We start from the raw sequence: 56421 nt of genomic DNA, 5'->3' as shown, positions 1-56421 counted from the left end.
CTCGGCTTTTCAACCCCGCGTCCACTCGGGGACGCTGCATGATCCCGGGACTCCGACCCCGATACCTGGAGAAACCTCCCCGTCCTGGGAAACGCGACAGCTCGAGGTGCCGCGATCAAGCGAAGGGATGGTGTCCGGCGGGCAAGTGGCGCCCTCGGCGGGCAGGATGCCCGAGGCGAGATAGTCCGACACCGCCGTGACCGCGCAGCGCGACTGCTGGGTCGCGATGTGGCCGATGCCTTCGTGGACCAGTACCCGACTGCCCGCCAGCAGACGGGCGACCTCGAGGGCCCCGGTCGTGTCGATCACAAGCCTGGCCAGTTCTTCCGTCGGCGCGGAATCAGGTTCGCCGGCAGCCCGGTAGGCCAGATGCAGGAGCAGGTCGGGCCGGATCTGCGGCCACATCGCGGGTTGATAGAGCGCGCCACCGAGGTAGGCGACCAGTTTCGAGTAGGTGAGCGTGGTCGAGGTTCCGTCGGAGGCGGTCAGCGGGATCGGCCGCTCGCGCAGGCGGACGAGCAACTCCGGGAACGCGCGGACGGGGTCGTCGGCGGCGAACGCACAGGTCCGCCCTGCGGCGCACAGGCGAAGCGCTTCGTTCATGGCCTCGGTCGTGGCGAGGTCGCCGTTGGTCGCTTCCGAGCGAATCCCGGAGGGCGCGCTCGCCGTCGGATCGAGCACGCTGTCCAGGACGAACGAACCGACCCGGTCGGGATACAGGTTGGCGTAGACCAATCCCAGTGCCGCGCCGTAGGACTGGCCGAGGAAGTGCAGTCGGTCCTCCCCCAGAGCCGCGCGGACGCGGTCGAGATCCTTGGCGACCGCGGCGGTGGTCAGGTGGTCGAGCAGGTCACCGGCGCGCTGACGGCATCGGGTGGCGAATTCGGCGTCCCGCACCGCACGCACGGCCAGATCCTCGGCGGTGAGCGGAACAACCGGCACGTCGGCGCCGAACGCGGTCATCGCTTCGACGGTGTCGAAGCAGGTCACGGCGGGGGTCGCGAAACCGACGCCGCGCCGATCGACCGCGATCACGTCGTACTGCTGCCACACCCGTTCGTCCCAGGGTGACGGCAACGAACCGGTGACCAGTCCCATCAGATACAGCGACGTCGGATACCCCGGACCACCCCGGTTGATGATCAGACTCCCCTTGCGCCGATCCGGGTCGCGGGCGGGCGATTTGAACAGCGCGACCTGCACGGTGGGACCGTCGCTCACGGCATGGTCCATCGGCACCTCGAGGGCGGCGCACTGCAAGGACTCCATTCCCGGGAACGCCGCCACCGAAGGGCAAGCCGTCCAGTCCAACGTGGGCTCGGCGGCACCGGCCACCCCCGCACCGCTCAACGCGACACCGGCGAGCAGGAGCACAGCGCCCGCACCGCGCCATACCCGGGACATCTCGATCATCAGCTGAAAGTACCCGACGGCGAGCAGTCTCGGACATACCCGGCGCGGGCCGAAGCGGCAGCGAGACAACCGGTCTCAGGGGAGGGTGTTCGTGGCGGTTCGGGCGTCTTGCTCGTAGCGTCCGCGGACGCGCAGCAGCGCGGCGACCGCGAGGAAGATCGCCGGGACCAGGGCGAGCATGGCCAGGACCAGCGGTTCGCCGGTGTAGTCGGTGGCGCCGACGAGGTCGGAGGTGAGGCCGACGAAGAAGGGGCCCAGCGCGCCGCCGAGGGTGACCAGGAAGGTGAGCAGCGCGAAGCCCATGCCGCGACGGTCGGCGGGCAGGACGTCGGCGGAGGCGGCGGTGAGATTCGGTATGGCCCCGGCGAATCCGGCGCAGGCGACGGCGATGAGGGTGACGCGCGCGGCGAGGCCGGGTACGAGGACCGCGCCCGCCAGGGCGAGCGCGCCGAGCAGCAGCATGGCCGTGGCCACGGTGAGGCGACCCGCGGGGCGCGCGCCGTGGGCGCGGTCGCCGAGGCGGCTGCCCGCGATGATGCCGATCACGATGCCGGTGCCGCCGATGGCGCCCGCGAGCCCGGAGGCGGAGTCGTAACCGAGGTTCTCGGTGCGTTCCAGAAGGGTGGGCAGCCAATAGAACACGCCCGCGATGCCCAGGGACAGCAGCGCTTGGCCGACGATGATTCCGGTCAGCGTGGCGATGCCGAGCAGTTGTCTCGCTTCGGCCAACAGCGAGGCGGGCCGGATTCGCGCGGGGCTCGCGCTCGGTTCACTCGCACCGCCGCGTTCGAGGCGATCACCCAAGCCGCGCAGCGGTTCTCGGACGGTGAGGACCAGCGCGGCGACCAGCAGGCCGGGGATCGCCGCGACGAAGAAGACGGTGCGCCAGCCGAGCGCTTCGGCGAGGGCGCCGCCGAGGATGACTCCGGTCGGCAACCCCAGGTAGTAGCCCGCGCGCTCGAATCCGTATGCCTTGCCGCGACTTCGGGCGGGATAGTAGTCGGCGAGCAGGCTGGAGGCGGGCGGACTGTAGAGCTGACCGGCGGCGCCGATCAGGACGCGCACCAGGAAGAACAGCGCGAAGGTGGTCGCCAGCCCGCTCAGCACCGAGCACAGCGACCAGATCAGGACGACGATCGCGATGGTCACCACGCGCGGGGCGCGGTCGGCGAGTCGGCCCGCGGGCAGCAGGAGTACGGCTCCGGCGAGGGCGGCGGCGGTGGGGATGGCCCCGGCGGCGGTGTCGCCGAATCCGAAGTGGTCCTGGATGGCGGGCAGCGCGCCGGCGACGAGGTTGATCTCGACGCGGTCGACGAAGGCGACGAGTCCGACGGCGGCGGCGGGCCACCAGCCCAGCGGGGCCTGTTTGGTCAGGTCGAGCAGTCGGGCGGGCCCCTTGGCGAAGACGGCGGTTTCGACGAGGCCGGTCTGCCGGGCGGGCGGTTCCGGGGTCGCGGGCGGGGTGTCGGTCATGGCATGCGCTTCCGTCGGATGGCCGGTGATGGGCCGAGCCTACGAATCGGGCAAAACGGTTGCGTCTCACCGACGTAACACCGACAGAGACAAACACCTATGCGTGTATCTTATCCAACCCTCGACGCCGCTCGCGGTTGCCGACTGTTTCGTATAGGGATACGTTGTCTCCAAATCCGCCGCATCGCGAAAGAGGAACACCAATGGGAGCACACGCGCACGGATGGTGGATCATCCTGCATCTGACCCTGTTCGTGTTCTGGCTCGGCGGTGACCTGGGCGTGTTCTACTCCAGCCGTTTCGTCATCGACCCCGCCCAGAGTGCCGAGGCCCGTGTCGCCGCCCTGCGCATCATGAGCGGACTCGACCTCGCGCCGAAGATCTGCCTGGTGCTGTTCCTGCCGAGCGGCGTCACACTGATGGCGCTGGACCCGCACGGCGCGCGCGTGTTCGGCCTCGACCCGTTCACCTGGTGGACCGTCGCGGCCACCTGGCTGTTCGCGCTCGGCTGGCTGTTCCTCGCCGTCACGGCGCACCGGACCCACGGTCGCTTTCCGATGGTCGTGCGCGTGGACCTCGGCATCCGCTGGGCGGTGGTGCTCGCGCTGACCGTCGGCGGAATCTACACGGTGACGGCGTCCGAACCGTTCGGCGTCACCACCGAACCGCGCTGGCTCGGGGCCAAGATCCTGCTCTACGCGGCGGCCATCGCGGCCGGGCTCGGAATCCGACGGACGTTGCGCCCCTTCGGTTCCGCGTTCCACACGCTGACGACGACCGGTTCGACCGCCGAGGTCGAGCGCACGATCACCCGCGCCGTCGACGGCTGCCTGCCCTACGTCTGGACGATCTGGGGCAGCGTGCTGGCCGCCGCCGCGCTCGGCGTGCTGAAACCGGGCGCGAATCTGTGAGGACCGGTCAGCCCTGGTGGCCGAGTTGGGCGGAGATCGCCTGGCCCGACTTCAGCAGGACCGGCACGAATTCCTCCACCCGGGGCTCGAAGCGCGACAGCGGCGCGCACACGCTGAGCGCGGCGACCACCCCGCCGTCGTGGTCGAGGATCGGCGCGGCGATCGAGGCGGCGCCGATCTGGCGCTCCCCCAACGAGATCGCGTATCCGCGCTTGCGGATCGCGGTCAGTTCGCGGCGCAGCGCGGTGCGATTGGTGATGGTGTCCTCGGTGAACGCGGTCAACTCCTGCCTGCGCAGGTAGTCGTCGATCTCCTGCTTGGCCAGGTAGGCGAGGATCACCTTGGACGAACTGCCCGCGTAGAGCGGATACGGCACGCCGAGTGCGACTTCCACGCGCAGTTCGTGACTGGGCACCACCTGGTCGACGTACATCCGGGTGTCGCCGCGACGGATGGACAGCGTCGCGGTCTCCCCCGTCAGGGCCGCCAGCCTGCGCAGTTCCGGGGCCGCCATGATGCGCAGATCGGTGCGCGCCAAGTAGGCCCGCCCCAACGCGATCGCGGCGTGGCCGAGGGTGTAGCGGCGGGTGGTCGGCTCGAAGGCGATCAGGTCGCGATTGCGCAGCGCGGTGAGGATGCGGTGCACCGCGGCCTTGGTGATCGCGAGTTCGTTCGCGATCTCGGTCACGCCGAGATCGGCGCGGCCGGAGCGGCCGAACAGCAGCAGCACGTCCATCGCGCGTTCGACCGCCGCGATGGACCGACTCGAATTCTCGGTCTCTGTCTCCGTCACCCGGCAAGTCTAAGCACAGAATTTCCCTAGGGGAAACGTGAGAAGGCCCTGTTGCCCTTGCGGTCCACCCAGGTCGGCGTTACGTTGAGGGAGACAGTGTTTCGACCAACGAAACGAGAGAGCCCGTGGTTGACCCGCCATTCTTTCGCACGGTACTGGCCCAATGGGCCAGTGGAGTGGTCGTGGTGACCACCGTCTCCGACGCCGACGGCCACCGCTACGGCATGACCGCCAGCTCGTTCACCAGCGTCGCCACCGATCCGCCGCTGATCTCGGTGTGTCTGGCCTCCGCGGGCACCACCTATCGGATGATCCGGCGCAGCGGCGTCTTCGCCGTCAGCGTCCTCGGCCACGACCACACCTCGATCAGCCGCCGCTTCGCGACCGCCGACTCCCCCTACTCCGACCGCTTCGCCGAAGGCCGATGGGATACCGCCTGGACCGGTGCGCCGGTGCTCGCGGACGCCCCGGCGTGGCTGGACTGCGTCGTCACCGCCTGTCACCAGGCCGGTGACCACACCATACTGCTCGGATCGGTGCAGGACGCGGCGACGCCGCGTCCGGTGGCCCCGCTCGTGTATCACGCCCGCACCTACTACGAAGGACTGCTCCGATGATCGGTGAACGCCTGGTCGAAGACATGACCGAAGCCGAACGCGACCGAGCGCGCCGCGTCGAGGCGGTACTGCCCGCGCTGCGCGCCGCCGCCGACGACGCCGACCGCACCGCGACCTTCCCCACCGGACACCTCGCACTGCTGCGCGAGGCCGGACTGCTCGGACTGGTGGTGCCCGAGAAGTTCGGCGGACTCGGCGGCGGACTGCGCGATCTGGCCGCCGCCACCTACGCGATGGGTACGGCGTGTTCGTCCACGGCGCTGGCCTTCTTCTTCCACAACACCAGCGCCTCGCGCGGCCTGCTGCCGCTCGAGGCCATCGACGCGGGACTCTTCGAGGCCGAGGAGATCCCCTTGGTGCGCGCCTTCGCGGAGAAAGTACTGAACCGGATGGCCGACGGGGTGTGGCTGGCGAATTTCGCCTCCGAATCGGTCAAGACCGAAGCGGCCAACATCACCATCGCCACGACCGCGCGCAAAGTGGACGGCGGGTGGCTGCTCGACGGCGAGAAATCCTTCGGCTGCGCGACCGGCGTCGCCGACTACTACCTGACCTCGGCGAAACTCGACGGTCACGACACCGCCGACGGCATCGCGACCTTCTTCGTCCCGCGCGACGCGGCGGGGGTGTCGATCCGCGCCCCGTGGAACGGGCTCGGCATGCGGGCCACCGCGAACAACGGCATCCGACTCGACGGCGTGTTCATTCCCGAGGACGAGGCGCTGACCGTGCCGGGGGCGTTCCCGAGGATGTTGCGGATGAGCCGGGGCAGTTTCGTCGGCAACCAACTCGCCATCGCCGCCGTGTACACCGGGTGCGCGCAGAACGTCTACGACGAGGCCATCGCCGCCGCGACCCGCAAGACCTTCGCCGACACCGGGAAACCGGTGGCCTCCTCGCCCGTGCACCAGGTGCTGTTCGGCGAGATGACCAAGCAGTTGCAGACCGCCTACCTGTGGCTGCGCTATCAACTCGCGGTCGAGACCGCGCAACCGCCGTTCAAGGACAAGCGGGAAGTGTTCGCGCAGTGGCGGCTGGGCAAGGGATCGGTCACCGAAGCCTGTTTCCAGGTGGCGTTGGGGGCGTTGAAGGCGGGCGGCACGTCGGCGGCCTCGATGCAGGGGCCCGCCGGTCGCGCGCTGCGCGATCTCGCGATGGGCTTGGTGATGACCTTCCCCGCCGAACGCGGCATGCTCGAGGTCGCCCGCATGGCGACCGACGCCAAGGCCAACGAGCTGTTCGCCACCGCCCCGGCGGAGGTGGGGTGATGAGCGTCGATCTGCCCGAGGTCCTCGACCTCGTCGACGGCGACTGGGCCGCGCCCACCGAGGATCTGGGCTTCGACCTCGAGGACCCCGCGACCGGGAAGTCCACCGCGCGGGCCCTGGGGACCGCGCCGGACCGCGTCGATCGCGCCCTGACGGTCGCCGATGCCGCGAGCGAGACGGTCACGCCCGACATGCTCGACGCCGTCGCCGATGCCCTGGAACCGGTGCTCGAGCGGATCGCGCGGACCGACGCCGCGACCACGGGTGTGCCGCTGCGCCAGACGGTTCCGCTCGGCGCGATCGTCGCGGGATCGTTCCGCCTCGCGGCGGCACAGGTGCGCGCGGGCATCCTGCGCGCCGACGTCGACGGTGTGGAGGTGCATCGCATGCCCTTGGGACCCGCGCTGTGCTTGGTGCCGTGGAACGCTCCGGCCCCGATGGCGGCGCACAAGGTGGCCTGCGCGCTGGCGGCGGGTTGCCCGGTGATCCTCAAGGTCAGCGAGTACACGCCGTTCAGCGCGCCCCTGCTCGCGCGCGCCGTCGCCGAGCACGTTCCGGTGTCGATGTTCCAGCTCGTCCACGGCGACGGCGCGACCGGTGCGCGACTGGTCGCGGACCCGCGGATCAAGGCCGTGTCGTTCACCGGCGGGCTCGCGGGCGGTCGGGCGGTGGCCGCGGCGTCCGCGCCGCTGCTGCGCCCCGCGCAACTGGAGTTGGGCGGACACAACCCGCTGGTCGTGCTGCCCGACGCCGACGTGGAGACCGCCGCGCGCATGGCCGTGGACCTGCTCACCACCCTCAACGGCCAGTGGTGTCGCGCCTTGGGACGCTTGATCCTGCCGGTCGATCTGGCTCCCGCGATCCTCGCCGCGATGGGAGAGCGGTTGCGCGCCTTGGTCATCGGCCCGCCGCTCGACCCGGGCACCGACTTCGGACCGCAGATCCACTCCCGCCACGTCGCGTCACTGCGCACGGCCGTCGCGGGCCTGCCCGCGCGGTCCTACGGCGAGATCCCCGAACCCGGCAACTATCTCGCGCCGACACTGGTCGAGCAGGACCTGCCGGAGGAGGTGTTCGGCCCGATCGCCGCGGTCCTGACCTACGGCGCGGACGAGGACCCGGTCCCGCTCGCCAACGCCGTCCCCTACGGACTGGAGGGCTACGTCTGCGGGACCGACACCGAGCGCGCGCTGGCGGTGGCACGCCGGGTCCGCGCGGGCGAGGTCAAGGTCAACGGGTCCTCGATCATGAGTCTGCACCTGATGACACCGCGACCGGCCTGGGGTCTGTCGGGAATCGGCGAAGAGGGCACCACCGAGACGCTGCGGTTCTTCACCGGTGCGCGGGTGGTCGGCGTGGAGGGGCGATTCGCCCTGCACACCTCATGAACGCCCCGCACGTGCTGATCGCGGGCGCGGGTCCGGTGGGGCTGACCGCCGCGCTCACCCTCGCCCGGCGCGGCGTCACCGTGACGGTGCTCGAGGCGGGCCCCGCGCTGGCGACGGAATCGCGCGCCTCCACCTTCCACCCGCCGACGTTGGAGATGCTCGAGGACCTCGGCGTCCTCGGGCCGCTGCTCGAGCGCGGCCTGCTCGCGCGCACCTTCCAGTACCGGGACCGTCGGGCGGGCGAGATCGCCACCCTCGATCTCGCGGTGTTGGGCGCGGACACCCGGCACCCGTATCGGGTGCAACTCGAGCAGAGCAGGCTCACGCCGATCCTGCTCGAAGCCCTGCCCGCCCACGCGCGGGTGCGCTTCGGGCAGCGGGTCATCGACGTCACCGCGGACGGGGATTCGGTGGTCGCGCACACCGAATCCGGTGCGGTGCGCGGAGATTGGCTGATCGGGGCCGACGGCGCCCGCTCGGCGGTCCGCAAGGCGCTCGGCGCGCCCTTCGAAGGATCGACCTATCCGGAGAGGTTCCTCGTCGCCTCGGTCGAGGAGGACCTGGAATCGGCGCTGCCGGGGATCGCGCCGATCGACTACGTCTTCGATCCGGACGAGTGGTTGGTGCTGCTGCGCACGCCGCACCACTGGCGTGTGCTCCTGCCGACTCCCGAGCACACCGCCGACGACGTCGAACTGGCGCGCCTGCCCGAGCGGCTGATCGGGGTCGCTGACCTCGGGCGACCGTGGCGAATCCGGCACGCCTCGCTGTATCGGGTGCACCAGCGGGTCACCGACCGGTTCCGCCACGGCCGGGTGCTGCTCATGGGCGACGCGGCGCACGTGAACAATCCGCTCGGCGGGCTCGGCATGAACAGCGGCATCCACGACGCCGTCGCGATGTCCACCGCCTTGGCCGAGGTGATCGCGGGCGCACCCGAGCAACGCTTGACCGAGGCCGCCGAGCGACGCCGGGAGGTCGCGGTGGAGCACGTCCAGCGCACCAGCCACGACAACTGGTCGCGCCTGCGGGCCGCCGGACAGCGGGCCGAACACGAGCGATTGCGCGCGCTGGCCGCCGACCCCGTCGCGGCGCGCGCCTATCTGCGACGCGCGTGTCTGCTCGACTCGCTGGTCGAGCGGAGCGTGTCCTGATGCGGATCGAACGGGAGAATCCGGCCGCGCCCGCGCAGATCGTCGGCTCGGTCGCGGCGAGCGCGCCGGAGTCCGTGGACGCGACGGTGCGCCGGGCGCACGACCAGTTCCTCGCTTGGTCGGCGCGATCGCTGACCGACCGGCTGACGGTGCTGCGCTCCGCGACGGCCGCCATCGCCGCGCGCACCGACGACTTCGCGCGGTTGCTGGCCCGGGAATCGGGCAAGCCGGTGGCCGACTGCCGGGGCGAGATCGGTTTCGCCGTCACCTACCTGCGCTGGGTGTGCGCGAACGCGCCCGCGGTGCTGAACACCGATGTCCGCGACGACGACCTTGGCCGTCTCGAGCAGACGGGCGCGCCGTTCGGCGTGGTGCTCGCGATCACGCCGTGGAACGCGCCGATCATCCTGGCGATGATCAAACTCGGTCCGGCGCTGGCCGCAGGGAACGCCGTGGTGCTCAAACCTTCTCCGCTCGCGCCGCTGACCGTCACGGCGGTCGCGGAACTGTTGCCCGCGACCACCGTCGTGCACGGCGGTCCCGACACCGTGGCCGCGCTCATCGCCCATCCGGCGGTCCGCAAGGTGGCCTTCACCGGGGGCGAGGCGGCGGGCCGTGCCATCGCGGCGGCCGCGGGCGCGGCGCTGACACCGGTGCTGCTCGAACTCGGCGGCAACGACCCCGCGATCCTGCTGGACGACTTCGCCTTGACCGACGCCGATTACGACCGGTTGGTGCTGGCCTCGTTCGCGACGGCGGGCCAGGTGTGCATGGCCGCCAAAAGGCTCTATGTGCCGCGCGGGCGGTACCCGGAGTTCGTCGACGCCTACCGGGCGGCGGCCGCGCGGACGCTGCGGGTCGGCGACCCGCTCTCGGCGAAGGTCACCATGGGGCCGGTCGTGACGCGCGCGGCGGCCGAGCGGGTCATCGCCCTGCTCGACGACGCCGCACGGCGGGGCGGGCGCATCGTCCCGCTCGCGCCCGCCCCGCGCGGCGACGGCTATTTCCTCGCGCCCGCACTGGTGCTCGACCTGCCCGACGAGGCCGATCTGGTGCGGCTCGAGCAGTTCGGTCCGGCGGTTCCGCTGCTGGTCTACGACGCGGAGGACGAGGTGGTGCGGCGGGCCAACGACAGCGAACTCGGTCTCGGGGCATCGGTGTGGTCGGCCGACGAGGACCGGGCCTTCGCCCTGGCCCGGCGACTCGAGGCGGGATTCACCTTCGTCAACACCCACAATCGGACGGGCATGTCGCCGCGCGCGCCGTTCGGCGGCGTGAAGTCCAGCGGGTTCGGCCGCGAGTACGGGCTCGAGGGCATGCGCGAGTACGTCCAGTCGACGGTGCGCCACGCGCCCTCGGCGTTCCGGCGCGGCGGGCTCGGCGCGGCGGCGGGCGCATACCCGGCGGGCTGACCCCCGGGGATCAGCGCTGGAAGTCCACGACGGCGCGCGCGGCCAGGCGGGGAGTCAGCCACGCCGCGATCTCCCGGTGCGCCGGATGGTCCTGGTAGCCGCGCAGTTCGGCGGCGGAGTCGTGCACGGTGGTCAGGCACAGGTCGTAGGACACCGCGGTGCCGCCTTCGTCCAGTTCGACGGCCATGTCGCGGATCTGGGCGACGTGCGGAGCCATCGCGCGCAGTCGCCGTCGGGCCTCCGGCGCGTCGGCACGGTCGACGAACCTCATCAGGACGACGTGGTGCAGAGCCATGCGACTACCTCACTATCGAAACACTGTTTCCTTGAGCGGAACGAGACTCTACCTGCCGAGCACCCGATCCCGCCAGTCGTCGCAGGTGAAACGACCTTTCGTTACGTCCGCATGAAATGCGTATTGCCCGCCTGGACACCTTCGCCGACGAGGGACAGAATCAGCGCAATGGGAAACCATGTTTCGGACAACGAAACGTCATCCATCCGAGAGGATCCGCCCATGACCCGAGTCGCGGCCGCGCAGTTCGCGGCGGGCACCGACGCGGCGGTCAACCTGGACGCGTGCCTGCGCGCCATCGACGCCGCCGCCGGGGCCGAGGCCGAACTGGTCGTCCTGCCCGAGTTCTGTAACCACCTATCCTGGTACGCCGACCGGGCGCACGCGCGCCGAGCGGCCCTGCGTCTCGGTGACGACTTCCTCACCGCCGTCGCCGAACGTGCCGCACGTCACGGCATCCACGTCAAGATCGGCATCAGCCTCGCGCGCCCCGACGGACGCACCACCGCCACCAGTCTGCTCTACGGTCCCGACGGCGCACTGCTCGGCGAAGCCGACAAGCAGATCCTGATGGGCGCCGAGAACGACTACTTCGACCGCGGCACGAGCGAATCTCCCGTCATCGCGACCGCGTTGGGCCGGATCGGCATGTACGCCTGCATGGAAGGCGTCATCTCCGAGGTGACCAGATCGCTGGCCGTGCGCGGCGCGCAGATCCTGGTCAACAGCCTGAACTCCTTCGCCGTCGACGAGGCGAGCCTGCACGTGCCGGTCCGCGCGGCGGAGAACAAGGTGTGGGTGGTCGCCGCCAACAAGGTCGGTCCCCTGCTCCCCGAAGACCAACTGCCCCAGATCGCCGAACGCCTCGGCGTCCCCGCCGATCGCCTGCACGGCGCGGGCGAGAGTCAGATCGTCGCGCCCGACGGCACGGTGGTGGCCATCGCCCCGCCCACCGGCGAGGCGCTCGTGGTCGCCGACATCGATGTCACCTCGGCCGATGACAAGATCCGCCCCGACGGCACCGATCTGCTCGGCGCGCGACGGCCGGAGATCTACCGACCGCTGGCCGAACCGTCGGCGCGCGCGGCGGGGCCCGGCGCGGCGACCATCAGCGCCGCGGTGGTCGCCGCCGAACTCCCCTTGGTGCGCGAGGCCGCCGCCGCGGGCGCGGACCTGATCGTCGCGCCCGAACTCGCGGACTTCACCGTGGAGCAGGCGCGCGCCGCGCTCGCGGGCACCTCGGCGTATCTGGTGTTCTCCGTGCGCGACGGCGCGAGCCACCACGGCGTGCTGGTCGGCGCGGACGGGGTGCTGGGGCGTCAGCCGCAACTGCATCCGACCCGCCGTCACCCGTGGCTCACCGAATTCGGTGCGCGCCAGACGATATTCGAGCTGCCCTGGGGCAGGCTCGCGCTCGTGGTCGGCGACGACGCGGTCTTCCCCGAGACCTTCCGACTGGCCGCGGTGGCCGACGCCGACGTGGTCGCCGTCACCCACACGCCCTCCGAACCGTGGGAACTGACGCTCGGACTCGCCGAACGCGCCGCGGAGAACCGCCTCAACGTGGTGGCCGCGGGCTACGACGGCGACGGCGAATTCCGCGGCGCGTGCTACGCGCTGAGTCCGGACTTCACCCTGTGGACGCGCTGGCAAGGCCCGTTCACCGGCGTCATCAGCCACCCCGTCGTCAGCGCCACGGTCGCGGGCTCGATCAGCCTGCGCGCGGTCCTGCGACCCGCGCAGGCCGTCAACCGCGACGTCTCGCGCGGCACCAACCTCGTCGACGGGCGGCCACGCGGGCCGCTCGCCGCCGCGACCTCAGGAATGGAGTGACCGTGAGTGAAACACTGCAACACGTCGAGCAGATGGTCGATGAGAACCCGCGCGCGGATGTGACCGAGACCTTCACCGAGTGGCGGGCGCTGCTGACCGAACTCCGGGACCGCGTCACGGCCAGGTTCGCCGTCGAACGCGACGCGAGCACGGTCGATCTGGAGACCTACGGCGACGCGGGTTCCGGCCCGGCGGGCAGCCTCGCCGCCTACTCCGGCCCCGAGGTGGACTGGATGGTGCACTCCTGGATCGGCGATCCGCGCACCGGTTTCGTGAATCTGCACCTCACCGTGTGGCTCGGTCCGAGTTCGCGGGTGCCGCACCTGGGCATCGCGATGCTGCTGTGGCCGGAGGGCTGGTTCTACGTCGACACGATCCCGCGCGTCGACCTGGTCGCCGACGGCGACTACTTCGACCGCTACTACGACGGCCAGGACGCGCCGTGGCTGGACTTCAAGGTCGAGCACCCGGATTTCGCGTGGTTCACCAGTCGTACCGGCTTCATCCGCACGAGCCTGTCCCCCGTCGCGCACTGCTACTCCTTCCCGCCCACCCGCGCCAACCTCGACAGCGTCGCCGCCGCCCTGCGCGAGCGGGTGGACCTGTGGCTGTCCTGGGTGGAGCGCGGCGATCCGGTGCCCGAGACCGAACGCGCGGCACTGGCCGACCGGGATCTCGCGATCCGCCGCAACATCGCCGAACGCGATCCGGCCAACGTGATGGGCGAGCGGATGTTCGGGGCGGAACTGACCGGACGCCTGGTGCGGGCGCTGTGGGGCGGGGACCGCGTCTCGCCGAGGCCGAGCGCGTGAGCGTCGTCCGGTCGCTGTGGTGGTCGGTGCGCACCCACGGCGAAAGCCCTTTCGACACCGCGCATCTGAAGATCTATTACCCCGCCGAGGTGCGCGGCGACGACGCCGAACGACTCACCGGTGTGTTCGGCGCGGACCCCGCCGGCGCGCCCTACCCGGTGGTGATCTTCCTGTCCGGAGTCAACGTCGGGCAGGACTCCTACCGCCGCTACGCCTGCGCGATCGCCGAACAGGGTTACGTGGTCGTCACTTTCGACCGGGTCGCCGAACTGTTCGGCGGACAGTACGGGCTGACGCCCGGCGTCGACCTGGCGGCGGCGCGTCCCGGCGCCTACGGCGACGGACCCACCTGCCCGACCATCGGCGCGATCCTCGACACCCTCGCCGAACTGCACCGCCTCTCGCCGTTGGCGAGCGCGCTGGACCTGGACCGCGTCGCCCTCGGCGGACATTCCGCCGGCGGCACGGTCGCCCTGCAATCGGCGCGGTTCTTCCCCGGTGTCCGCGCGGTGTTCGGGTGGGGTTCGCACAACATGGTCGCCACCATGCTCGGCTGGGCGCCGGGGACGGTGCTGCCCGCCCAGGTGGACTGCCCGGTCCTGCTCGGCGTCGGCACCAACGACGGCGTCATCATGGGCAGCGCCGACCGCTACGGCGAGGACGGCGCGACCCGCGCCGATCCGGTGGCACGGACCTTCGCCGAAGCGCTCCCCGGCACGGGGCACCTGCTCGCGGTCGTCGAGGGCGCCAATCACTTCGGCATCGCCGACACCGACCCCACCGCGGCCAGGGCCTTCCTCGACGGGCCCGCCGACGCCGACGCCCTCCCCCCGTTCGCCGCCTGACCACGCTGTTCCTCGACGCGCACGTGCGCGGATCGGATGTGGCGCGCAAGGAACTGTCCGCCTTCGACGACACCGGTGTCGTCCTGGAACACCGATAGGAGTCAGCGTCATGCTCAAGAACTTCTGGTACGCACTGGAATTCGCCGAGAAGGTGAGCCGCACGCCGTGCCGGGTGACCTGCCTGGGCCAGGATTTCGTCCTCTACCGCGACCGGGCGGGCGCCGCGGTGTGCCTGTCGGATCTGTGCGTGCACCGCGGCGGGTCGCTGGCGATGGGCACGGTGGTCGACGACTGCATCGCGTGCCCGTATCACGGGTGGCAGTACGACCCGGCGGGCGCGTGCGTCAAGATCCCCGCCAACGCCGAACAGCGCAGCATCCCGCGCAAAGCGCGCGTGGACTCCTATCCGACCGTCGAGCGGTACGGCATGGTGTGGGCCTTCCTCGGCGATCTGCCCGAGGAGGAACGCCCGCCCATCCCGGTCATCCCGGAGCACGACGACCCGAACTTCCGCGCCGTGCACTTCGAGATGGAGGTCGAGGCCAACTACGAGCGGACCTTCGAGAACGTGGTCGACGCCTCGCACACCCCGTTCGTGCACGGCACCTCCTTCGGCAACCCCGACAAGCCCGAGATCCCCGACTTCCGCATCCGCTCCGACGAGTGGTCCGCCGAAGCCGACATCCTGCTCAGCCCGCCGCCGCCCAAGGGGCTGTGGGGACTGCTCGCCAAACGCAAGCCGCGACCCGAACACGTCACCGTCACCAACGGGTGGTACCTGCCCAATGTGGTGAAACTGCATGTGCGCCTACCGATCGGCGACATGCTGCTCTACGACTTCAACATCCCGCTGTCCCAGGAACGCACCCTGATCAAGATCATCGGCTACCGCAATTTCTTCACCGGCGGTTGGGCCGACGAGAACGCCCGCAAACGGATCGCGAAGATCCTGCTCCAGGATCAACCGGTGGTGGAGGCCCAACGCCCCGAACTGCTGCCCTTCGATCTGGCCGACGAATTGCACGTGCGCAGCGACGCCCTCCAGGTCGCCTACCGACGCCGCCGGACCCAGTTGATCAAGGCGGGCTGGTGGGTCGGCGGCGACGACATCATCGCCACCGAGGGGCCGCGCCGCAACGCCACCGTCATCGCCTCGCCCTCGCGGCGCGACCATCCCGAACTGGCCAGCGCCTGGGTGCACAAGGCCCGCAACGGAAGTGCCCGACCATGAGCCTGCCCGCCGCGCTGTGCGAGCGCACCCTGTCCACCCTGACCGAGAGCCTGGGTCTCGCGGTCACCACCGATCTCGACCTGACCAGTCCGATGTCGCCGACACCGGTCGGTCGCCTGCGGGTGCTGCACGGCGGCCCCATCGACAAGGCCGTGGTGGTCTCGCTGGTGGTGCCGAAGATCGGTCTCGACAGCCACATGGTCTTCGCGTTCACCCCGGCCGATTCGCCGATCCCGCACTTCACCCTGGATTCGGTGGCCTCGGCCGAGTACTACGCGATGCACCTCGATCTGATTCCCCGCGCCGATCTGGCCGTGCACCTGGACTATCTCGACGACGCCTTCGCCCCGCTGACCGATCTCTTCGAGGGAGCGTGGACCCTCGACGGTCTCTCGGCGGCCGCGATCGGCCCCCGCCAGCGGGCGATGATGTCGCCGTGGATGGTGGTGTGCCGGGCCACACCGGACGCCTTCCGCGCACTGGACGACACCGTGGACGGCTACCTGCGCCACTGGCTGACGTTGGTGGACAAAGGAATCGACGCGATCGAGGGCGAACTGTCGGTCCGGGACGCGGCGGCACGCGCCAATCTGTTCGATCCGCGGGTCGATCCCGTGTGGGAGCGGGTGCGACAGCTGATCGGCGACGAACAGTGCGAACGGGTGCGCGGGGAGTTGCTGGCATGAGCGCCGTCGCCGAACCCAGTGTGTGGCAACGTCGCATCGCGGGCGAATGGGTGGGCAGACCTTCGCTGTTCGACGCTGTCGGCGCCTGGCGCGGATTCGAGGACATCCGCCGCTCCTCGGAGTTCGCCGACGGTGTCACCACCTACCGGATGGACGGCGGCATCCAGGGCGGCGGCGACCTCGCCGCGCGCTTCACCCTGGCCGCCCCGTTCGCCTTCGGCGTGGTCGATTCCGACGCCGACCGTCTCTACACCGGACCGGATTTCTTCGGATCGGGACAGCCCTACGGCGGATTCGTCGACGCCCACTACTACGGACCGGGCTGGCAGGTCGGGCTGAACACCTGGAATCAGACCGTCGGCGACACCCAGATCTATTCCTCGGTGCTCACCCAGGGCCCCGCGCTGATCGGGGTGTTCAACGGCCTCTACACCCGCGTGCCGGAGCTGGTCGAGGATCATCTCGCCCACGAGACCCGGTGCGGTCCCACTCCTTTCATCCTGCCGACCAAAGAGGTCAGCCGATTCGGCGGCGACTGCGAACTGTGGGACGCCGAACAGAAACCGCTCGGCGCGGTGCGGGTGGAGTTGTCGGTGGAGCCGACCGGTCTGCTCGGCGCGCGACACCGCGTGCGCTGGTCGGGCGCGGTCGACCGCGCCTACGAGACCACGGTCCGCCGCGACGGCGCGCGCCTGTACTACGAGGGCCCCGACGCCTGGGGCGCGGCGACGGCCTTCGGTCGGGCCAACTATCCGCGGCTGCATTTCACCGACGGAACGCGTTCACACGGAAGGGAATTCATGATGGACGCCGAACCCGGCATGGGGGCGGGCAGCCGGATCGCGCTGGTCGTCGAACTCCACGAGCACAATCGGCTCGCCGCGGTGCTGCACGGCATCCTGGACCGGTCGTGAAGACGATCGCCGTGACGGGCGGCACCCGCGGTATCGGACTCGGTCTCGCGCGCGCCCTGCTCGACGCGGGACACCAGGTCCTGCTGTGCGGGACCGACCCCGAGCGGGTCGCCGCGGTGCGCGTCGAACTGCCGGACCGGGCGCTGGTCACCACCGCCGACGTCACCGACCGGGCCGCCCTCGAGACGTTCTGGGACGCGGGTGTGCGGCGCTTCGGCCGTATCGACGTCTGGATCAACAACGCGGGAATCTCCCACGACCGCACCCCCGCCTGGCGATTGCCCGCCGAGCGGGCCGAGGCGGTCCTGCGCACGAATCTGCTGGGCGCGGTGCACGGGTGCGCGGTCGCGATTCCGGCGATGGCGGCCGCGGGCGGCGGTCACGTGTGGAACATGGAGGGACTGGGCAGCGACGGCCGCATCGTGGACGGCCTCGGCGTCTACGGCGCGAGCAAACGCGGACTGACCTATTTCACCGAGGCGCTGGCCCGCGAAGTGCCCGACGGCGTCACCGTCGGATTGCTCAGCCCGGGCATGGTGATCACGGACCTGCTGCTGCACGGCTACGACGACGCCGAACTGGTCCGCATCCGCAAGGTGATGAACATCCTCGCCGACCGCGTCGAGACGGTGGCCCCGTGGCTGGCCGAACGCGCGCTCACCCGCACCCGCAACGGCGCGCACGTCCGGCGGCTCACCGGTCCGCGCATCGCCGCGCGTTTCGCCCTGGCCCCGGTCCGGCGACGCGACCTGTTCACCGACTGACACCGACACACAGGAGGACGACGATGCCCGACGTATTGGGCTGGCGACGCAAGTTCGCGGTCCTGGCCCCTTCGACGAACACCGTGGTGGAGCCCGATTTCGCGCGGATGGGCGTACCGGGGGTGACCGCGCATTTCGGCCGCATCCACATCCGCGACCAGAACATGAACGATGACGCGGGCATGGGGCGACTGCTCGAGCAGATCCGCGCCGAACTCGACGCGACCTGCGCGCGCGTGCTGACCTGTGAGCCCGACTACATGGTCATGGGCATGTCGGCGGAGACGTTCTGGGAGGGCGTGGCGGGCAACAAGCGCTTCGTCGAGCAGATCCGCGGCCTGACCGGACTCGAGGTCGCCACCGGCGCGGAGGCGTGCAGGCGCGCGCTGGAACTGTACGGGGCGAAGCGGATCGGGGTGGTCACACCGTATCAGCCGGTCGGCGACGCCAACGTGATCCGCTTCTTCGGCGAGCTGGGCTTCGAGGTGGCCGCGATCACCGGCTTGCGCTGTCCCACGGCGGTGTCCATCGCCCACGTCACCGAGGACACCTTGCGCGCGGCGCTGCTCGAGGTCGACGGGCCCGAGATCGACGCGCTCGTGCAGTGCGGGACGAATCTGTCCATGGTCGGGTTGGCCGACGAGGCGGAACGATGGCTGGGCAAACCGGTGATCGCCATCAACGCGGCGACCTGGTGGATGGCGTTGCGCGACAACGGCATCACCGATCGCGTCGAGGGCGCGGGCAGCCTGCTGCGCGAGTACTGACCGAGCCCGGCCCCACCCGCGCCGCCGTGCGGCGCGGGTGTGTCGGCGTCCGCGACGAGAATTGCATAATCACAGGTCAGAAGCGATGTGAATCACTCACGCTCGGTTTGACATCGATCCGGGGCGGCCCAGAATTGGTTTCAAGGAAACGCAATTCCACTCTGGGAAACATACCCACCTTCGCAGGAGCCTCGATGAGATATCGCCTCCCCACCCTGATCGCCGCCACCGCCGCCGGAGTCACCCTCGCCACCGCCCCCGTCGCCCAGGCCGCCCCCACCTATCACCACAACCAGGACATCGCGATAGCCTGCGGGACGGCGACCCTGCACCAGGACTCCGACTGGTTCCTGCCCGCCGGACAACCCAAGGCGCTGGTGTGGCTGCAACACGGATTCGCCAGGACCAACCGTAACGTCGCGGCGCTGGCCACCCATTTCGCCGAGGCGGGCTACGCCGTGTTCACCCCCGCACTGCCGTTCATGGACCTCAACGGGTGCACCTTGCAGAACCTCACGGGCAACCGACCTTTCCTGAACACCGTGGCCGCCCTGTTCGGCGAGGCCGCCGATCCGACCGGCGCGTTGGCGACCAGCCTCGCCGAGGCCGCCCGCGCCTCGGGGCACCCGCCGATCACCATGCCCGCGCAGATGGTCTTCGCGGGACACTCGGCGGGCGCGGAAGCCGTCACCTACGTCGCCGACCGACTACGCACCGCCTATCCGGCGGCTTGGCCGTCGCTACGCGGCCTGGTCCTGCTCGACCCGGTGAAATCGTTCATCGACAACAACACCGACCCCTCGCTGATCAACCTCGACCCGACCGACCTGCCGATCCGGGCGATCTCCGCGGCCCCGTCGGCGTGCAACAACCTCGGCACCGGCACCACCTCGATGCAGACCCACCTGCACCGCCCCTACCTGGGCGTCCGACTCACCGGCGGCGTGCACACCGACGCCGAGGGCGACAGTTCCGACACGCTCGGGACACTGCTGTGCGGCGTCCCCGAATCGCGCAACGTCTCCGAACTGGACTCGATCGCCGTCGGCTGGGCCGACGATTATGTCTCCGGCGAGACCACCGCCCGGTTCTATCCCGACACGGCCTTCAGTGACGTGGCCGCCGCGCCGGGCGCCCATATCCTGCGCCCCTTCTGATCCGGGCACTCCCGCGTGGGCGGCGCGACCCCCGGCGGACCGCGTCGCCCGCGCGCCCGTCGGCGGGTGCGAAGCGGGGAAACAACCGTTTCGCCGAGCGGATCGGCAGGCCCCACGAAACGTTCGTGTTTCGAGCAGTTTTCACACCTTGACTTGCTCGGACCAGCACGGATTCAATATGCACAGCGAGAAACCACGTTTCCCTCAGTGGAACATGAATGGAGACAAGGTGAGCGATCCCACCACCATCGCCCCGCCGGCCACCCCGGCCGGGTCGCCGCGTGCGACCGGAGGCCGCGCGGAGATCCTGCTGACCTGGACGCTCACCGGCAGCGCGGCGTTCGCGGGATCGGCGGGCGGCGCGGTCCTGCTGCTGCTGGCCAAGCCGATCGGCGGAATCCTCGGCGTGCCCGGCGCGGTCATCGGCTACATCACCGTCACCGCGGCGGCGCTGGGCAGCCTCACCGCCCTGCTCGCCCCCCGACTGCTCCGCGTCCCCGCCGCCGCGGCGTGGTGCGCGGTCCTCGCGAGCGCCTGCCTGGTCGTCGCCTCGATCACCACCGCGCCGATTCCGTTCTGCTGCGCGATCCTGACGGCGGGCGCGGCCACCGGACTCGTCCACGCCACCGCCCGACTGCGCGCCGCGGATCGCCCGTCCACCACCGTTCGCCACGCCCTGAGCTGGCTCGGCCTGCTCGCCGGCGCCGCGGTGGCCCGTCTCACCCACGCCGATCCGACGGACGGACTGCTGGCGGCGGGGCTCGCCGCCGCGGTACTCGCCGTCATCGCACTCCCGGCCGCGATCGGCGCGCCGACGGTGTCCCCCTCCACACCGGGAGCGTGGGGTCGCACCGACCTGCTCGGCGCGGCGACCCTCGGCGCGGCCCTGGGCGCGGCCTTCGCGGGCGCACCGCACCTACTGCTGTTCCGGTGGGAGCTGACCGATCTCGCGCGGATACCGATCATCGCCCTCGCCGGCGCGGCCGCACTGCTCGCCGTCCTCGTACCCGGCAAGCCCCGCGACCCCGCCCCGTTCGCGATCCTCGCGGCCGGTGGTCTGCTGCTGGTCGCGGTCGCGTCCGCCGCGTGGGCGATCGGCGTCGGCGTCGCCGTCACCTCGGCGGCCTGCGCCCGCGCCGCCGCCCGCCCCGACCGCGACGGCGCCCCGACCGCCCTGTTGTGCGCGGCGGGACTGGGCGCGGTCGCCGGACTCGGCCTCGTCGAAGCGCTCGGCGCGGTCCTCGGCGCGGGCACCGCGCTCACCCTCGCCGCGGGCGCGCTGCTGCTGCTGGTCGCCGCGACCGTGCTCACCGCCCCGCGTCCCCGCACCCCCGTAGGAGTTCGACCGTGACCACCCTCGCCTCCCGCGCCGCGCGCGCCGTGTACACGGCCGCGATCGGCGTGAGCGTCCTGCTCGCCCCCGTGCCCGCGAGCGCCGCGCCCGATCCGGCCGTCCTGCACGTCGGAGCCCAGGACGGGCTGACCGAGAACCAACGGATCACAGTGCGCGGCACCGGTTTCCAACCCAACCTCGCCGCGGTCGCGGTCGGCCTGTGCCGCCAGGGCTACACCAACGGGCTGCGCGACTGCGACCTCGAAGGCGGCGCGACCTTCGTCAACATCGCCGCCGACGGCACCTTCCCCGAACTCACCCTCACCGCCCGCACGCGCTTCGCCGCGATCGACTGCGCCACCCAGCAGTGCGTCATCGCCGCCGCGCCACTGCCGGGCAGCGAACCGGACAGCGTGATGGCCGCCAACTCGGTCACCGTGCTCGTCGGATTCGCGGGAACGCCGTTCCACGGCGGCGCCACCCAGACGCCGGCCACCGTCATCGCGGCGACCGAGGACGTGTCCGGCCCATCGACGCCGCTGTGGTTCGCCACGGCGGCGCTGCTAGTGATCGTCGCCGGTCTGGTCTTCACCAGACCCGCGCACACCAGGAAAACCCAGGAGGAGAAATGACAGTCACCCGAACCCGAGTCGCCACCGCCGCCGCTCTGCTCGCGTCCGCGGCGCTGCTCGGCACGGCCGCCACCGCCTCGGCCGCGCCGTCGCTGTGGGTCAGCCAGACGGCGGGACTCAGCACCGGACAGGCCGTGAGCGTCTCGCTGAACGGCATCGACGGCAGCTACGGCTCGGTCGCGATCGGACAGTGCAAAGCGGTGGTCGCCGGACCCGCCGACTGCAACCTGGTCGGCAGCCTGATCGGCCGCGCCGACGACGGCGGCGCGTGGCGATCCAACGCGGGCTCGGCGGTCACTGTCGTCGGCGCGGTCGGCGGTGTCGACTGTCTGGCGAGCGCGGGCGCGTGCATGATCGCGGTCACCAGCCTCAACAACCCGTCGGCCATCCTGGCCACGGCTCCGTTGAGTTTCGGATAGGCGGCGTGATGGGAACGCGAGCCGTCCTCGGGTCGGCCCTCGGCGCGACCTTGCTCCTGTGCGCCGCACCCGCCGGGGCCGCGCCGACCCTCCAGGTCGACGCGCGCGACGGTCTCACTCCCGGCCAATCCGTCTCGATCACCTTGGACGGGCTGCCCGCGAATATGCCGATGGTCGCCGTCGGACAGTGCAAACCGCTGGTCGCCGGACCCGCGGACTGCGACCTGCCGGGGTCGCTGATGGGCGCGGTGGACGCCGCGGGCGTGTGGCGATCCACCACCGGCGCCACCGCGATCACCGTGGCTCCCGCGGTGGGCGGGGTGGACTGCACGAGCGCGGCGGGCGCGTGCGCCATCGCGGTCACCAGTCTCACCGACCCCACCGCGATCCTGGCCTCGGTGCCGCTGTCCTTCGGCAAGGCCGAACCCGCGGCGGCCGCTCCGGCACAGGCCGCCCCGGCGGCCGAGCCCGAGACCGACTACACGACGGTGTTCGTCGGTGCCGGCGTGGTGGCGGTGCTGGCCGCCGTCGCGCTGTTCGTCTTCGCCCGCAGACGAGCGTCCTGAGACCGCGAATCCCCGAGGCGCGCGACGCGCCTCGGGGATTCGTCGTGTCGGCGGCACGGATCAGCGACGCTCGGCGAGGTGCTCGACCGCCCGCGCCAGCTCCCACACCTCGGCCATCTTCTGTCCGATGTCGAACAGGTTCGCCGCGTGCACGCCGGGATCGCGGTCGCCCACCGCCTCGCGGACCACGATCGGCACGAAACCGTGCTGCATCGCGTCCAACGCGGTCGCGCGCACGCACCCGCTGGTCGACAGGCCCGCGATGAACACCGTGTCCACGCCCAGCGCGGTGAGATGACTGTGCAGGGCGGTGCCGAAGAACGCGCTCGGATAGCGTTTGGTCACGCGCAGTTCCGCCGCACTCGGGGCGAGCCCGTCGATGAATTCGGCGAACGGACTGCCCTCGCAGAACGCCCGCAGACTCGCGGCCTTGCGGAAGAACACCCCCGCGTCGGCGCCGTCGGCGCGCAACCGCACCTCGGTGACGACCACCGGAATCCCGGCGGCCCGCGCCGCGCCCAGCAGGGTCCGCATCGCCGCTACCTCCTCCTCCACGCCCGCGTACAGCGAACAGGCCGGATCGATGTAGGCCCGCGCTGGATCGACCAGGACCAGGGCGGGACTGCGCCCCGGTTCCAGGGTGCGACCGAATCCGGCCTCCGCGTAATCGGCGGTCAGCGCCGTGGCGGATACGGTCGTGGGGGCTGGTTCGGAGTTCATCCGTTTACCTCTCTCGGGGTGGATCAAGCCCTCGGTGCGGTCCCCGCGGGCTGCGGGAGGTCGAGGGCGGCTCGCGGCGCGGCCGGGATCGGCGTGCGGCGCGGCAGGAGCAGGCACAGCGCCAGGGACAGCAGCGCGAGCCCGGCGAAGACGAGGACGACCACGCGCAGGTTGGTGACGAATAGGTCCTGGTCGGAGGCGGTGACCGCCGCGAGTGTGCCGTCGAGTGCCGCGCGCCGCGCGGGGTCGGACAGTCCGATCGTGCCCAGAGCCAGCGCGAGGGTCGAACTCGTCAGCGTGCCGAGATTCTGTGCGGTGGAGCGCAATCCGTTGGCGATGCCGCGGCGCGCGGCGGGCGCGGCCGTCATGAGCGCGTTGGTGCTCGGCGTCATGAACAGACCGTTGCCCGCGCCGATCGCGAACAGCAGCGGTGTGAGTGCCCACGGCGCGGCGGACCCGGCGGACAGCAACGCGGCCATACCCGCCAGACCGAGAACGGTCGCCCCCGCCCCGAGCGCCGTCAGGGTGCGCGCCGGGTGGCGGGCGGTCAGCGCGCTGGTGAGCGCGGCCGCCACAACGGTGCCCAGGGCGACCGGCGCGACCAACGCGCCCGCGGCCACCGAGGACAGGCCGCCCGCTTGGCCGTAGAGCGAGATCACGACCACCACGGCGTTGGTCGCGACCGCGTTCGCCAGCACCGCCGCCAGGACCAGGGCGATGGTGCGGTTCCGGAACAGTCCCAGGTCGACCAGCGGATGCCGACGACGAACCTGCACGATCATGAACGCGACCAGCGCGCAGCAGGCGATGGCCCCGCCGATCAGCGCCGCACGCGCGCTGTCCGGTCCGGCGGTGAACGCCGCGACCATCGCCGTCAGCGCCGCCGTGGCCAGCACCGCACCGGTCAGGTCGAAACGCTCCCGGGCGGTGGGCGCGGCGCGGGGGCGCGGAATGAACAGCACCGACATGACCAGTGCGAGCGCGCCGATCGGCAGGCACACCAGGAACAGGCCGCGCCAACCGAGCGCCGCGGTCGCCGCGCCGCCCACGACCGGTCCGGCCACCTGGGCCACCGCCGCGATGGTGACGTTCCATCCGAGTGCCCGGCCGAGATCGGGGGGAGCGAACGTATCGGTCAGCAACGCGGTGTTGTTGGTGACGCAGGCCGCCGCGCCGATGCCCTGCACCGTGCGGGCCGCGATCAGCAGATGGGGCGAATCCGCGACCGCGCACAGGGCGGTGGCGACGGTGAACAGCGTCAGCCCCGCCAGATACAGCCTGCGGCGGCCGAGGATGTCGGCGAGCCTGCCGAACACCAGGATCAGCGCGGTGGTCACCAGCAGGTAGCTCAGCAGGATCCACTGCGCCTGCGCGGCGTCCGCGCCCACTTCGCGGGCGATGGTCGGCAGCGCCACCCCGAGTCCGCTGATGTTGAGAAACACCGCCACCACGCCGACGCTGGTGGCGGCGAACACCCGCCACGGGCGCGATGGCGGGGACTCCCCGCGAGACGGTCGCGCCACAGTTCCGGCGCCGGCGAACACCCGCCAGGGGCGCGGTGTCGCGGACTCCCCCGGGCGGGTTCGCCTCAGGGGCATCGGCGTAGATGGACGCCGCGCGGTTCGCCGACCACCGCGCCGTCGCGACAGATCTGCGCGCCGCGCAGGAACACGTCGGTGACCCGGGCGTTCATCGCGAACCCCTCGAAAGGCGTGTATTCCTGGGCGGATTCGGAATCGGCTGCGCGCACGGTCCAGCTCCCCTCGGGGTCGACCAACGCGATGTCGGCGTCGTATCCGACGGCGAGGTCACCCTTGGTGCGCAGGCCGTAGCGGCGCGCTGGATTCGAGGCGGTCAACTCCGCGATCCGCGACAGCGGCAGTCCGCGACGCGACCCTTCGCCCACCAACCCGGGCAGCAGGTATTCCGCGCCACCGAATCCGGAGCGGGCCGCGAAGACGTCGTCCGGGTTCGTCCCGAACTTCTGTTCTTCCCGGCAGCAGGCGTGATCGCTGACCACCCAGTCGATCTCGCCCGCGAGCAGATGCCGCCACAGGGCCTCCACATCCGACCGTTCGCGCAGCGGCGGGTTCACCTTGCCGCCGAGGCCGTGCGCGGTGTCGACGTCGGCCAGCAAGTGACCGATGGTGACCTCGCGGCGGAAGTCCACGTTCGGGAACGCCGCCGCCATCGTCAACGCGGCGGCCACGGCCTTCTCCGAGGACAGGTGCAGCAGATTGATGTTCGCCAAACCGGTCTCGTGGGCCAGATAGGAGGCCATCGTGATCGCCAGGCCCTCCGAGTGCGGCGGTCGCGAGGCGCTGTAGGCGCGCAGCCCGGTCAACGCGCCTTCGCGTTCGACCAATGCGGTGTAGGCGGCCATGATCTCGGCGGTCTCGCAGTGCAGCGACAGCGACACCCCGGGGCCGAACCGGGCGCGGGCCTCGGTCAGCGCGCGCATGACGAACTCGAAATGCGCCAGGTCGTAACGGTCCTCGGGGCCGATCATCAAGAAGTCGGCCTGATCCTCGGAGCGCCCGTGCAGGCCGTGCCCGCCGTAGAACATGAAGATCTTGAACGAGGTGACGCCGAATTCCTCGATGAGCATCGGGATCTCGGCGATGTGCTCGCGGGTCATCGGCGCGAGGTGCAGCGCGTGGTCGACGTAGGAGCGGCCCTCGAGTTCGGCGAGCGCGATCGGCAGGAAGTCGCGGTAGGAGCCGCCGCGGTTGAGGTAGTAGCGGCCGGTGCGCAGATAGCTGAGCGAGGTGGTGACCCCGCCCTGCGCGCACGCCCGACTCTCGCTGTGCGCGTCCTCGCCCAGTCCGCGATAGATGCCCCAGTGCTGGTGGGCGTCGACCACGCCGGGGAAGGCCAGTAGTCCGCCCGCGTCGAAGACCCGGCCCGCCCCGGCGACGGGCAGGCCGGGCTCGATCGCGGTGATCGTGCCGGCGCTCACCGCGATATCCGTGGGCGGTGGCGCGTCGGTCCGGCGATCACCCGGACGAACCACACGGGCATTCCTGATCAGAAGGTCCACCGACGACACCACGCACTCCGCTTCTCTGTTTCGACACAAGGGTTTTCCGACGCGAGGCGTCGCTACTGACGGCTGGGGTCGCTCCACGGACCGATCGAGCGCGAGCGCACCGGTTGGACGTAGTTGGGCGCGAGACTCTGCGCGTACTCCGGCCCCCAGTTGGTGGCGTCGCCGGTCATGACGACGCGGGCGTTGTCGGTGTACCAGTCCACGAGGTCGGCGTCCGAGCGCACCAGCCACGTGCAGCCCGCCTCGGCGTCGGCGGTGAAATCGCCGTGGCGGATCAGCGCGGGCCGCCAGAAGTACGCGCCCGGCCACATCTGTCCGTAGTTGTAGTCGAATCCCCCGTCCAGGCAGTACGCCTCCTCGCTGCACGGGTGGTGGGCCAGCGGTTGTTCGCGCCACCCCGGTTTGGCCTTGATGAGGCGGGTGTAGAAGCCGGTCTCGGCGTCGCGGTGCAGCAGTTTGATGTAGAGGCCGGGCACGGGTGTGCCGCCGAGGTCGAAGCGCATGGGGCTGCCGTCGGCGACGTCGATCCACGGCATCGCCGCCGAATCCAGGACCACCAGGACCTGATCGGCCCGCACGGTGTCGCGGTCCGCGTCGGCGGGCTCGAAGGCCCAGTCGGCGAATTCGCGGAACAGCAGGATCTCGGTGCCCGCGGCGACCGTGATCGGCGGGGTGAGCACGCCGGCGGGCGCGGTCCAGTAGCCCTCCGGTCCGAGTTCCCGATCGCCGATGGTCAGGCTCCCGGACAGGACGAACCATTCGGTGTCGGCGGCGTGCACTCCGGCGGGGCGGGACCAGTCGCTGGTGAATCGGACCTTCAGCGAGGCCGAGCCGTCCTCCTCGTCGTAGCTCAGATTGCGTTGTTCGGCGGTGCCGGTCGCGTGTCGGAACTCGGCATGATGCCAGATCAGATCCTTCTCGTCGATCAGCTCGACATGGGGGCGCATGGCGTCCTCCTCGGGTCGGCGCTATTTCCGATACGGACCGTAGCAATTAATATTTTCGGATACAAGATGTATCGTTAAATCCGTGACTCGACCTGGACGCCCCGCCGGACCCGCCGCGGACACCGAGGCGATCGTGCTCACCGCGGCACTGGAACTACTGCTCGCCGAAGGCGCGACCGCGCTGACGCCCCAGCGCGTCCACGCCGCCACCGGCGTCGCCCGCTCGACCGTCTACCGGCACTGGCCGACGCCGCGCGAATTCCTCGCCGCCCTCATCGCGGTCGCGCCGCATCCCGCCGCGCACCCCACCGGCGACCTCGCCGCCGACCTGCACGCCGAAGTCGACGGACTCTGTGATCGCCTGCGCGACAAGCCCGTCGCCGCGTTCCTGCGCGCGCTGGTCACCGCCTCGGCCACCGACCCCACCTGCGGCGACCTGCGCGTGCGCTACGTGCGAGACCTGCTCGCCCCGTTCCACACCGTGCTGCGCGCGCAACTGCCCGAGGATGTCGCGGCGACCGAGATCGACGAAGCCGTGGACGCCATCGTCGCCCCCCTGCTCGTGGACGCCCTGCTGCTCGACGCGCCCGTCGACCGAGACCGCGCCCATCGCGCGGTCGAGCACACCCTCGGCAGGCTCGCCGTGCCGCCCGGAACCACCCAGGAGTCCGCACCATGACCAACACCGTCGGCCGCCGCGCGATCTTCGGCGTCATCGTTCCCAGCACCAACACCGTTGTCGAACACGACTATTGGCGGGCAGGCATCGCCGATGTCGGCTTCCGCGCCGGCTCCATGCACATCCCCGACCCGACGATGGGCGACGACACCCGGTTCACCGCGCTGCTCGGTCAGATCCGCGCCGCCATCGACACCGCCGTCCGCGACGCGCTCACCGCCGAACCCGACCGCATGGTCATGGGCATGTCGGCCGAGACGTTCTGGGGCGGCGTGGCGGGCAACGCCGATTTCGAGCGCCGCCTGCGCGAGCGCACCGGTCTGCCCGTCACGACCGGCGCGTCCTCCTGCCGCGCCGCCCTGCACGCCCTCGGCTGCCGCCGGATCGCCGTCTTCTCCCCCTACCAACCCGTGGCCGACATCGAAGTGGCGCGCTTCTTCACCGAGGCCGGATTCGAGGTCACCGCCATCACCGGACTGCGCTGCGCCACCGCCACCGACATCGCCAAAGTGGATGCCCCCGAGATCGATTCGGTCATCGGCGCGATCGACAGCGCCGAGGCACAGGCCATCGTCCAGGTCGGCACCAACCTGTCCTTCGTCGCCCAGGCCGACCGCCTGGAAGCCGAACTCCGCAAACCGGTGATCGCCATCAACGCCGCCACCCTGTGGCACGCGCTGCGCGAACACGGCATCGACGACCGTGTCGACGGTGCGGGCACGCTGCTGCGCGAACACTGACCCGCCCGGGTAACCGGGCGAACACGACGTCACAGCCTCCGCGAACCGGGCCGAGTGTCCGTCCGGTGTCAGCGTTCGGCGGCGTTCCGGTCGGCGCCGATGGAGAACACGGTGTCGATGAGGCGGGTGAATCGGGCGGTGAGGTCGTCGGCCGATTCGTCCGGGTGTTCGCGCGCCCACGCCATGACGGCGTCTACGACGGCGGTCCAGATGTGCACGAGCGCTTCGATGTCGCGGGGGTCGGTGTCGCCCAGCGCCGCCAGCAAGCGGCGCACGCCCGCGTCGGCGTGCGCGGCGATCCGGGCGCGGTAGTCGCGGGCGAGCGCACCCGCGACGCCGTCGGCGGGCGCGCCGGGATCGTGGATGATCCGCCAGGCGGCGCGGTCGGGGCCGAGCGTGTCGAACAGACCGCGCAACGCGTTGGCGGGCGCGGCGAACGGTCGCGTCGCGTCGCTCATCTCGATCTCGAGGCGGGCCATGACCGGTTCGCCGACGGCGGCCAGGCAGTCCGCGTAGAGCTGGTCCTTCGAGGTGAAGTGTTGGTAGACGAGCGCTTTGGAGATGCCCGCGCGCGCCGCGATGGAGGTCACGGACACGCCGCGGAACCCGTGCTCGGCGAATTCGCCCCTCGCCGCGCGCAGGATCTCCTCGCGTCGGTCGCCCGACGGCATCCCCTTGGTGCCCAGTGCGCCGGCCGTTGACATGCGACAAGAACTTACCCTACGGTCACATCACTCGAAGTGACCATAGGGTCACATAGTGGTTAGGTGTGTGCGATGTCGCTGTGGGAGCAGATCCACCAGCCGGTGACCTACGCGATCCCGTTCTTCGCGCTCGCCATGCTCCTCGAGATCCTCGCGCTGCGCGGCCACCCCGAGGACCGCGGCGGATACGAGAAGGTCGACGCGCGCAACAGCCTGGTGATGGGCGCCGTCTCGGTCTTCGTCAGCGGCGCGGCGAAATTCGGGGCCCTACTCGGCTACGCCGTGCTCTACACCCTCGCGCCCTGGCATCTCGACCCGCGCGACCCGCTGGCCTGGGTGGCCGTCATGCTCGGGGTGGACCTGCTCTGGTACCTCTACCACCGCACCTCGCACCGGGTGCGCCTGGTGTGGGCCGCGCACCAGGTGCACCACAACAGCCGCTACTTCAACTACGCCACCGCGCTGCGGCAGAAGTGGAACCCCTGGTTCGAGCTCCTGGCCTGGACACCGCTGCCCCTGCTGGGCGTGCCGCCGTGGATGATCTTCACGGCCTGGTCGTTCAACCTGATCTACCAGTTCTGGGTGCACACCGAGACAATCGGGAAACTGCCGCGCTGGTTCGAGTTCGTGTTCAACACGCCGTCGCACCATCGCGTGCACCACGCCAGCGACCCGGAGTACCTGGACCGCAACTACGGCGGCATCCTCATCCTCTGGGACCGGATCTTCGGCACCTTCCGCGCCGAAACCTTCCGCCCCACCTACGGACTGACCAAGAACATCGACAGCACCAACGTCCTCACGTTGCAGTACTACGAATTCGGCGCACTGCTCCGAGACCTGCGCTCCACGAGACGAATGCGCGACTGGCTCGGCTACGCCTTCGGCCCGCCCGGCTGGCGGCCCGCCACCCGCGAGTAGCCGTCATCGCTCGCCGGCTGTCATTGCTCGCCAGGCGGCGTCACGAGGCGGTCCAGGCGTCGGTACCGGTCGTCGGTGAGGTCGAGGTCGGCCGCCGCGAGGTTCGCCACCAGGTGCGCGGGTGCGGCGGTGCCGGGGATGGGCACGAGGACGGCAGGAATCCCTACCGGCCCGAGGTGGTTGTTCTTTGGCATGACCCCCACCACAGCCGCCCGCAGCGGCACCTTCACCCTCGGCGACCTCGACGTCCATCGGCTCGGCTTCGGTTCCATGCAGCTCACGGGTCCCGGCGTGTGGGGGCCGCCGAAAGATCCCGACGAGGCGGTGCGCGTGCTGCGCCGTGCCGTCGAACTCGGCGTCACCTTCATCGATACCGCCGACTCCTACGGGCCGGTCGTCGCCGAACAGCTCATCAGGACCGCGCTCGCGCCGTACGCGCCGGATCTGGTGATCGCCACCAAGGCCGGGCTGACCCGCCAAGGGCCGGGCATCTGGACGCCGGTCGGTCGCCCGGCCTATCTGCGCCAGCAGGCCGAACTGTCGCTGCGCAATCTCGGCGTCGACCGGATCGCACTGTTCCAACTGCACCGCATCGACCCCGAAGTGCCGTTGGAAGACCAGGTCGGCGAGCTCAAAGACCTCCAGGACGAGGGTAAGATCCAGCACATCGGCCTGTCCGAGGTCTCGGTCGACCAACTCGAGGCCGCCTCGAAGGTCGCCACGATCGCGACCGTGCAGAACCTCTACAACCTCGCCAACCGGTCGGCGGAACCCCTGCTGGACCACGCGACCGAGCGCGGCATCGGCTTCATCCCGTGGTTCCCCCTGGCGACCGGGGAACTGTCCAAGCCTGGCGGCCCGCTGGACACGCTCGCCCGCGAGAAGGGCGTCGCGCCGGCCCAACTCGCCCTGGCGTGGCTGCTCCGGCGTTCGCCCGTGATCCTCCCGATCCCCGGCACCTCGAGCGTCGCCCATCTCGAGGAGAACGTGGCGGCGGTGGACGTGGAATTGACCGACGACGAGTTCGACGCGTTGGCGGCCGCCGTCTGAGTTCGCTCCCGCCCGACCGGCACGTGTTCCTCGGGACGCCGCCGGGTCGGGCGGGGCGCGTCAGCCCGGGGTGCCACTGGGGTCTCGGTGCGGACTCCGCTCAGATCGCGTTGCGGGCGATGAGTTGCGCGGCGATCACGTTGCGCTGGATCTCGTTGGTCCCCTCACCCACGATCATCAACGGCGCGTCCCGGAAATAGCGCTCGACGTCGTACTCCTTGGAATAGCCGTAACCGCCGTGCACACGGATCGCGTCCAACGCGATCTGCATCGCGGTCTCGGAGGCGAACAACTTCGCCATCCCGGCCTCCATATCCGCGCGCTCACCCGCGTCCAGTTTGCGAGCGGCGTCCAAGGTCAGCAGCCGGGCGGCGCGCTGCTTGGTCGCCATATCGGCCAACAGATTCCCCACCGCCTGGTGCTTCCAGATCGGCTTGCCGAACGACTCCCGCTCCTGCGCGTACCGCACCGCCGCGTCCAACGCCGCCTGACCCACACCCAACGCGCGCGCCGCCACCTGGATACGACCGACCTCCAGACCACGCATCATCTGACTCCACCCCAGATTCGGCACCCCACCCAGGATCGCGTCGTCATCGACCTTGCGCCCGTCGAACACCAACTCACACGCTTCCACGCCGCGATAACCGAGCTTGGGCAGCTTCTTCGAGATCACCAAGCCCTCACCCGGCTCCACCAGCATCACGCTCATACCCTTGTGCGCGGGCGTCGCGGCCCGGTCGGTGACGCACAGCAAGCCGATCAGCCCCGAATGCGCGGCATTCGAGATCCACGTCTTCGAACCGGTGATCGACCACCGATCGCCCTCGCGCACGGCCACGGTCCGCATGGCTTGCAGATCACTGCCACCCGCGGGCTCGGTCAACGCCATCGTCGCCCGAATCGCACCCTCGGCCATCTTCGGCAGATACCGAGACTTCTGCTCGGGCGTACCGAAAGTCCTGATCAGATACGTGATCACCGAATGACCACCGATCGCGCCCGCCAGACTCATCCACCCCCGCGCCAACTCCTCGGTCACCGCCGCGAAACACGCGGTACTCACCTGCACACCGCCGTACTCGGCGGGCACGAGCAAACCGAAGAACCCGAGTTCCTTCATCTCCTCGATGAACTCCTCGGGATAGACGTCGTCCTCCTCGAACTCGCGCACGCGACCTTCGACGCGCCGGTCCACGAAATCGGCGACCAGATCGACCACGTGCCGCTCATCGGGTGTCAGGCTCATACCAACCTTCCTACTGCACGCACGCGGCGCGGCCGGCCGGGACGGAGGACGCATCACTCACCCGCACCGCCGTCGCGGTGGTCGACAAACCCGCCCTCGACCAGGCACGGTACATCCCGGACCGATTCGAGATCACCCGGAGAGCGAGCACACACCATGACCGGACCCTTGCTGGCCGACAAGACCGCCGTCATCACCGGAGCCGCCCAAGGCATCGGCTACGCCATCGCCCGACGCTTCCTCGCCGAAGGCGCACGCGTCGTCCTCTGCGACATCGACGGCGACGCCGCCGACGCGGCGGCCGCGGAACTCGGCGGCCCGTCCCTCGCCCGCGGCATCCGCTGCGACGTCACCCGCGCCGATCAGGTACAGGCCGCCCTCGACCTCGCCGCCGACGCCTTCTCCCCCGTCGACATCATGATCAACAACGCCGGCATCACCCGCGACGCCACCATGCGCACGATGACCGAGGACCAGTTCGACCAGGTCATCGACGTCCACCTCAAAGGCACCTGGAACGGCACCCGACTCGCGGGGGCGGTCATGCGCGAACGCGGCAGCGGCAGCATCGTCAACATGTCCTCGCTCTCCGGGAAGATCGGCCTGGCGGGCCAGACCAACTACTCCGCCGCCAAGGCGGGCATCGTGGGTCTGTCCAAGGCCGCCGCCAAAGAACTCGCCCACCTCGGCGTGCGCGTCAACGCCATCCAACCCGGACTCATCCGCACCGCCATGACCGAGGCCATGCCGCAGAAGGTGTGGGACCAGAAGATGGCCGAGATCCCCCTCGGCCGCGCGGGCGAGGTCGAGGAGATCGCCTCGGTGGCACTGTTCCTCGCCTCCGACCTGTCCTCCTACATGACCGGCACCGTCCTCGAGGTCACCGGCGGACGGTTCATGTGAACACGCGGACGCCTGAGCCCGTTCCGCCGCCCCGAAGACTTTCAAGCATCTGTCCGTACAACTGTCTATACATTCGTCCAGAGCGATTGCTATCGTTGCCGCCGAACGCCGGCGAGCGGGAACGAGGTCGAAGATGACAGCCACCACGGTCGAGGGTGAACCGCACCGAGTCCCGAACGTACGCCCGGTTTCGATCATCACCGGCGGCGCGGGCGGCATGGGAGCCGCCACCGCCGCGATCCTCGGACGCGACCACGCGGTCGTCCTCGCCGACAACCGGCGCGACCGACTCGACGCCGTGACCGCCGCGCTCGCCGAGAACGGCATCACCGCCACCTCCGTTCCCTGCGACGTCACCGACCTACCGGCCGTCGAGCGACTGTTCGACATCGCGGCCGAACTGGGCGTCCTGGCGTCGGTCGTCAACACCGCGGGCGTGAGCCCCAGCATGGGCGACGCCGACCACGTGATGAGAACCAACGCGCTCGGCACACTGCACGTCAACGAAGTCTTCTACCGGAAGGCCGTACCGGGGGCGGTGATCGTGAACGTGGCGTCGATGGCCGCGCACATGCTGCCCGCCGAAGCGACTCCGACACACCAGTTCTCGCGTGCTTTACAGGACGAGGACGGTTTCGGCGCCGAGATGCGAGCCCTCTACGACGTCGTCCCGGACCAGGCGCGCTCCGGATACTCCTACACCCTCAGCAAGAGTTTCGTGAAGTGGTACAGCAGTTCGCAGGCCGAACGGTTCACCGCGCGGGGGCTGCGGATCGTCTCGGTCTCACCGGGTTCCATCGAGACGGAGATGGGTCGCTTGGAGGCCGACGCGGGCGCGGGCGCGATGGTGGCCGATTTCGCGATCCCCCGCTGGGGCAGGCCCGAGGAGATGGCCGAGATCTTCGTGTTCTGCGCGGGCGCGGGCTATCTCACCGGCACCGACATCCTCGCCGACGGCGGTGTGATCGCCTCGATGCGCGAACGCGCCCGAGTCGCGGCGAACGACTGACCCACCCCGACCCGTCGGACCCGCGAGCGGAGCAGGCCGGCCGATCGGCACACCCCGAGTTCAGCGACCCGCTCCGACCAGAGTCGATGCGGCGCTCGGCCGTTCGTCTTCGAGCAGGAATTCGCTCGCGCCGACGCGCCGGTGGATTCGCTTCATCCAGTCGGGAGCCCACCAGCACAGGTCGCCGAGGAGTTTCATGCTGGCGGGTACCAGCAGTAGGCGCAGGACGGTGGCGTCGATGAGCAGCGCGGCGATCATGCCGTAGGCGATGTACTGCATCAACACCAGGTCGGAGAAGGCGAACGCGCCGGTGACGACGAGCAGGATCAGGGCGGCTGCGGTGATGATGCGCCCGGTCTGCGCGGTTCCGATCCGGATCGCGTCGGCGGTGCTCGCGCCCCTGGCGCGCGCTTCGACCATGCGCGAGATCAGGAACACCTCGTAGTCGGTGGACAGGCCGTAGATCAGGGCGAGGATCAGCACCAGGACGTTGGCCTGGATGGGTTGCGGGGTGAAGTTCAGCGGTCCCGCGCCGTGGCCGTCGATGAAGATCCAGGTCAGGATGCCCAGGGTGGAGCCGAGCCCGAGCGCGCTGGTCAGCGCCGCCTTGATCGGCAGGATCAGCGACCCGAAGGTCAGGAACATCAGCAGTGTCGTGACGAGCAGGACCAGGGCGATCATCAGCGGCAACCGATCCGCCAACGCGTCGAGGCTGTCCTTCTCGACGGCGGGCACTCCCCCGACGAACATCCCTACGCCGTCGGGGGTTTCGATCGACCGCAAGTAGTCGATGGTGGCCTCGGCGCGGTCGGAGTCGGCGAGCAGGGCTCTGGTCCGGTAGATGTCGGGGCGCGTGCCGGACCGCTGGGGCACGTCGAACGCGGCGGACAGGCCGGGCGCGTCGTTGGCCTGCTTCCAGGCGGCGCCGACGGCGATGCTGTCGGCGGAGACGAAGACCAGTTCGATCGGATCGGATCGGCGCACGGGGAACAACGTGTCGATGTGCTGTTGGGCGAGGCGAGTGCTGTTGTCCGGGGGCAGATATCGTTCGCTGTATCCGCCGAAGGCCAGATTCTGCACGGGCAGGATCAGCAGCGCCAGTCCGACGCACAGGGTGACCGCGATTTTCGCGGGGTGCCGCATCACCCACTGCGCGGCCGTGCCCCAGAAGCTCCGTTCGATTTCCTCGGCCGTCCTGATCCGGCGCAGCTTCGCGAATCCCCCCGTGTCCACGCGCGGACCGAGGACGGCCAGCAGCGCGGGCAGGATCGTGACCGCGGTCAGCGCCGCCAGCGACACGGCCGAGATCGCGCCGTAGGCGATGGATCGGAGGAAGCCCTGCGGGAACAGCAGCATGCCGCCCGCGCTCGCGACGATCATCGTCGCGGAGAACACCACCGTGCGCCCGGCGGTCATCACCGTGCGCCGCACCGCCGCCGGTGTGTCGTGACCGTCCGCGAGTTCTTCGCGGAATCGGCTCACGATGAACAGGCCGTAGTCGATGGCCAATCCGAGTCCGATCATCGAGATCACCGGTGCGACGAACGAATTGACCTCCACGTACCCGGTCGCGAAGCGGATGATCCCGTTGGCCCCGATCATCGTCAGCCCGCCGACGATCAAGGGCAGCGCGGCGGCGACCAGGCCGCCGAACACGACGAACAGCAGCACCGCGACCACGGGGAACGCCAGGGTCTCCATGCGCCGGATGTCCTCGGCCATGGTGTCGTTGAGCGCGTTGGCCACCGGTCGCAGACCGCCGACCCGCACGTCGACGCCGGGAATGTCGAAGGCGCCCCGCACCTCCCGATAGTTGCGGAGCAGGTCGTCGTCGTTGTCGCCGCGCAGGGCGATCGTCGCGACGGCGTGTCGCCGGTCGGCCGTGGCGAAGGGCGGTCCGCTGCTCTTCCCGGTCCGGGTCGGCCAGTAGGCCCCGTTGACCCCGGTGATCCGACCGGGGTGTCGCTCCGGCAGGCCGTTCAGGTTGCCGACGATCGCGGCGGCGAAGTCGGGATCGTCGACGGTCGACCCGGTCGGCGCGGTGTAGAGGACGACCACGTCGACGTCGTGGTTGAGGGCGAAGCCCGCACCGATCAACTGCGCGGCGCGCGTGGAGTCCGACCCGGGGTCGTCCAGTCCGCCGGAACCGAGGTGATCGCCCAGACCGGCGCCGTACGCGCCGAGCGCGAGCAGCCCGGCCGTCACGAGACCGAGCACCGCGAACCGCAGTCGGTGGACCAGGTCGCCCCAGTACGTGAACACTCCCGCGGCCCCGTTCCGTCAGTTCAGCGAGTGGGTCTGGTCGTGGCCCGAGCGTCGCGCCAGAGCCCCAGGTCGAAGTACAGCGTGGTCATCGTGTCCCACGCGACCGACCAACGCTGCTTCGGCCCTTGACATTTCCAGACGGCGACCATGCGGTCGATACCGGGTATCCCCATCGGATCGTCCAGGTCGACCACTCGCTCCACGTGGTCGAAGCGGGTCCGCAATTCGGGTTCGGCGGTGTTCAACCCGACGTAGATCACCGAGGTCGCCGAATCCGGTGGCGGCCCGAAGAATCCGAAACCGCGACTGGGGCTGTAGGTGGCGGGCAGGTCGTAGCGCCCACCGAACTCCTCGACCGCTCCCGCCTGCCAATATCCTTGGGCGACAACGACCGCGCGGGCCTTCTCCGCGGGTGTGAGGGTGTCGTAGCCGACGTCGACCGCGGCGACCATGCGCGTCCAATTGGTGGTGCCGAAGAATGCGGACCGGAAGCCGAGGTCGATGGCGTTCTCCGAGGGCGTGCGCCAACTCGGCGGCAGCGGCAGCACGGTGAGCGAGGCGACGAACGTCACCGCGGTGACGGCGGCGATCGGGATCATCGCCAGGTTCATCCACCGTTTTCGGTCGTACTGCCACAGACCGACTGCGCCGAGCGCGAACATGGCCGGGAAGAAGCCCGTGGGATAGTAGGGCCGCCCGTGGGTGAGGATGACGAAAACGGTCATGAAGACCAGCGCGGCGGCGATGAATCGGTAGGGGCGCAACGATTCCCGTTGGCACACGCCCCAGAATCCGACCGCGATCATCAACGAACCCAGCACGCCCGCCAGTCCGAGCCACTGCGGCAGGAAGCCGATCGGTCCGTAGCCTGTGGCGTCCTGTTCGGCGCCGATGATCGCGCCCATGGCCAACTGCGGCCAATTGTGTTGCGACTGCCAGTAGAGGATCGGGATCGCGGAGCAGCCCAGAATCGCGGTCGCCACCCACAGCGCGGGACGGCGCAGGATCTCCCGAGGACCGAACATCACGACCGCCAGGCCCAGGCATGCCCAGACCAGCGGAATCATCCACTTCACCTGCATGTCCAGGGCGGCGACCACACCGGCGACCACGATCAGCCAGTCCTGGCGCGTGCGGACCCATCGGATGAACAGCCAGGTGATCACCGCCGTGAGCGTGGCGTCGAAGGAGAAGGTGCTCATCGCGACCTGGGTGGCCAGCAGGTAGGAGGTCGCGTAGGTGCCTGCCGCGAGCAGTTGCGCTCGGCGACTCCCGCGCAGTTCGTAGGCGATCAGCGCCGCGACCACGATCGCGCCGACGCCCATCACGACGGCCGGGAATCGCAGCGCCGTCACCGATCCCGGTGCGAGCACGTCCGCGATCCGGGCGAACAGGGGCACCACCACGCCCTGGTCGGCGTAGGTGTAGTCGAGTCGGCGTCCGGCGGACAGGAAATACAGTTCGTCGCCGAAGAAATCGTATCGCCCCGCCGTGATCGTGAGCGCGATCAGGGAAATCAGCGCCATGATCGCGACGCCGCGAAATGCGAACCGCGAAGAATTATCCGGGACGACGCTCGGCTCGACACGCACCGCGGCGACCGCTGTCATGAACTGCCCCCAGGACTTTTCGACAGGTGCGACCCGAAGCCACCGCGCGCTTCGGCACACCTGGTCGTCGATGAACAGAATCCCCCCGGCAGCTAACCTTCAGATGCTCGGGCCGTCGCGGTCGTACTCGGATTGTGCAACTGCACGAAATGCTAGCTTTCCAGTTCCGTGATCCGCAAATGCTGTGCACGACACAGCCGTAGCGACGCACCAAGATTCAGGCAACCCGACGGCGATCGGGAGGGCCTACCGCCGCGAAGCGGGCGATGGCGTGCCCAAACTCCCAGCTACTTACGAGTAACTGGAGCCCGTTACAGTCGAAATCTGTGATTAAAACAACTGTTCGACCTCCGATAGGACGGGCGTACCGATGGTCCGAAGCCCCCCGAATTCTCGGGGCATCCACCGTTTGCGCGCCACACAGGTCTCTGCTGAATGGCGAATTATCGAACAACAGAGGCGAAGAATTGGAACGCAGGATTCAGCCCGTTTCATTTCTCGCGGAGTATTCGACTTGCGAGGTTTGTGACCGACTCACTCCGGATGAAAACCTCACCGTGGAATCCGCGCGGAACGTCGGTCAGCGATGGACGCCGCACCCCCGATCCCTGTGACGCACCGCCGCCGCGCGCTCCGGGCGAACCAGCCGGCGATCTCGGACCGGGAACCCCGCACCCGTCGAACGGCCCGCGGCGGGATTCCGCGGGCCGTGACGTCCTCGCCGTGAACGGGTCAGCAACTGAACGCGTAGGTGGTGCCCGCCGAGGTCGCGATACCGGTGCGCGTGTCGACCGCCACGACCGTCGCGGCCCGGTCGCGCGGCAACTGGCACCGCACGTCCGCCAGGGCCGCGGTCTCCCGCGGCAACCGGCCGCTGCCGTCGGACTGCCTCGCGCCCAGCCAGTACCCGTTGGCGTTGAGGCCCGCGGCCCGGAACTCGATGCGGGCGTCGGGGGTCAGCCCACTGCCGCCGTTGAGGAAGATCCACCCGCCGAGTTGGTGCTTCTCGGTCCGGATACCCACGTTGCCCGCGGGCAGTTGCGTGGCGTCGGCCAGGCGCAGGACGCCTTCGCTGTTCTGGGCCCGTGCGCGATCGCGCCGGTCGGGCGGCACGCAGACGTGGTCGGCGGGCCGCGCCTCGCGCCAGACGAATCCCTGTTTGCAGGTGTCGGGTCCGTAAGCGCCGCCGTTGGGTTCGCGCCGCGAGGCCGCCAGGGCGTTCTCGGTGCGCGCGGTGTCCCGGTCGCCCGGCGTCACGCACACGGCGTCGCCGTTGTAGGCCTCGCGCCAGACGAATCCTTGCTGACAGGTGTACGGGCCGTAGGGCAGTGCGGTCGCCTGGGCGGGCAGCAGGCCGAAGGCGGCCGCGGCGGCGATGCCCAGCGCGATCGGCAGTGCGCGAGTGCGATTCATGACGGTGGTCCTTTCCGGAGCGTGGCCGGCGATCCTTCGCGGTCACCGGTCCGACGGGCTCCAGAATGGCCGGGGCCGCGCCGTTTCCGAATCGTCGTGCGGCGGTGTCCTCGAACTACCGCGCGGTGACGATCGACTCGTCGTTTCGTCGTATCCCGCCTCGAAACACGCGGCGGTGCAGCGCTTCCGCTGCCACACTCGTGCCGCGCTCGGCGAGGTGATCGACGTCGCGAGAATCCGCGTCGTCACCGAGGCCCCGGATCTGGTGCTGCTCGACTTGGCGACCGCGTCGACCGCGCCGCCGGTGTTCGTGGGCGAACCGCGACCCGAACCCACCCGCGAGGAAGTCGTGGCGGCCCTGCGCGCCGTCCTCGACGCGACGCCGCCGGGGCGCACCGTCGCCCCCCTCGCGAGCGGACCGACCTTCATCGGCAACCCCATCCACTGGTTCCGCATCGTGTTCGGATGGGGATAGGCGAGCACCGCACGAGGCGGACGCGGGGCGGTCGCCTCGCGGCGATCGCGGTGGTCGCGGCGGCGGCCGCGGTGGATCTGGTGTTCTGGGCCGGCGACCGCGATCTGAGCGTCGTTGGGACGCTGCCGATCTGGGTCGTGCCCGTCCTCGCCCTCGGCTGTGGCGCCGTTCTGCTGCTGCGGCACCGCCATCCGGTCGCGGTGTGGACCGCGCAATGGGTCTACACGGGCGTCAACTTCCTGATCCCCGCCTACTTCCCGTTCGCCTACCTGCTGGTCGCCGCCTACACCGTGGCGGCGCGCACGCCCTTCTCGGTCGCCACCCGCATCCTGCCGCTCACCGCGCTCTCGCTCGGACTGTTCAGCTACCACTCCGCCCTGGCGACCCCGGGCGCGCAGGATGTGCGGCAGTTCCTCGTCGCGGCGACGATCTGGGCGATGCTGCTGACGGTGGTCTGGGGCATCGGCCGACTGGTCCACCACCGTGATCGCCAAGCGCTGGCCGACCGTCGGCGCATGGCCGCCGACGCCGAACGCGCCTTGGCCGCCCAGCGCAGGCACCTCGCTCGCGAACTGCACGACAGCGTCTCCGGCACCGTCGCGGGCATGGTGCTCTACGCGGGCGCCGCCCGCGCGGCGGGCACCGGCGCCGATCCGCACGCCGACCGGGCGCTGGAGGCGATCGAGCAGGCGGGCGCGCGGGCCATCGCCGAACTGCACACCCTGCTCGGCCTGCTGCGCTCCCCCGACACCCACGCTCCGCGACGTCTGGACGCCATCGAGGAACTGATCGCGCTGACCCGCGCGGGCGGGATCACCGTGCACCTGACCGTCACCGGCGACCCGCCGAGCGCGATGGCGCCCGATATCGACCTCACGGCCTACCGCATCGTGCAGGAATCGCTGACCAACATCACCAAACACGCCGGACGCGGCGCGGACGCCCGCATCGCGATCACCTGGCGCCCGGACACCGTGACCGTCACGATCACCAGCGGTGGCGGACGCGGCCCCACCGCGGGCGGACTGTCCTCCGGACACGGACTGCGCGGCCTGCGCGAGCGGGTGCGGGAGGTGGGCGGGCACATGGAATCCGGTCCCGCGGACGCCGGGTGGCGCGTCCACACCGAACTGCCGCTGACCGGTCGCGGCATCGCCGCAGGAGACAGCCCACGATGACGATCACCGTACTCATCGCCGAAGACGAAGCGCTCGTGCGCGCCGGATGCGTCATGCTGCTCGGCGCCACCACCGACATCGCCGTGGTCGGCGAGGTCGGCGACGGCGCGGAGGCGATCGAACGAGCGGCGGCATTGCGGCCCGACGTGGTGGTGATGGACCTGCGGATGCCCGTCGTGGACGGGATCGCCGCGACCCGCGCGATCACCGGAACCGTCGATCCGCCCACGGTTCTCGTTCTCACCACGTTCAACGACGAGGACGCCGTCCAGCAGGCGCTCGCGGCCGGGGCCAGCGGATTCCTGCTCAAACACGCCGCGCCCGCCGTGCTCGCCGAGGCCATCCGGCACTGCGCGGCGGGACAGGGCTGGCTCGACCCCGCCGTCATCGGCGGCGTGCTGGCGGCGTTGCGGCGCACCGGCCCGCGCGCGCTCACCGCGCCGACGGCCCTGGCGGCGTTGACGACCCGCGAACGCGAGGTGCTGACCCTGATGGCCCTCGGTCACTCCAACGGCGAGATCAGCGACCGGTTGTTCATCAGCCCGGCCACCACGCGCACCCACGTCGCCCACATCGTCACCAAGACGGGATCACGCGACCGCACCCAGGCCGTGGTGCTCGCCTACCGGTCCGGTCTGATGCACCGGGGCTGAGACCCGCACCGCGCACGCCGGACCAACCCCGTCCTCGCCCGCTCCGACCTATGCTGTCCGCAATGACCGCGACGCCGCTGCCCGACCTACGCCGAGAACTGGCCGAGATCTGTCGCATGCTGGCCGCGCGGGGCCTGCTCATCGGCACCGCGGGCAATGTGAGCAGCCGATCCGGCGACCACGTGGTGATCACCCCCACCGGCGCGGACCTCGGCGATATCGAGGCCGACGATCTGTGCGTGCTCACCCTGGACGGAACCCAGGTCGGCGGAGCCCTCGCACCCACCTCCGAACTGGATCTGCACCTCCGGTGCTACCGCGATCTCGACATCGGCGCCCTCGTGCACACGCACGCGCCGAAATCCACCGCGGTCGCGTGCGCCGAGACCGTTCTGCCCGTCTTCCACTACCAGCAACTGCTGCTCGGCGGCGACACCCCGGTCGTGCCGTTCCACCCGTTCGGCACCCCCGAACTGGCCGAGTCGACCGTGCGTGCGCTGCGCGGCAAGCAGGCCGCGCTGCTGGCCAACCACGGCGCGGTGACGATCGGCGCGTCCCTGGCCAAGGCCGTCGACAACGCCCTGTTGCTGGAGTGGGCGTGCGCGGTCTTCCTCGACGCCCGGATCCTGGGTGGCCCGCGCCTGCTCGACGACGAACAGCAAGCCGCCGTGATCCGGGCCGCGTTGACCCGCGGCTACGGCACGACCCGTCCCGCCGAGACCGGCAACCCCGTGGAACAGGAGCAGCAGTGAAGGTCGTCACCATGGGAGCGCACATTCTGGACGTCCTCGTGCACCCGGTCGAAGCCATTCCCCCGGGCCAGGCCACCGCCCTGGTGCAGCAGATCCGCATCACCGCGGCGGGCACCGCCGCGGGTACCGCGCTCAGCCTCGCCAAACTCGGCGCGACCGTGTCCAGCGCGGGCGCCGTCGGCGACGACGCCACCGGCGACATGCTCGTCACCCTGCTGACCCGCGCGGGCATCGACACCGGCATGATCGTGCGCACCGCGAACGCCCCGACCTCGGCCTCGATCCTGCCGATCCGCCCCAACGGCGACCGCCCGAGCCTGCACCTGCTCGGCGCCAACACCGCGTTCACTCCCTCCGACGTCGTGTGGGACGTCCTTGCCGAGGCGGATCACCTGCACCTCGGCGCACCGGAACTGCTCGGCCCGGACAACGCCGGCGAAATCCTGCGCCGCGCCAAGGAACTCGGACTCACCACCTCCGTGGACCTGATCGCGCCCGGCGAACTGGGCACGACCGATCTCATCGCACCGGCACTGGCCCACACCGATTACCTGCTGCCCAACCTCGAACAGGTCACGGGATTCACCTCACTGGACGATCCCGCCGCCGCCTGCCGCGCGCTGCTCGACCTCGGCGCGGGCCTGGTCGCCGCGACCATGGGCGGCGACGGCGTCCTGCTCGCGCGGGGCGACGAGCTCATCCACGTCCCCGCGTTCGCCGCCTCGGTGGTCGACACCACCGGATGCGGCGACGCCTTCTCCGCCGGATTCCTGGTCGGCGTCGCCGCCGGTCGTGATCCGCGCCGGGCGGCCGTACTGGGTTGCGCCACCGCGGCATTGGTCGCGGGCGGCCTGGGCAGCGACCACGGCGACTTCGACCTCGCCGCCGTAGACGAATTCGCCGCCACCACCCCGACACTCGCGACAACCTTCACCCTGACGAACTGACCCCGCCCCGCGGGGGCTCAGGGCTTCTCGGGGGCGGGACGGAACAGCAGGTCGGTGATCGCGCGGGTCAGCCACCGCTCGTAGGTGCGGGTGTTCCAGCCGAGGCGGCGGGTGAGCTTGTCGTAGTTGTCGTTGGAGACCAGCAGCCACAGGTTCGTGGTGAGCTCGTCGGTGTCGATATCCGTGCGCAGCCAACCACGGTCGGAGATCACCTGCACGGCCCCCGCGACATTGGCCCGGATCATCGCGTCGACCTGCGACAGTTCGGCGTCGACTTCCGGGTCGTCGGCCGCCGCCGAGACGAACGCGCGCCACACCCCCGCCGTGCGCGAGGCCAAACCCGCCAGCAGTCGCGCCGCCGCGACCGCGAACTGCTCCGGCGTCGAAGCCGCTTGCAGCGCGGCCGCTTCGGGAGCCGCCAGCACCGACTCGTCGACGTCGCGGCCGAAACTGCTGATCCGCACGGCCGAGGCCAGCAGACTGCGCTTACGCCCCTGCGCCTGCACGGTTTCCAGCGATACCCCCGCCACGGCGGCGATCTGCCGCAGCGAGGTGCGCCCGTAGCCCTGCGCGGCGAACAGTTCGGCGGCGGCGTCGATCACGGCCCGGCGGGTCTGCGCGGCCTGCCGGGCCCGCAGCGGTGAGACATAGCCGGACACGGGCACCTCTCCCTTCGACTTTCTTCGACACATTGACCGGTATAGCGTACTGGTGAACACCAGCATGTACCGATGACTTCCGACATCTCGAATGAAGAACGAAGGCCGACCATGCCCCGCTATCTCATCGCCTGCGTCCCCATCCACGGCCACATCACACCGCTGCTCGGCATCGCCGCCGAACTCGTCCGGCGCGGCGACCACGTCCGAATCCTGACCGGAGCGCGATTCGCCGAGGCCGTCACCCGGACCGGCAGCGAATTCCTCTCGCTGCCCGCCGAAGCCGACTTCGACGACCGACTGATGGCCCCCGAAGCGGGCACCGACCACCCCACGGGCATCGCCGCCCTGCGCGGGGATGTCGCGCGAATCTTCCTCGTCCCCGCCCGCGCCCAATACGAGGCGCTGCTGGCACAGACCAGCGACCCGGACCAGCGACCCGATGTCGTCCTCGTGGACCCGACCTTCGTCGGCGCGATGTTCCTCGGCGGCCACCCGCGCGACACCCGTCCGCCGGTGATAGTCGCGGGCATGCTGCCCCTGATGTTGAGCTCCTCGGCGGCGCCGCCGTTCGGACTGGGCATGCGCCCGTGGCGCGGCCCCCTCAATCGCGTGCGCAACACCCTCCTGCGCGCGGTGGTCGAGAAAGTGGTCTTCGCCCCCGTCCAAGCCCAACTCGACGCACTGCACCGCGCCGTGCACCACCGCGATTCCCCCGCCTTCGTCGTCAACTGGATCAGCACCGCCGAGGCGATCATCCAACTGTCGGTTCCCGGATTCGAATATCCCCGACCCGATCTCCCGCTCCCGCTGCGTTTCGCCGGGCCGATCATCGCCTCCTCCGACTCCGCCGTCCCGCCCTGGTGGGACGAACTCGACACCGACCGACCGGCGGTGCTGGTCACCCAGGGCACCATCGCCAACCGGGATTTCGACGAACTCGTCCGGCCCACCCTCGACGCGCTCGCCGAGGAGGACGTCCTCGTCATCGTCACCACCGGCGGCAGGCCGATCGATCACCTCGGCACGCTGCCCGCCAACGCGCGCGCCGCCGAATTCCTGCCCTACGACCGCCTGTTCCCCCGACTCGACGTGCTGGTCACCAACGGCGGCTACGGCGGCGTGCACTACGCCCTCGCCCACGGCGTCCCGATCGTGATCGCCGGCGACACCGAGGACAAACCCGAAGTAGCCGCCCGGGTCGCGTGGTCGGGCACCGGGATCAACCTGCGCACCGGCAGTCCCGCGCCCGCCGCCGTGCGCCGCGCCGTGCGCAAGATCCTCGCCGCCCCTCGCTACCGCGACGCCGCCGCCGCGCTCGCCGTCCAGATCCGCGCCGCCCGCGGCGTCGACGAACTCATCGACACCGTCGCCGCCGAAATCGCCGCCACCGGAACCCGATCCGCGCCACCGTCCGCCGGGGACGTCGACGTGGAAGTCTGAACGCCGTCGAACGTGAACCGGCTCGTATCTGCCGGAGGCGAGACCACCGGCCGAACAGGGCCTCACTCCCCCGTGACGCGGTGCTCGCAGAGAACAGAACCGTGCACCAGGACACAGTTCGCGGGCCGATCGCGCTCCTAGCGTGCTCGGTGACGGACCGACCGTCACCGAGCACCGCGCGAGGAGCCACCATGCCCTTCCACACCACCTTCGACGGCACCGACATCTACTACAAGGACTGGGGCGCCGGTCGCCCGGTCGTGCTGAGCCACGGGTGGCCGCTGAGCTCGGACAGTTGGGAGGCCCAGCAACAGTTCCTGGCGACCCACGGGTATCGCGTCGTCGCCCACGACCGGCGCGGGCACGGACGCTCGTCGCAGACCTGGTCGGGCAACGAGATGAACACCTACGCCGACGACCTCGCCGGCCTGATCGAACACCTGGATCTGCGCGAGATCACGTTGATCGGGTTCTCCACCGGCGGCGGCGAGGTCGCCCGCTACGTGGGCAGGCACGGCACCGACCGCGTGGCGCAGATCGTCCTGGTCTCGGCCGTCCCGCCGTTCATGCTGCGGACCGAGGACAACCCGGGCGGTGTGCCGGTGGAGGTGTTCGACGGGATCCGCGCGGCCTCGCTCGCGGACCGGTCGCAGACCTACCGCGACCTCGCGGACGGGCCGTTCTTCGGCAACAACCGGCCCGATCAGCACCCGTCGCAGGGGATGCGCGACGCGTTCTGGCGCCAGGGCCTGCAATCCGGCGCGCACAACGCCTACGAATGCATCGCGGCGTTCTCGGCCACCGATTTCCGCGACGACCTGGACGCTTTCGACGTGCCGACGCTGATCGTGCACGGCGACGACGACCAGGTGGTGCCGTTCGAAGTCGGCGGCAAGGCGTCGGCGGCACGGATCGCCGACGCCCGGTTGACGGTGTATCCCGGCGCGCCGCACGGCATCACCGACACCCACAAAGAGGAGTTGAACAAGGACCTGCTCGTCTTCCTCGACAGTCACATCGGGTCCTGAGCCGGTCCCGTCGTGAGCCCGGTGCGGGCGCTGGGTGTGCCCGCACGGTTCTGTCCCCACCGCGCCGGCGTAAGCCGGTTGGTACGACATCACCCCGTGACTCAGGCGAAGCCGCGTTCCTTCCATCGAACGAGAGTCAGCGCTCCCGCGGGCCGGGGCCGAGGCGGCTCACCGGCGGCGCAGTTCGAAGATTCGGAAGACGCGTCCGCCTGCCAGGCGGGATTCCATCCGGTAGCCGGGCCAGGATCGGACCGCGTGCGCCCAGGCGTGGTCGCGGTCCTCGCCGACCAGTTCGGTCACCTGCACGGGGAAGGTCTCGCCGCGCACGCGCACCAGTGCGCGGTCGGCGGCCCGCAGATTGGTCGACCACACCGGATGCCGGGGACTGCCCCAGTTCGAGCCGATCAGCAGGATGTCCTCGCCGCGCGGCACGTACAGCAGGGAGGTCTCGCGCGGCACTCCGGTCTTGCGGCCCGCGACGGTCAGGCGCAGCGACGGCACTCCGGCGATGTCGAGGACGCCCACCCTGCCGCCGGTGATCCGGCGCAGCACGCGCTCGGTGGGGACGACGACGGGAGCCGAACGCATGACCCACGGCTGCCCACCGAGCCAACGGGCCACCTGCGGTAGAGGGTTGGACAGCATCTCCCGATCCTCGCACGCTGCTGCTACCGTGACGCACCGATCAGTCCCGTCGACCGCGCGCCACGCCGGACCGACGGCGCAGCAGACGAGGAGCGCAGCCGTGACCGAGACCGGGGCCGTCCACGTCGATCACCACCAGTTCCTGCTCGCCGCCACCACGGTCGACACCACCGACATCGCCGCGGAGGGAAACCTGATCTGGACCGGGCCCGGCTTCGTGACGGTGCTCACCGGAATCGCCTACGGTCCGGTCACGCTGACCGTGGCGATCACCACCACCCCACCCCCGCTCGACGGCTGGGAGCAGGTCGAGGAGACCGTCATCGACTCCCGCCACGACCTGCGGGTGATCACCCTCGACGGCGAGGCGCCCGCCGACTTCTCACCGATCCCGTCCGGGCACTACCGGGTGCGAGTCCACGCGCGCGGCCGCGACTCCGCCGAGGCGGGCATGGAGGTCACCGAACCCACCGAGACCTACCTGGTCACCCTCACCCCCACCATCGACCCGGTCGGCACCATCACCGATCCGACGGACCCGTCCCGACCCGACCGGTCGGCTCGCTCCGACTGACCGAAAACGCTCTACGCTGCAACAACTTTCGCCCCGGTTTCGCGCCGAAAGAAGTACTGGACAGCGAATCCCCAGCATCGCACACTAGAGCGAACTGCTATCAAAGGGGTGAGTCGAATGGTCAGAACACATACCGTGGTCACCGGGGAGACACTGCCGATGTTGGCGCTGCGCTTCTACGGAGAGGCCGAATTACGAACGCTGATCGCCGCCGCGAGTGGCATCGCCGCAACCGCCCAGCTCGAGGCGGGCCGCAGACTGATCGTTCCCGACTACGCCCGGTACGACGTCGTCGCGGGAGACACGCTGTCGCAGATCGCCCTTCATTTCTACGACGACGCCGATCTCGCACCGGTGATCGCCGCCGCCAACGACCTCACCGACCCCGACCACCTCGACACCGGCCGACAACTGATCATCCCCGATCTGCTGCGGTATTCGGTCCGCGCGGGAGACACTTTGTCGCAGATAGCGATTCGTTTCTACGGCGATGCCGCGTTCGCGCCGCTGATCGCCGCCGCCAACGGCCTCACCGACCCCGATCACCTCGACGCGGGCCATGTGCTGGCGATCTTCGTCGGGCGCAGCGACGGATTCGGGCTCTCGATCGTGGACCGCGACGAGAACGACCCACGCCTGTGGTACTACCGATTCCACACCTCGGCGGTGGGCTGGAATCCGGGAGTCAACGTCCTGCTGCCCGAGGACTACCGCACCAGCGCCGACACCTATCCCGTCGTCTATCTGTTCCACGGCGGCGGCAGCGACCAGGACTTCCGCACCTTCGACCAACTGGGAATCCGCGACCTGACCGCCGGGAAACCGATCATCATCGTGATGCCCGACGGCGGACACGCGGGCTGGTACTCCAACCCGGTCACCTCGTTCGTCGGCCCGCGCAACTGGGAGACCTTCCACATCGCCCAACTGATCCCTTGGATCGAAGCGAATTTCCGCACCTACACCGATTACGACGGGCGCGCTGCCGCCGGATTCTCCATGGGCGGCTTCGGCGCGCTGAAATACGCGGCAAAGTATTCCAGTCTGTTCGCCTCGGTCAGCAGCCATTCCGGCCCGGCGAGTCTGCGGCGCGATTTCGGTCTGGTCACCCATTGGGCGAACCTGTCCTCGGCCGCCTTGGATCTGGCGGGCGGCACGATCTACGGCGTCCCGTTCTGGAACCAGGCCAGGGTCAGCGCCGACAATCCGATCGAAAGGATCGAGAGCTACCGCAACAAGCGGATCTTCCTGTCCGCGGGCACCAGCCCGGACCCGCTCAACTGGTTCGACAGCGTGAACGAGACCCAGGTGCTCGCGGGTCAGCGGGAATTCCGGGCGCGACTGCGCGACGCGGGCATTCCGCACGAATGGTATGAATCGCCCGGCGGTCACACCTTCCGCCCCGACAAGTTCATTCTGGATCTCGACGGCATCATCGCTCGACTGCGCCCCGCGGCCCCGGCCTCCTTGATGAGCACCGCACCGCAGCCGTGACCCGGACGCCGTTCGGGTGTCGGCCTTAACCGCACCACCGCCCGAACGGCGATTCCGGCTCGTGCGACCCGTCCGGGTCGGCGCGGTCGGCGGATTCGAGTCGATCGCGCTGTAGAGTTCCGGTCGGTCGGCTTCGCCGTCCTTTCGCGTGACCGATGACCGGAATTCGGACGGACATATCTCGCCGAGGAGTGCGCCATGCCCCACCCAGTGGACTTCACCACCGTATCGACCGCCGGTCTGGAATCGTCGCCGGTCGCGGACGCGCTCGCCGGTCTGCGAGCCAACGAGGCCCGATATTTCAAGAACAAGTACAGCCACGAATTCACGGTGCGACCGGCGAGCGAGACCGAACCGACCGTCGACTGGGTCAGCGGCATTCTCGAAGACGAACGCGGCATCGTCATCGCCTCCCCACCGCTGGAGACATCGGACTTCGAGGTGGACGGCATCCACTTCGCCTACGTGTTCTACCGGAGCGGCTTGGCGATCAACGTCATGTACTCGATCGACGGCAGCGACAAGCGGGCGGTCGGGTTCAAACTCGCCGAAGGAATGGACGTTCCCGAAGAACTGTCCTCGTTCAAGTTCGCCCGACAGAAGTCGAAACTGGCCGGGATCATCCGCGGGTCCTATTTCGTCATCAAGAACGAGCACTGAGACCGGGCGGCATTACGCCGGCTCACCCTGGGCGGGCCACCCGCACCGAGACAATCCCCACCGAGAACGGCGGCGAGTCGCGTCGAGAGGCCACGCGGTGGCCCTCCTGGAAACCACTGTCGGTCAAGGTTTCTCACCGCTCGCCGATGGATAGCGGCTCGGACTCCGGACCGGTCGACCAGGCGGCCGCTGCTGCGACGAGTGCGTCATTCGGTGACGGTGCGGTTGTGGGTGAGGGCGGCGGTGAGCCAGAAGGACAGGGCGTCGTCGTCGGTGAGGGTGGTGGCGGTGATCGAGAGCCATCCGGCGGCCATCCGGCGGTCCGGTTTCATCTCGGCCCACGTGGCTCCGCTCTCCCGGAGTAGTTCTTCGTGGCGGTCGGCGGCGACGCGGACCAGCAGGTCGCCTTGTTTGCGCACGCAGGCCACCATCTTGTCGTTCACCATGAAGGCTCGGCCGCCGAACATCGACACTTCGCGCAGGGTCGGCTGATCGGCCAGGGCGGCGCGGAGGCGTTCGATGAGGTCGGTTCGGGCGTTCGCCGCCGCGCTGCCGCTAGGCATGGTGCCCTCGCCCGGACGGCGTGCCACCGTGCGTGGGTGCGCGGCGGGCGGGCGGTTCGATCTCGAGAGCGAGAGTCGGTGTCATCGGCGCTCCTTCCGGTCGAGGGTCGCCGCCGGTGATGGAGAACCACAGCGACGAACTTCGATCGTCCCAGCAACGACCGACAGATTCCGCACGCGAGCCCGCCGCGCGTCCGACCGGGTTCATCGACGGACGTTGCGCGCGGCGCCGCGGTGGGCGGGCATCGAGGCGGGGTCCTCGGGCCAGGCGTGTTTCGGGTAGCGGCCCCGGAGTTCGGCGCGGACCTGGGGCCAGCCCGTCCGCCAGAAAGAGGCCAGGTCGGAGGTGACCGCGATCGGGCGCTGGGCCGGGGAGAGCAGGTGCAGGACGAGGGGGACGCGTCCCGCGCCGAGTCGCGGTGCGTCGGTCCACCCGAACACCTCCTGCACCTTGACCGCCAGCACGGGCGGGTCGACGGAGTAGTCGACGCGCGGATGACTCCCGGAGGGCACTTCCAGGCGTTCGGGCGCGAGTTCGTCCATGCGCGCGGCTTCGGGCCAGGGCAGCAGTCGGCGCAGCGCCTGGCCGAGGTCGACGCGGCGCAGATCCGCGCGGCGGCGCGCGGTGGCCAGTTCCGGGCCTAGCCAGACCTCGGCGGCGGCCGAGAGCGAATCGTCATCGACCGGCGGCCAGGGTTCGCCGAGCGTGCGGTGCAGGAAATCCAGGCGCTGCCGCAGCGCGGTGGCCTCGGCGGTCCAGGACAGCAGCGCCGGACCCGACGCGCGCAGGCCGCCCAGGATGGCGGCGGTGAGTCGGCGGCGATCCGGATCGCGAAGGGGACGCTCCGACAGGAGGATCGCGCCGAGTCGTTCCACGCGCCGGGCCACCACGTCACCGTCGACCCACTCGATCTCCTCGGCGTCGCTGAGCAGATTCGCCGCCGCCCGCCGGGCCACTCCCTCGTCCGCGACCGCGGCCGAGCGCACGACGCCTTCCGCGCGTCCGGGGTCCCGGGTCGCCACGCCCACCGCGAGCCATTCGGCCTCCCCGAAGCCCGCGCCGTTCGGCACGGTCACGGCGGCGCCGCCCGCCATGAGATAACTCGACGAGCCGGCAGTGCGCCGACGCGCCAACCGTTCCGGATACGCCAGCGCCACAACGTGTGCCGGGTCGTCCTCGCCCGCCGGTCCGTCGACCAGGCGGGTCAGCCGGTCGACTTCGCGTCGCCAGCGCGCGGGCGGATCCCGCCGCAGCGTGCGCAGACCCGCGACGAGATCGATGCCCGAGAGGTAGCTGTCGTCGTCCAGCAGTGTCACGACTTCGGCGGCGGCCCGCGCGCCCACCACTGTCGCCCCGTCGAGCAGGGCGCGCGCCAGTCGCGGATGCAGGCCGATCCGCGCGATCCGTCGACCGCGGTCGGTCACCGCTCCCGCGCCGTCGAGCGCGCCCAAGGCCGTCAGTACATCTCGGCCTGCGTGCAGTCCGCCCGATGGGGGCGCGTCCCACCAGCTCAGGCCGTGGCCGTCGGTGGTGCCCCAGCACGCCAGTTCCAAGGTCAGACCGGTCAGGTCCGCGGTGCGGATCTCCGGTTCGGGGTAGGCGGGCAGGGTCGCGTGCTCGTAATCCGGCCAGCACCGCCACACCCAGCCCGGCCCCTCGCGGCCCGCGCGCCCGGCGCGTTGATCCGCGACCGCCGCCGAGACCCGGACCGTCGCCAGACCGGACAGTCCGCGCGCCCGATCGATCCGCGGCACGCGCGCCAACCCGGAATCCACCACCGCGCGAACACCGGGCACCGTCAAACTCGACTCCGCCACCGCCGTGGACAACACGACCCGCCGCCGGGCGCCCGGGCGCAGCGCCGCGTCCTGCCCGGTCGCGGACAACCGTCCGTGCAGGACGACCACCTCCACCTCGGGCAGGTCGTCCAGCAACGCCGCGGTGCGGCGGATCTCCGCCGCTCCGGGCAGGAACACCAGGACGTCGCCCTCGGCGTCGGCCAACGCGATCCGGGTGGCCCGCGCGACCTGCGCTTCGATCCGCTCCCGGGGCAGCGGCGAGAGATGGGCCGTGCGGACCGGGTGGGTCCGGCCCTGCGCCCGCAGCACCGGAGCGGGTCGGTCGACGCCGAGCAGTTCGGACAGTCGGTCCGCCGCAACGGTCGCCGAGGTGGCCAGCACCCGCAGATCCGGGCGCAGCCCCGCGCGGGCATCCAGCAGCAGCGCCAACAGCAGGTCCGCGTCCAGATGCCGTTCGTGGCATTCGTCGAGCAGCACTACGTCGACGCCGGCGAGGTCGGGATCGTCCTGCAACCGTCGCACCAGCAACCCGGAGGTCACCACTTCGATCCGGGTGCCGCGCCCGACGCGGCGATCACCCCGCACGGAATAGCCCACGGTCTCCCCCACCCGCTCGCCGAGCAGGGCCGCCATCCGCCCGGCCGCCGCGCGCGCCGCCAACCGGCGCGGTTCCGCCACGACCACACGCCCCGCGACGGCCGCGGCCAGCGCCAACGGCACGAGCGTCGTCTTCCCGGTGCCCGGCGGTGCGACCAGCACCGCCGTCCCGTGCTCGACCAGCGTCGCGACGACATCGTCGAGCACGCCGCGAATCGGCAGATCGGGGAGTTCGGGCAGGTCCATGACCGTCCAGTCTGACGCCTCGCCGCGCCGTGCCCCTCCTCGGGCGCGGCCCACGCGGTGATCGTTCGCCGAATTCTGGATCGGTCGACTCGAGGCGATCCGCGGTGGGACGACAGATTGTTCGGTCACCTGGAAGTACTCGGCGCGTTCGCGACGAAACGGCTCGCGGCGACGGCGTCCAGCACGGCGTCGACGGCGGTTACAGCGACGGCGTCGTCCAAGGGGTCCCCGCTGATCAGCAGACGGTAGTAGAACGGCGCGGACACCGCGGAGAGCACGGCGCGCGGATCGGTTCCCGCCGGGGCCTCGCGGCGGGCGATGCCGTCGGTGACGCACGGGGCCCACTCGGTCAACCGGATGTCGTAGAAGCGGCGCAGCGCGGCCTCGGTCGCCGGGTCGGCGGTCCCCGCCGCCACGACCGCGCGGAACAGGCGTCCCTGGCGGGCATCGGTGAGCGTGTCGAGTACGAGTCGCGCGTTGGCGAGCAGGTCTTCGCGCAGGCTGCCGGTGTCGGCGCGCGGGACCGAGTCCTCCGCCATGGCGGTCAGCAGATCGGTCACGACGGCGGTCGGCGTGCCCCACCGCCGGTAGACCGTGGTCTTGCCGACTCCGGCGCAGGCGGCGACCTCGGTGAGGTCGAGTGCGCCGAATCCCTTCTCGGCCAACAGGTCACCGGCCGCGCGCAGGACGGCCGCGCGCACCCGGGCGGTGCGTCCGCCGGGTCTGACCGCACCGGGTTCCGAACTCATAACGGGTCTCCAGTTCCATTTAGCGACACAAGGGCGTACTGTCGAGATTGTTAACGGAACTATAGACCCTTTAGGAGTGGTCATGGAGTATCGGCGAACCGGAGCGTCCGGTCTGGTCCTGCCCGCGCTCGGCTTCGGCGCGGGCACTTTCGGCGGGCGCGGTGAACTCTTCGGCGCCTGGGGCGACACCGATGTCGCGCAGGCCCGACGGTTGGTCGACATCTGCCTGGACGCGGGCGTCACCCTCTTCGACACCGCCGACGTCTACTCCGACGGCGCCTCCGAGGAAGTACTCGGCGCGGCCCTCCGCGGCCGCCGCGACAAGGTTCTGCTGTCCACCAAAGCCGGTCTGCCCACCGGTCCCGACCTCACCGACGCGGGCAGCGGACGCGCGCGACTGGTGCGGGCGGTGGAGGCGGCGCTGCGGCGACTCGACGTCGAGCACATCGACCTGTTCCAACTGCACGCCTTCGACGCGCACACCCCCGTCGAGGAAACCCTCACCGCGCTGGACGATCTGGTGCGGGCGGGCAAGATCCGCTACCTCGGCGCGTCCAACTTCGCCGGCTGGCAGCTGATGAAATCGCTGGCCGCCGCCGACCGCAACGGCCTGACCCGCTTTGTCGCGCACCAGGTCTACTACTCGCTGGTCGGCCGCGACTACGAGTGGGAGCTCATGCCGCTCGGCCACGATCAAGGCGTCGGCGCGCTGGTCTGGAGCCCGCTCGGCTGGGGTCGACTCACCGGTCGCATCCGGCGCGGCACACCGATCCCGGACGGCAGCAGGTTGCACCGCACCGCCGCCGCGGGCCCGCCGGTCGAGGAGGAGCTGCTCTACCGCGTGGTCGACGCACTCGACGAGGTCGCCGCCGAAACCGGCCACCCGGTGCCGCAGATCGCGCTCGCGTGGCTGCTCACCCGCCCCACCGTGACCAGTGTGATCGTCGGCGCGCGCGACGAACGGCAACTCCGACAGAACCTCGGCGCGCTGGAGGTCGCGCTGACGCCGGATCAGCTCCGTCGACTGGACGCCGCGAGCGCGACGGTCCCGCCCTACCCGCGCTATCCCTACCACCGGCTGCCCGATTTCGCCCGGTTGGATCCGCCGCTGGTGGCGTGAGCGCGGGCGCCGTTCCGGTCCGGCCGCGTCCGGACCGGAAGGGTGTGATTCCGCCACACCCGATCCGATCCCGATCCACACCCGATGTGGTCGGGGTCACAGCGAAGAGCGTTGTGCGGCGGCGGGTTCGGATCGGGGGTGTACGGCGGCTTCGGGTGGGCATGTTCGATCCGTACCGGTCGACATCGTCGACGTAGCTCTTCCCGGAAGTGTGATCCGCATGCGTGACTTCGCCTGCCCCAACTGCGGACAGCGGTTGTCGTTCGAGAACTCGGTCTGTCTGTCCTGTTCCAGCCCCCTGGGCTTCAGCCTCACCTTGCGGACACTGCTGGTGATCTCCGATTTCGCCCCGACGGGTGACACCGGTCACCTGAGCGGAATGGTGGACGGCCGCCGCTACCGACTCTGCGACAACCTGCACGTCGCGCGCTGCAACTGGCTGGTGCAGATTCCCGACGAGGAGATCGCGGCACGGACCGACACCGACAAGCAGGATCCGGCCAGACGGCGCTGGCGACTGCGCAGACGCCCCAGAAAAGACGCGCCGCCGGCGGTTCCGACCGTGCAGGCGGCTCCGCCCGCGCCCGACAACGGCCCCGTGCTGTGTGAGTCCTGCCGCCTGACCCGCACCCGCCCCAACGACAACGACACCGAGGGCCTGAACGCCTTCGCCGAAGCCGAAGCCGCCAAACGCCGCCTCATCCTCGAACTCACCGAACTCGGCCTGCCCATCACCGGCCGTGACGAGAACCCGCGGTTCGGCCTCGCCTTCGACCTGCTCTCCAGCGCCACCGACCAAGTACTCACCGGCCACCAGAACGGCGTCATCACCCTCGACCTCGCCGAAGCCAACGACCCGCACCGCGAACAACTCCGCGTCGAGATGGACGAACCGT

The 56421-nt window shown here is 70.3% G+C and carries 56 protein-coding genes; 37 read left to right on the top strand and 19 right to left on the bottom strand.

Annotated elements, in window-relative coordinates; all coding sequences use genetic code 11:
- Nucleotides 1-9: 9 nt before the first annotated feature.
- Together ON30_RS36815 and ON30_RS34095 are read right to left on the bottom strand one after the other, a co-directional pair.
- Nucleotides 10-1413 carry an alpha/beta fold hydrolase gene (locus ON30_RS36815; protein ID WP_083911884.1) on the bottom strand — a complete coding sequence of 468 codons (1404 nt, stop codon included), beginning with the start codon at nucleotides 1411-1413 and terminating at the stop codon, nucleotides 10-12.
- A gap of 75 nt (nucleotides 1414-1488) precedes the next feature.
- A complete protein-coding gene (locus ON30_RS34095; RefSeq protein WP_040714446.1) occupies nucleotides 1489-2886 on the bottom strand; it encodes an MFS transporter in 1398 nt (465 codons plus the stop codon).
- Between the two features lie 203 nt (nucleotides 2887-3089).
- On the opposite strand from ON30_RS34095, the gene ON30_RS34090 reads away from it, so the two are divergent.
- Entirely contained in the window at nucleotides 3090-3797 is a 708-nt protein-coding gene (locus ON30_RS34090; protein ID WP_040714445.1) for a hypothetical protein, read from the top strand.
- A 7-nt stretch (nucleotides 3798-3804) separates the two neighbouring features.
- Here the strand turns inward: ON30_RS34090 and ON30_RS34085 are convergent, their stop codons facing one another.
- A complete protein-coding gene (locus ON30_RS34085; protein ID WP_040714444.1) occupies nucleotides 3805-4590 on the bottom strand; it encodes an IclR family transcriptional regulator in 786 nt (261 codons plus the stop codon).
- Nucleotides 4591-4715: 125 nt separating this feature from the next.
- On the opposite strand from ON30_RS34085, the gene ON30_RS34080 reads away from it, so the two are divergent.
- The 5 genes from ON30_RS34080 to ON30_RS34060 are packed head-to-tail and all read left to right on the top strand — an operon-like array spanning nucleotide 4716 to nucleotide 10429.
- Nucleotides 4716-5207 carry a flavin reductase family protein gene (locus ON30_RS34080; protein WP_063720007.1) on the top strand — a complete coding sequence of 164 codons (492 nt, stop codon included), beginning with the start codon at nucleotides 4716-4718 and terminating at the stop codon, nucleotides 5205-5207.
- On the top strand, nucleotides 5204-6475 hold the full coding sequence (locus tag ON30_RS34075) for an acyl-CoA dehydrogenase family protein (protein WP_040714443.1): 1272 nt from the start codon (nucleotides 5204-5206) through the stop codon (nucleotides 6473-6475). Before ON30_RS34080 ends, ON30_RS34075 begins: the two co-directional genes overlap by 4 nt.
- Complete coding sequence (locus tag ON30_RS34070) at nucleotides 6475-7863, top strand: aldehyde dehydrogenase family protein (protein WP_040714442.1); 1389 nt, start codon at nucleotides 6475-6477, stop codon at nucleotides 7861-7863. Before ON30_RS34075 ends, ON30_RS34070 begins: the two co-directional genes overlap by 1 nt.
- Complete coding sequence (locus ON30_RS34065; protein WP_040714441.1) at nucleotides 7860-9017, top strand: FAD-dependent oxidoreductase; 1158 nt, start codon at nucleotides 7860-7862, stop codon at nucleotides 9015-9017. Before ON30_RS34070 ends, ON30_RS34065 begins: the two co-directional genes overlap by 4 nt.
- Complete coding sequence (locus ON30_RS34060; RefSeq protein WP_051030388.1) at nucleotides 9017-10429, top strand: aldehyde dehydrogenase family protein; 1413 nt, start codon at nucleotides 9017-9019, stop codon at nucleotides 10427-10429. The genes ON30_RS34065 and ON30_RS34060 overlap by 1 nt, the downstream gene beginning before the upstream one ends.
- A gap of 10 nt (nucleotides 10430-10439) precedes the next feature.
- Here the strand turns inward: ON30_RS34060 and ON30_RS34055 are convergent, their stop codons facing one another.
- Complete coding sequence (locus ON30_RS34055; RefSeq protein WP_040714440.1) at nucleotides 10440-10724, bottom strand: Dabb family protein; 285 nt, start codon at nucleotides 10722-10724, stop codon at nucleotides 10440-10442.
- Nucleotides 10725-10946: 222 nt separating this feature from the next.
- Between ON30_RS34055 and ON30_RS34050 the strand changes: the two genes are divergently transcribed.
- The 13 genes from ON30_RS34050 to ON30_RS33990 all read left to right on the top strand — a co-directional run bounded on the left by ON30_RS34050 (nucleotide 10947) and on the right by ON30_RS33990 (nucleotide 22683).
- On the top strand, nucleotides 10947-12557 hold the full coding sequence (locus ON30_RS34050) for a nitrilase-related carbon-nitrogen hydrolase (protein ID WP_040714439.1): 1611 nt from the start codon (nucleotides 10947-10949) through the stop codon (nucleotides 12555-12557).
- A gap of 2 nt (nucleotides 12558-12559) precedes the next feature.
- The gene (locus ON30_RS34045) at nucleotides 12560-13369 is read left to right on the top strand and encodes an oxidoreductase (RefSeq protein WP_051030417.1); all 810 of its coding nucleotides are present in this window, start codon (nucleotides 12560-12562) and stop codon (nucleotides 13367-13369) included.
- Nucleotides 13366-14214 (top strand): dienelactone hydrolase family protein, encoded by an 849-nt coding sequence (locus ON30_RS34040; RefSeq protein WP_157184058.1) that lies wholly within the window; start codon nucleotides 13366-13368, stop codon nucleotides 14212-14214. The genes ON30_RS34045 and ON30_RS34040 overlap by 4 nt, the downstream gene beginning before the upstream one ends.
- A 109-nt stretch (nucleotides 14215-14323) precedes the next feature.
- The gene (locus tag ON30_RS34035; RefSeq protein WP_040714438.1) at nucleotides 14324-15445 is read left to right on the top strand and encodes an aromatic ring-hydroxylating dioxygenase subunit alpha; all 1122 of its coding nucleotides are present in this window, start codon (nucleotides 14324-14326) and stop codon (nucleotides 15443-15445) included.
- On the top strand, nucleotides 15442-16131 hold the full coding sequence (locus ON30_RS34030) for a hypothetical protein (RefSeq protein WP_040714437.1): 690 nt from the start codon (nucleotides 15442-15444) through the stop codon (nucleotides 16129-16131). The genes ON30_RS34035 and ON30_RS34030 overlap by 4 nt, the downstream gene beginning before the upstream one ends.
- Complete coding sequence (locus ON30_RS34025) at nucleotides 16128-17045, top strand: hypothetical protein (protein ID WP_040714436.1); 918 nt, start codon at nucleotides 16128-16130, stop codon at nucleotides 17043-17045. The genes ON30_RS34030 and ON30_RS34025 overlap by 4 nt, the downstream gene beginning before the upstream one ends.
- Entirely contained in the window at nucleotides 17042-17809 is a 768-nt protein-coding gene (locus tag ON30_RS34020) for an SDR family oxidoreductase (RefSeq protein WP_040714435.1), read from the top strand. The genes ON30_RS34025 and ON30_RS34020 overlap by 4 nt, the downstream gene beginning before the upstream one ends.
- Before the next feature lie 23 nt (nucleotides 17810-17832).
- Nucleotides 17833-18576 carry a maleate cis-trans isomerase family protein gene (locus ON30_RS34015; protein ID WP_040714434.1) on the top strand — a complete coding sequence of 248 codons (744 nt, stop codon included), beginning with the start codon at nucleotides 17833-17835 and terminating at the stop codon, nucleotides 18574-18576.
- A 194-nt stretch (nucleotides 18577-18770) separates the two neighbouring features.
- Nucleotides 18771-19733, top strand: a complete 963-nt coding sequence (locus ON30_RS34010; protein WP_051030387.1) for an alpha/beta fold hydrolase — start codon at nucleotides 18771-18773, stop codon at nucleotides 19731-19733.
- Nucleotides 19734-19962: 229 nt separating this feature from the next.
- Complete coding sequence (locus tag ON30_RS39930) at nucleotides 19963-21084, top strand: hypothetical protein (protein WP_157184057.1); 1122 nt, start codon at nucleotides 19963-19965, stop codon at nucleotides 21082-21084.
- Entirely contained in the window at nucleotides 21081-21698 is a 618-nt protein-coding gene (locus tag ON30_RS39925) for a neocarzinostatin apoprotein domain-containing protein (protein ID WP_040714430.1), read from the top strand. Before ON30_RS39930 ends, ON30_RS39925 begins: the two co-directional genes overlap by 4 nt.
- Nucleotides 21695-22117 (top strand): neocarzinostatin apoprotein domain-containing protein, encoded by a 423-nt coding sequence (locus tag ON30_RS33995; protein WP_040714428.1) that lies wholly within the window; start codon nucleotides 21695-21697, stop codon nucleotides 22115-22117. The genes ON30_RS39925 and ON30_RS33995 overlap by 4 nt, the downstream gene beginning before the upstream one ends.
- Nucleotides 22118-22125: 8 nt before the next feature.
- A complete protein-coding gene (locus tag ON30_RS33990) occupies nucleotides 22126-22683 on the top strand; it encodes a neocarzinostatin apoprotein domain-containing protein (protein WP_040714426.1) in 558 nt (185 codons plus the stop codon).
- Nucleotides 22684-22743: 60 nt separating this feature from the next.
- On the opposite strand, the gene ON30_RS33985 is transcribed toward ON30_RS33990, so the two are convergent.
- The 4 genes from ON30_RS33985 to ON30_RS33970 all read right to left on the bottom strand — a co-directional run bounded on the left by ON30_RS33985 (nucleotide 22744) and on the right by ON30_RS33970 (nucleotide 27399).
- On the bottom strand, nucleotides 22744-23403 hold the full coding sequence (locus tag ON30_RS33985) for an isochorismatase family protein (protein ID WP_051030386.1): 660 nt from the start codon (nucleotides 23401-23403) through the stop codon (nucleotides 22744-22746).
- A gap of 23 nt (nucleotides 23404-23426) precedes the next feature.
- A complete protein-coding gene (locus ON30_RS33980; protein WP_306307405.1) occupies nucleotides 23427-24851 on the bottom strand; it encodes an MFS transporter in 1425 nt (474 codons plus the stop codon).
- 140 nt (nucleotides 24852-24991) lie between these two features.
- A complete protein-coding gene (locus ON30_RS33975) occupies nucleotides 24992-26362 on the bottom strand; it encodes a dihydroorotase (protein WP_245554333.1) in 1371 nt (456 codons plus the stop codon).
- A 143-nt stretch (nucleotides 26363-26505) separates the two neighbouring features.
- The gene (locus tag ON30_RS33970; RefSeq protein ID WP_040714422.1) at nucleotides 26506-27399 is read right to left on the bottom strand and encodes a DUF4437 domain-containing protein; all 894 of its coding nucleotides are present in this window, start codon (nucleotides 27397-27399) and stop codon (nucleotides 26506-26508) included.
- Nucleotides 27400-27481: 82 nt separating this feature from the next.
- Here ON30_RS33970 and ON30_RS33965 point away from each other — a divergent pair, with 82 nt between their 5' ends.
- Nucleotides 27482-28078, top strand: coding sequence for a TetR-like C-terminal domain-containing protein (locus tag ON30_RS33965; protein WP_051030385.1), 597 nt, complete (start codon nucleotides 27482-27484; stop codon nucleotides 28076-28078).
- The gene (locus tag ON30_RS33960; protein ID WP_040714420.1) at nucleotides 28075-28818 is read left to right on the top strand and encodes a maleate cis-trans isomerase family protein; all 744 of its coding nucleotides are present in this window, start codon (nucleotides 28075-28077) and stop codon (nucleotides 28816-28818) included. Before ON30_RS33965 ends, ON30_RS33960 begins: the two co-directional genes overlap by 4 nt.
- A gap of 68 nt (nucleotides 28819-28886) precedes the next feature.
- Here the strand turns inward: ON30_RS33960 and ON30_RS33955 are convergent, their stop codons facing one another.
- Nucleotides 28887-29522 (bottom strand): TetR/AcrR family transcriptional regulator, encoded by a 636-nt coding sequence (locus ON30_RS33955; RefSeq protein ID WP_040714417.1) that lies wholly within the window; start codon nucleotides 29520-29522, stop codon nucleotides 28887-28889.
- Nucleotides 29523-29594: 72 nt separating this feature from the next.
- Here ON30_RS33955 and ON30_RS33950 point away from each other — a divergent pair, with 72 nt between their 5' ends.
- Nucleotides 29595-30443, top strand: a complete 849-nt coding sequence (locus ON30_RS33950; RefSeq protein ID WP_040714490.1) for a sterol desaturase family protein — start codon at nucleotides 29595-29597, stop codon at nucleotides 30441-30443.
- A 20-nt stretch (nucleotides 30444-30463) separates the two neighbouring features.
- Here ON30_RS33950 and ON30_RS39920 read toward each other — a convergent pair whose 3' ends face one another.
- The gene (locus ON30_RS39920; RefSeq protein WP_157184056.1) at nucleotides 30464-30637 is read right to left on the bottom strand and encodes a hypothetical protein; all 174 of its coding nucleotides are present in this window, start codon (nucleotides 30635-30637) and stop codon (nucleotides 30464-30466) included.
- Here ON30_RS39920 and ON30_RS33945 point away from each other — a divergent pair.
- Entirely contained in the window at nucleotides 30636-31493 is an 858-nt protein-coding gene (locus ON30_RS33945; RefSeq protein ID WP_040714415.1) for an aldo/keto reductase, read from the top strand. The genes ON30_RS39920 and ON30_RS33945 overlap by 2 nt on opposite strands.
- Nucleotides 31494-31593: 100 nt before the next feature.
- Here the strand turns inward: ON30_RS33945 and ON30_RS33940 are convergent, their stop codons facing one another.
- The gene (locus tag ON30_RS33940) at nucleotides 31594-32742 is read right to left on the bottom strand and encodes an acyl-CoA dehydrogenase family protein (protein WP_040714413.1); all 1149 of its coding nucleotides are present in this window, start codon (nucleotides 32740-32742) and stop codon (nucleotides 31594-31596) included.
- A gap of 156 nt (nucleotides 32743-32898) precedes the next feature.
- Here ON30_RS33940 and fabG point away from each other — a divergent pair, with 156 nt between their 5' ends.
- Nucleotides 32899-33645 carry a 3-oxoacyl-ACP reductase FabG gene (gene fabG, locus ON30_RS33935; RefSeq protein ID WP_040714411.1) on the top strand — a complete coding sequence of 249 codons (747 nt, stop codon included), beginning with the start codon at nucleotides 32899-32901 and terminating at the stop codon, nucleotides 33643-33645.
- Between the two features lie 133 nt (nucleotides 33646-33778).
- On the top strand, nucleotides 33779-34654 hold the full coding sequence (locus ON30_RS33930; RefSeq protein ID WP_051030384.1) for an SDR family oxidoreductase: 876 nt from the start codon (nucleotides 33779-33781) through the stop codon (nucleotides 34652-34654).
- Nucleotides 34655-34714: 60 nt separating this feature from the next.
- Here the strand turns inward: ON30_RS33930 and ON30_RS33925 are convergent, their stop codons facing one another.
- The 3 genes from ON30_RS33925 to ON30_RS36810 form a co-directional block, all read right to left on the bottom strand.
- Nucleotides 34715-36916, bottom strand: a complete 2202-nt coding sequence (locus tag ON30_RS33925; protein ID WP_040714409.1) for an MMPL family transporter — start codon at nucleotides 36914-36916, stop codon at nucleotides 34715-34717.
- Between the two features lie 23 nt (nucleotides 36917-36939).
- Nucleotides 36940-38445, bottom strand: a complete 1506-nt coding sequence (locus tag ON30_RS33920; protein ID WP_157184055.1) for an ArnT family glycosyltransferase — start codon at nucleotides 38443-38445, stop codon at nucleotides 36940-36942.
- 816 nt (nucleotides 38446-39261) lie between these two features.
- Complete coding sequence (locus ON30_RS36810; protein ID WP_051030382.1) at nucleotides 39262-39942, bottom strand: hypothetical protein; 681 nt, start codon at nucleotides 39940-39942, stop codon at nucleotides 39262-39264.
- A gap of 175 nt (nucleotides 39943-40117) precedes the next feature.
- Here ON30_RS36810 and ON30_RS39915 point away from each other — a divergent pair, with 175 nt between their 5' ends.
- The 5 genes from ON30_RS39915 to ON30_RS33890 all read left to right on the top strand — a co-directional run bounded on the left by ON30_RS39915 (nucleotide 40118) and on the right by ON30_RS33890 (nucleotide 43947).
- The gene (locus ON30_RS39915) at nucleotides 40118-40417 is read left to right on the top strand and encodes a hypothetical protein (RefSeq protein ID WP_157184054.1); all 300 of its coding nucleotides are present in this window, start codon (nucleotides 40118-40120) and stop codon (nucleotides 40415-40417) included.
- Complete coding sequence (locus tag ON30_RS33905) at nucleotides 40408-41595, top strand: sensor histidine kinase (protein ID WP_051030381.1); 1188 nt, start codon at nucleotides 40408-40410, stop codon at nucleotides 41593-41595. Before ON30_RS39915 ends, ON30_RS33905 begins: the two co-directional genes overlap by 10 nt.
- Nucleotides 41592-42248, top strand: a complete 657-nt coding sequence (locus ON30_RS33900; protein WP_040714405.1) for a response regulator transcription factor — start codon at nucleotides 41592-41594, stop codon at nucleotides 42246-42248. The genes ON30_RS33905 and ON30_RS33900 overlap by 4 nt, the downstream gene beginning before the upstream one ends.
- 62 nt (nucleotides 42249-42310) lie before the next feature.
- Nucleotides 42311-43000 (top strand): class II aldolase/adducin family protein, encoded by a 690-nt coding sequence (locus ON30_RS33895; protein WP_040714402.1) that lies wholly within the window; start codon nucleotides 42311-42313, stop codon nucleotides 42998-43000.
- A gap of 11 nt (nucleotides 43001-43011) precedes the next feature.
- Nucleotides 43012-43947, top strand: a complete 936-nt coding sequence (locus tag ON30_RS33890) for a carbohydrate kinase family protein (RefSeq protein ID WP_218006338.1) — start codon at nucleotides 43012-43014, stop codon at nucleotides 43945-43947.
- A gap of 17 nt (nucleotides 43948-43964) precedes the next feature.
- On the opposite strand, the gene ON30_RS33885 is transcribed toward ON30_RS33890, so the two are convergent.
- Nucleotides 43965-44606, bottom strand: coding sequence for a TetR/AcrR family transcriptional regulator (locus tag ON30_RS33885; protein ID WP_040714399.1), 642 nt, complete (start codon nucleotides 44604-44606; stop codon nucleotides 43965-43967).
- Between the two features lie 72 nt (nucleotides 44607-44678).
- On the opposite strand from ON30_RS33885, the gene ON30_RS33880 reads away from it, so the two are divergent.
- Nucleotides 44679-46049: a glycosyltransferase gene (locus ON30_RS33880; RefSeq protein ID WP_218006337.1), complete on the top strand. Its 1371-nt coding sequence runs from the start codon at nucleotides 44679-44681 to the stop codon at nucleotides 46047-46049.
- A gap of 191 nt (nucleotides 46050-46240) precedes the next feature.
- Entirely contained in the window at nucleotides 46241-47077 is an 837-nt protein-coding gene (locus tag ON30_RS33875) for an alpha/beta fold hydrolase (RefSeq protein WP_040714395.1), read from the top strand.
- Between the two features lie 168 nt (nucleotides 47078-47245).
- On the opposite strand, the gene ON30_RS33870 is transcribed toward ON30_RS33875, so the two are convergent.
- Entirely contained in the window at nucleotides 47246-47722 is a 477-nt protein-coding gene (locus ON30_RS33870; protein WP_040714394.1) for a nitroreductase family deazaflavin-dependent oxidoreductase, read from the bottom strand.
- A 100-nt stretch (nucleotides 47723-47822) separates the two neighbouring features.
- On the opposite strand from ON30_RS33870, the gene ON30_RS33865 reads away from it, so the two are divergent.
- From ON30_RS33865 to ON30_RS33855, 3 genes are all read left to right on the top strand, one after another.
- A complete protein-coding gene (locus ON30_RS33865) occupies nucleotides 47823-48296 on the top strand; it encodes a hypothetical protein (protein WP_051030380.1) in 474 nt (157 codons plus the stop codon).
- A 117-nt stretch (nucleotides 48297-48413) separates the two neighbouring features.
- Nucleotides 48414-49790, top strand: coding sequence for an alpha/beta hydrolase-fold protein (locus tag ON30_RS33860; RefSeq protein ID WP_040714392.1), 1377 nt, complete (start codon nucleotides 48414-48416; stop codon nucleotides 49788-49790).
- Between the two features lie 198 nt (nucleotides 49791-49988).
- Entirely contained in the window at nucleotides 49989-50450 is a 462-nt protein-coding gene (locus tag ON30_RS33855; protein WP_040714390.1) for a DUF8821 family protein, read from the top strand.
- Between the two features lie 206 nt (nucleotides 50451-50656).
- Here the strand turns inward: ON30_RS33855 and ON30_RS33850 are convergent, their stop codons facing one another.
- From ON30_RS33850 to ON30_RS33840, 3 genes are all read right to left on the bottom strand, one after another.
- Nucleotides 50657-51040 (bottom strand): TfoX/Sxy family protein, encoded by a 384-nt coding sequence (locus ON30_RS33850; RefSeq protein WP_245554332.1) that lies wholly within the window; start codon nucleotides 51038-51040, stop codon nucleotides 50657-50659.
- Nucleotides 51041-51217: 177 nt separating this feature from the next.
- A complete protein-coding gene (hrpB, locus tag ON30_RS33845) occupies nucleotides 51218-53656 on the bottom strand; it encodes an ATP-dependent helicase HrpB (RefSeq protein WP_040714389.1) in 2439 nt (812 codons plus the stop codon).
- A gap of 125 nt (nucleotides 53657-53781) precedes the next feature.
- Nucleotides 53782-54405: a TetR/AcrR family transcriptional regulator gene (locus ON30_RS33840; protein WP_040714388.1), complete on the bottom strand. Its 624-nt coding sequence runs from the start codon at nucleotides 54403-54405 to the stop codon at nucleotides 53782-53784.
- Between the two features lie 82 nt (nucleotides 54406-54487).
- Here ON30_RS33840 and ON30_RS33835 point away from each other — a divergent pair, with 82 nt between their 5' ends.
- Both ON30_RS33835 and ON30_RS41610 read left to right on the top strand, forming a co-directional pair.
- Entirely contained in the window at nucleotides 54488-55525 is a 1038-nt protein-coding gene (locus tag ON30_RS33835; RefSeq protein ID WP_040714482.1) for an aldo/keto reductase, read from the top strand.
- A 220-nt stretch (nucleotides 55526-55745) separates the two neighbouring features.
- A partial coding sequence (locus tag ON30_RS41610) for a putative zinc-binding metallopeptidase (RefSeq protein WP_040714481.1) occupies nucleotides 55746-56421 on the top strand: 676 nt, incomplete at its 3' end.

It is taken from the genome of Nocardia takedensis NBRC 100417 (genome assembly GCF_000308695.1).
Classification (GTDB): Bacteria; Actinomycetota; Actinomycetes; order Mycobacteriales; family Mycobacteriaceae; genus Nocardia; species Nocardia takedensis.
The sequence above is the reverse complement of the archived record's forward strand: the minus strand, read 5'-3'. Positions and strand labels throughout refer to the sequence as shown.

What these genes read in the sequence shown, in the direction of transcription:
- ON30_RS33840 (WP_040714388.1), bottom strand. Translation starts at nt 54,405, where the DNA reads ATGAGTTCGGAACCCGGTGCGGTCAGACCCGGCGGACGCACCGCCCGG.
- ON30_RS33875 (WP_040714395.1), top strand. Translation starts at nt 46,241, where the DNA reads ATGCCCTTCCACACCACCTTCGACGGCACCGACATCTACTACAAGGAC.
- ON30_RS33855 (WP_040714390.1), top strand. Translation starts at nt 49,989, where the DNA reads ATGCCCCACCCAGTGGACTTCACCACCGTATCGACCGCCGGTCTGGAA.
- ON30_RS33990 (WP_040714426.1), top strand. Translation starts at nt 22,126, where the DNA reads ATGGGAACGCGAGCCGTCCTCGGGTCGGCCCTCGGCGCGACCTTGCTC.
- ON30_RS34090 (WP_040714445.1), top strand. Translation starts at nt 3,090, where the DNA reads ATGGGAGCACACGCGCACGGATGGTGGATCATCCTGCATCTGACCCTG.
- hrpB (WP_040714389.1), bottom strand. Translation starts at nt 53,656, where the DNA reads ATGGACCTGCCCGAACTCCCCGATCTGCCGATTCGCGGCGTGCTCGAC.
- ON30_RS33945 (WP_040714415.1), top strand. Translation starts at nt 30,636, where the DNA reads ATGACCCCCACCACAGCCGCCCGCAGCGGCACCTTCACCCTCGGCGAC.
- ON30_RS34015 (WP_040714434.1), top strand. Translation starts at nt 17,833, where the DNA reads ATGCCCGACGTATTGGGCTGGCGACGCAAGTTCGCGGTCCTGGCCCCT.
- ON30_RS34055 (WP_040714440.1), bottom strand. Translation starts at nt 10,724, where the DNA reads ATGGCTCTGCACCACGTCGTCCTGATGAGGTTCGTCGACCGTGCCGAC.
- ON30_RS33880 (WP_218006337.1), top strand. Translation starts at nt 44,679, where the DNA reads ATGACTTCCGACATCTCGAATGAAGAACGAAGGCCGACCATGCCCCGC.
- ON30_RS33955 (WP_040714417.1), bottom strand. Translation starts at nt 29,522, where the DNA reads ATGTCAACGGCCGGCGCACTGGGCACCAAGGGGATGCCGTCGGGCGAC.
- ON30_RS33930 (WP_051030384.1), top strand. Translation starts at nt 33,779, where the DNA reads ATGACAGCCACCACGGTCGAGGGTGAACCGCACCGAGTCCCGAACGTA.
- ON30_RS34060 (WP_051030388.1), top strand. Translation starts at nt 9,017, where the DNA reads ATGCGGATCGAACGGGAGAATCCGGCCGCGCCCGCGCAGATCGTCGGC.
- ON30_RS39920 (WP_157184056.1), bottom strand. Translation starts at nt 30,637, where the DNA reads ATGCCAAAGAACAACCACCTCGGGCCGGTAGGGATTCCTGCCGTCCTC.
- ON30_RS33970 (WP_040714422.1), bottom strand. Translation starts at nt 27,399, where the DNA reads ATGCGCCCCCATGTCGAGCTGATCGACGAGAAGGATCTGATCTGGCAT.
- ON30_RS34070 (WP_040714442.1), top strand. Translation starts at nt 6,475, where the DNA reads ATGAGCGTCGATCTGCCCGAGGTCCTCGACCTCGTCGACGGCGACTGG.
- ON30_RS33920 (WP_157184055.1), bottom strand. Translation starts at nt 38,445, where the DNA reads ATGGCGCTGATTTCCCTGATCGCGCTCACGATCACGGCGGGGCGATAC.
- ON30_RS33985 (WP_051030386.1), bottom strand. Translation starts at nt 23,403, where the DNA reads ATGAACTCCGAACCAGCCCCCACGACCGTATCCGCCACGGCGCTGACC.
- ON30_RS33950 (WP_040714490.1), top strand. Translation starts at nt 29,595, where the DNA reads ATGTCGCTGTGGGAGCAGATCCACCAGCCGGTGACCTACGCGATCCCG.
- ON30_RS33960 (WP_040714420.1), top strand. Translation starts at nt 28,075, where the DNA reads ATGACCAACACCGTCGGCCGCCGCGCGATCTTCGGCGTCATCGTTCCC.
- ON30_RS34010 (WP_051030387.1), top strand. Translation starts at nt 18,771, where the DNA reads ATGAGATATCGCCTCCCCACCCTGATCGCCGCCACCGCCGCCGGAGTC.
- ON30_RS34095 (WP_040714446.1), bottom strand. Translation starts at nt 2,886, where the DNA reads ATGACCGACACCCCGCCCGCGACCCCGGAACCGCCCGCCCGGCAGACC.
- ON30_RS34065 (WP_040714441.1), top strand. Translation starts at nt 7,860, where the DNA reads ATGAACGCCCCGCACGTGCTGATCGCGGGCGCGGGTCCGGTGGGGCTG.
- ON30_RS33870 (WP_040714394.1), bottom strand. Translation starts at nt 47,722, where the DNA reads ATGCTGTCCAACCCTCTACCGCAGGTGGCCCGTTGGCTCGGTGGGCAG.
- ON30_RS33905 (WP_051030381.1), top strand. Translation starts at nt 40,408, where the DNA reads ATGGGGATAGGCGAGCACCGCACGAGGCGGACGCGGGGCGGTCGCCTC.
- ON30_RS34030 (WP_040714437.1), top strand. Translation starts at nt 15,442, where the DNA reads ATGAGCCTGCCCGCCGCGCTGTGCGAGCGCACCCTGTCCACCCTGACC.
- ON30_RS33835 (WP_040714482.1), top strand. Translation starts at nt 54,488, where the DNA reads ATGGAGTATCGGCGAACCGGAGCGTCCGGTCTGGTCCTGCCCGCGCTC.
- ON30_RS33900 (WP_040714405.1), top strand. Translation starts at nt 41,592, where the DNA reads ATGACGATCACCGTACTCATCGCCGAAGACGAAGCGCTCGTGCGCGCC.
- ON30_RS33895 (WP_040714402.1), top strand. Translation starts at nt 42,311, where the DNA reads ATGACCGCGACGCCGCTGCCCGACCTACGCCGAGAACTGGCCGAGATC.
- ON30_RS33940 (WP_040714413.1), bottom strand. Translation starts at nt 32,742, where the DNA reads ATGAGCCTGACACCCGATGAGCGGCACGTGGTCGATCTGGTCGCCGAT.
- ON30_RS33995 (WP_040714428.1), top strand. Translation starts at nt 21,695, where the DNA reads ATGACAGTCACCCGAACCCGAGTCGCCACCGCCGCCGCTCTGCTCGCG.
- ON30_RS36815 (WP_083911884.1), bottom strand. Translation starts at nt 1,413, where the DNA reads ATGATCGAGATGTCCCGGGTATGGCGCGGTGCGGGCGCTGTGCTCCTG.
- fabG (WP_040714411.1), top strand. Translation starts at nt 32,899, where the DNA reads ATGACCGGACCCTTGCTGGCCGACAAGACCGCCGTCATCACCGGAGCC.
- ON30_RS34025 (WP_040714436.1), top strand. Translation starts at nt 16,128, where the DNA reads ATGAGCGCCGTCGCCGAACCCAGTGTGTGGCAACGTCGCATCGCGGGC.
- ON30_RS34075 (WP_040714443.1), top strand. Translation starts at nt 5,204, where the DNA reads ATGATCGGTGAACGCCTGGTCGAAGACATGACCGAAGCCGAACGCGAC.
- ON30_RS34035 (WP_040714438.1), top strand. Translation starts at nt 14,324, where the DNA reads ATGCTCAAGAACTTCTGGTACGCACTGGAATTCGCCGAGAAGGTGAGC.
- ON30_RS33860 (WP_040714392.1), top strand. Translation starts at nt 48,414, where the DNA reads ATGGTCAGAACACATACCGTGGTCACCGGGGAGACACTGCCGATGTTG.
- ON30_RS33890 (WP_218006338.1), top strand. Translation starts at nt 43,012, where the DNA reads ATGGGAGCGCACATTCTGGACGTCCTCGTGCACCCGGTCGAAGCCATT.
- ON30_RS34050 (WP_040714439.1), top strand. Translation starts at nt 10,947, where the DNA reads ATGACCCGAGTCGCGGCCGCGCAGTTCGCGGCGGGCACCGACGCGGCG.
- ON30_RS36810 (WP_051030382.1), bottom strand. Translation starts at nt 39,942, where the DNA reads ATGAATCGCACTCGCGCACTGCCGATCGCGCTGGGCATCGCCGCCGCG.